This is a genomic window from Sphingobacterium sp. UBA7625, from assembly GCF_002484085.1.
GTDB lineage: Bacteria > Bacteroidota > Bacteroidia > Sphingobacteriales > Sphingobacteriaceae > Sphingobacterium > Sphingobacterium athyrii.
The window spans coordinates 224,034-281,704 of sequence record NZ_DLJD01000028.1 but is presented as its reverse complement, the minus strand read 5'-3'; the positions used below and the strand labels follow the sequence as shown (position 1 = coordinate 281,704).

At 43.3% G+C, this 57,671-nt stretch carries 51 protein-coding genes (2 of these 51 cut by a window edge); 29 read left to right on the top strand and 22 right to left on the bottom strand.

The features are described 5' to 3' along the window. Together B4G94_RS12880 and B4G94_RS12875 are read left to right on the top strand one after the other, a co-directional pair. Window positions 1-1,150 carry the end of an efflux RND transporter permease subunit gene (locus B4G94_RS12880; protein WP_108635605.1) on the top strand. It extends 2,012 nt beyond the left edge of the window, so 1,150 of the gene's 3,162 nt are visible here — the last part of the coding sequence; its start codon lies beyond the left edge, outside the window; the stop codon is at window positions 1,148-1,150. Further along, the gene (locus B4G94_RS12875; protein ID WP_286859333.1) at window positions 1,143-2,582 is read left to right on the top strand and encodes a TolC family protein; all 1,440 of its coding nucleotides are present in this window, start codon (window positions 1,143-1,145) and stop codon (window positions 2,580-2,582) included. The genes B4G94_RS12880 and B4G94_RS12875 overlap by 8 nt, the downstream gene beginning before the upstream one ends. Before the next feature lie 64 nt (window positions 2,583-2,646). Here B4G94_RS12875 and B4G94_RS12870 read toward each other — a convergent pair whose 3' ends face one another. Beyond that, window positions 2,647-3,111, bottom strand: a complete 465-nt coding sequence (locus B4G94_RS12870; RefSeq protein WP_286859330.1) for a PepSY-like domain-containing protein — start codon at window positions 3,109-3,111, stop codon at window positions 2,647-2,649. Between the two features lie 215 nt (window positions 3,112-3,326). Here B4G94_RS12870 and B4G94_RS12865 point away from each other — a divergent pair, with 215 nt between their 5' ends. From B4G94_RS12865 to B4G94_RS12835, 7 genes are all read left to right on the top strand, one after another. After that, a complete protein-coding gene (locus B4G94_RS12865) occupies window positions 3,327-3,725 on the top strand; it encodes a DoxX family protein (RefSeq protein WP_286859328.1) in 399 nt (132 codons plus the stop codon). A 71-nt stretch (window positions 3,726-3,796) separates the two neighbouring features. Further along, the gene (locus tag B4G94_RS12860; RefSeq protein WP_349681868.1) at window positions 3,797-4,231 is read left to right on the top strand and encodes a DinB family protein; all 435 of its coding nucleotides are present in this window, start codon (window positions 3,797-3,799) and stop codon (window positions 4,229-4,231) included. Between the two features lie 204 nt (window positions 4,232-4,435). Further along, complete coding sequence (locus B4G94_RS12855) at window positions 4,436-5,116, top strand: response regulator transcription factor (RefSeq protein WP_108635612.1); 681 nt, start codon at window positions 4,436-4,438, stop codon at window positions 5,114-5,116. A gap of 2 nt (window positions 5,117-5,118) precedes the next feature. Beyond that, window positions 5,119-6,465 carry a sensor histidine kinase gene (locus B4G94_RS12850; RefSeq protein WP_286859323.1) on the top strand — a complete coding sequence of 449 codons (1,347 nt, stop codon included), beginning with the start codon at window positions 5,119-5,121 and terminating at the stop codon, window positions 6,463-6,465. A 90-nt stretch (window positions 6,466-6,555) separates the two neighbouring features. After that, the gene (locus tag B4G94_RS12845; RefSeq protein ID WP_286859320.1) at window positions 6,556-7,830 is read left to right on the top strand and encodes a TolC family protein; all 1,275 of its coding nucleotides are present in this window, start codon (window positions 6,556-6,558) and stop codon (window positions 7,828-7,830) included. Then, window positions 7,827-8,933, top strand: coding sequence for an efflux RND transporter periplasmic adaptor subunit (locus B4G94_RS12840; protein ID WP_286859319.1), 1,107 nt, complete (start codon window positions 7,827-7,829; stop codon window positions 8,931-8,933). Before B4G94_RS12845 ends, B4G94_RS12840 begins: the two co-directional genes overlap by 4 nt. Before the next feature lies 1 nt (window position 8,934). Next, window positions 8,935-12,030, top strand: coding sequence for an efflux RND transporter permease subunit (locus tag B4G94_RS12835; protein ID WP_286859317.1), 3,096 nt, complete (start codon window positions 8,935-8,937; stop codon window positions 12,028-12,030). A gap of 94 nt (window positions 12,031-12,124) precedes the next feature. Here the strand turns inward: B4G94_RS12835 and B4G94_RS12830 are convergent, their stop codons facing one another. The 5 genes from B4G94_RS12830 to B4G94_RS12810 all read right to left on the bottom strand — a co-directional run bounded on the left by B4G94_RS12830 (window position 12,125) and on the right by B4G94_RS12810 (window position 15,982). Then, window positions 12,125-13,117 (bottom strand): ABC transporter permease, encoded by a 993-nt coding sequence (locus tag B4G94_RS12830; protein ID WP_286859315.1) that lies wholly within the window; start codon window positions 13,115-13,117, stop codon window positions 12,125-12,127. Next, window positions 13,080-14,078: an ABC transporter ATP-binding protein gene (locus B4G94_RS12825; protein ID WP_165308529.1), complete on the bottom strand. Its 999-nt coding sequence runs from the start codon at window positions 14,076-14,078 to the stop codon at window positions 13,080-13,082. The genes B4G94_RS12830 and B4G94_RS12825 overlap by 38 nt, the downstream gene beginning before the upstream one ends. A 24-nt stretch (window positions 14,079-14,102) precedes the next feature. Beyond that, window positions 14,103-14,957: an NEW3 domain-containing protein gene (locus B4G94_RS12820; RefSeq protein ID WP_286859314.1), complete on the bottom strand. Its 855-nt coding sequence runs from the start codon at window positions 14,955-14,957 to the stop codon at window positions 14,103-14,105. A gap of 211 nt (window positions 14,958-15,168) precedes the next feature. Beyond that, window positions 15,169-15,459 carry a hypothetical protein gene (locus B4G94_RS12815; RefSeq protein ID WP_165308527.1) on the bottom strand — a complete coding sequence of 97 codons (291 nt, stop codon included), beginning with the start codon at window positions 15,457-15,459 and terminating at the stop codon, window positions 15,169-15,171. A 76-nt stretch (window positions 15,460-15,535) separates the two neighbouring features. Then, a complete protein-coding gene (locus tag B4G94_RS12810; protein WP_165308526.1) occupies window positions 15,536-15,982 on the bottom strand; it encodes an Hsp20/alpha crystallin family protein in 447 nt (148 codons plus the stop codon). Between the two features lie 436 nt (window positions 15,983-16,418). Between B4G94_RS12810 and B4G94_RS12805 the strand changes: the two genes are divergently transcribed. From B4G94_RS12805 to B4G94_RS12790, 4 genes are all read left to right on the top strand, one after another. Beyond that, the gene (locus tag B4G94_RS12805) at window positions 16,419-17,015 is read left to right on the top strand and encodes a hypothetical protein (protein WP_108635622.1); all 597 of its coding nucleotides are present in this window, start codon (window positions 16,419-16,421) and stop codon (window positions 17,013-17,015) included. A 274-nt stretch (window positions 17,016-17,289) separates the two neighbouring features. Then, a complete protein-coding gene (locus B4G94_RS12800; RefSeq protein WP_286859311.1) occupies window positions 17,290-18,297 on the top strand; it encodes a hypothetical protein in 1,008 nt (335 codons plus the stop codon). Between the two features lie 63 nt (window positions 18,298-18,360). After that, window positions 18,361-18,861 carry a DUF6265 family protein gene (locus tag B4G94_RS12795; protein WP_206531799.1) on the top strand — a complete coding sequence of 167 codons (501 nt, stop codon included), beginning with the start codon at window positions 18,361-18,363 and terminating at the stop codon, window positions 18,859-18,861. A 186-nt stretch (window positions 18,862-19,047) separates the two neighbouring features. Beyond that, a complete protein-coding gene (locus tag B4G94_RS12790; RefSeq protein ID WP_108635624.1) occupies window positions 19,048-19,611 on the top strand; it encodes a DUF4468 domain-containing protein in 564 nt (187 codons plus the stop codon). A gap of 110 nt (window positions 19,612-19,721) precedes the next feature. Here the strand turns inward: B4G94_RS12790 and cobA are convergent, their stop codons facing one another. After that, entirely contained in the window at window positions 19,722-20,483 is a 762-nt protein-coding gene (gene cobA / locus B4G94_RS12785; protein ID WP_165308522.1) for a uroporphyrinogen-III C-methyltransferase, read from the bottom strand. 200 nt (window positions 20,484-20,683) lie between these two features. On the opposite strand from cobA, the gene nirB reads away from it, so the two are divergent. Genes nirB through B4G94_RS12765 form a run of 4 tightly spaced genes read left to right on the top strand, consistent with a single transcriptional unit; the run spans window position 20,684 to window position 24,847 of the window. Then, the gene (nirB, locus tag B4G94_RS12780; RefSeq protein WP_286859307.1) at window positions 20,684-23,200 is read left to right on the top strand and encodes a nitrite reductase large subunit NirB; all 2,517 of its coding nucleotides are present in this window, start codon (window positions 20,684-20,686) and stop codon (window positions 23,198-23,200) included. 32 nt (window positions 23,201-23,232) lie between these two features. Then, window positions 23,233-23,580, top strand: a complete 348-nt coding sequence (gene nirD, locus B4G94_RS12775; protein ID WP_108635626.1) for a nitrite reductase small subunit NirD — start codon at window positions 23,233-23,235, stop codon at window positions 23,578-23,580. Between the two features lie 46 nt (window positions 23,581-23,626). After that, entirely contained in the window at window positions 23,627-24,439 is an 813-nt protein-coding gene (locus B4G94_RS12770; protein WP_286859305.1) for a formate/nitrite transporter family protein, read from the top strand. A gap of 6 nt (window positions 24,440-24,445) precedes the next feature. Beyond that, complete coding sequence (locus B4G94_RS12765; protein ID WP_286859302.1) at window positions 24,446-24,847, top strand: hypothetical protein; 402 nt, start codon at window positions 24,446-24,448, stop codon at window positions 24,845-24,847. A 74-nt stretch (window positions 24,848-24,921) separates the two neighbouring features. Here the strand turns inward: B4G94_RS12765 and B4G94_RS12760 are convergent, their stop codons facing one another. Beyond that, window positions 24,922-25,620 (bottom strand): Crp/Fnr family transcriptional regulator, encoded by a 699-nt coding sequence (locus B4G94_RS12760; RefSeq protein ID WP_286859300.1) that lies wholly within the window; start codon window positions 25,618-25,620, stop codon window positions 24,922-24,924. A 223-nt stretch (window positions 25,621-25,843) separates the two neighbouring features. Between B4G94_RS12760 and B4G94_RS12755 the strand changes: the two genes are divergently transcribed. Next, window positions 25,844-26,383 carry a hypothetical protein gene (locus B4G94_RS12755; RefSeq protein WP_286859298.1) on the top strand — a complete coding sequence of 180 codons (540 nt, stop codon included), beginning with the start codon at window positions 25,844-25,846 and terminating at the stop codon, window positions 26,381-26,383. Window positions 26,384-26,444: 61 nt separating this feature from the next. Then, window positions 26,445-26,963, top strand: a complete 519-nt coding sequence (locus B4G94_RS12750; protein ID WP_286859296.1) for a hypothetical protein — start codon at window positions 26,445-26,447, stop codon at window positions 26,961-26,963. Between the two features lie 65 nt (window positions 26,964-27,028). Here the strand turns inward: B4G94_RS12750 and B4G94_RS12745 are convergent, their stop codons facing one another. Further along, window positions 27,029-27,586 carry an SMI1/KNR4 family protein gene (locus B4G94_RS12745; RefSeq protein ID WP_286859293.1) on the bottom strand — a complete coding sequence of 186 codons (558 nt, stop codon included), beginning with the start codon at window positions 27,584-27,586 and terminating at the stop codon, window positions 27,029-27,031. Window positions 27,587-27,743: 157 nt separating this feature from the next. Between B4G94_RS12745 and B4G94_RS12740 the strand changes: the two genes are divergently transcribed. Next, entirely contained in the window at window positions 27,744-28,268 is a 525-nt protein-coding gene (locus B4G94_RS12740) for a hypothetical protein (protein ID WP_286859291.1), read from the top strand. 137 nt (window positions 28,269-28,405) lie between these two features. Here the strand turns inward: B4G94_RS12740 and B4G94_RS12735 are convergent, their stop codons facing one another. Both B4G94_RS12735 and B4G94_RS12730 read right to left on the bottom strand, forming a co-directional pair. Then, entirely contained in the window at window positions 28,406-29,320 is a 915-nt protein-coding gene (locus B4G94_RS12735; protein WP_286859289.1) for a helix-turn-helix domain-containing protein, read from the bottom strand. Window positions 29,321-29,393: 73 nt separating this feature from the next. Next, window positions 29,394-30,242, bottom strand: a complete 849-nt coding sequence (locus B4G94_RS12730; RefSeq protein WP_286859288.1) for an SDR family NAD(P)-dependent oxidoreductase — start codon at window positions 30,240-30,242, stop codon at window positions 29,394-29,396. 227 nt (window positions 30,243-30,469) lie between these two features. Between B4G94_RS12730 and B4G94_RS12725 the strand changes: the two genes are divergently transcribed. From B4G94_RS12725 to B4G94_RS12710, 4 genes are all read left to right on the top strand, one after another. Continuing rightward, on the top strand, window positions 30,470-31,021 hold the full coding sequence (locus B4G94_RS12725; RefSeq protein ID WP_286859286.1) for a hypothetical protein: 552 nt from the start codon (window positions 30,470-30,472) through the stop codon (window positions 31,019-31,021). 191 nt (window positions 31,022-31,212) lie between these two features. Then, a complete protein-coding gene (locus B4G94_RS12720; protein ID WP_108635637.1) occupies window positions 31,213-31,668 on the top strand; it encodes a redoxin domain-containing protein in 456 nt (151 codons plus the stop codon). 6 nt (window positions 31,669-31,674) lie between these two features. Continuing rightward, on the top strand, window positions 31,675-32,184 hold the full coding sequence (locus B4G94_RS12715) for a DsbA family protein (RefSeq protein WP_286859283.1): 510 nt from the start codon (window positions 31,675-31,677) through the stop codon (window positions 32,182-32,184). Window positions 32,185-32,416: 232 nt separating this feature from the next. Then, a complete protein-coding gene (locus tag B4G94_RS12710) occupies window positions 32,417-33,238 on the top strand; it encodes an alpha/beta fold hydrolase (protein WP_286859281.1) in 822 nt (273 codons plus the stop codon). A 72-nt stretch (window positions 33,239-33,310) separates the two neighbouring features. Here the strand turns inward: B4G94_RS12710 and B4G94_RS12705 are convergent, their stop codons facing one another. The 10 genes from B4G94_RS12705 to B4G94_RS12660 form a co-directional block, all read right to left on the bottom strand. Further along, entirely contained in the window at window positions 33,311-34,906 is a 1,596-nt protein-coding gene (locus tag B4G94_RS12705) for a sigma-54 interaction domain-containing protein (RefSeq protein ID WP_286859280.1), read from the bottom strand. 38 nt (window positions 34,907-34,944) lie between these two features. Next, a complete protein-coding gene (locus tag B4G94_RS12700; RefSeq protein ID WP_286859278.1) occupies window positions 34,945-36,321 on the bottom strand; it encodes a sigma-54-dependent transcriptional regulator in 1,377 nt (458 codons plus the stop codon). A gap of 11 nt (window positions 36,322-36,332) precedes the next feature. Continuing rightward, window positions 36,333-38,555, bottom strand: coding sequence for a tetratricopeptide repeat-containing sensor histidine kinase (locus B4G94_RS12695; RefSeq protein WP_286859277.1), 2,223 nt, complete (start codon window positions 38,553-38,555; stop codon window positions 36,333-36,335). A 77-nt stretch (window positions 38,556-38,632) separates the two neighbouring features. After that, window positions 38,633-39,298, bottom strand: a complete 666-nt coding sequence (locus B4G94_RS12690) for a YoaK family protein (protein ID WP_108635643.1) — start codon at window positions 39,296-39,298, stop codon at window positions 38,633-38,635. A gap of 4 nt (window positions 39,299-39,302) precedes the next feature. Further along, the gene (locus tag B4G94_RS12685) at window positions 39,303-39,776 is read right to left on the bottom strand and encodes a Dps family protein (RefSeq protein ID WP_286859276.1); all 474 of its coding nucleotides are present in this window, start codon (window positions 39,774-39,776) and stop codon (window positions 39,303-39,305) included. 4 nt (window positions 39,777-39,780) lie between these two features. Further along, entirely contained in the window at window positions 39,781-40,224 is a 444-nt protein-coding gene (locus B4G94_RS12680; RefSeq protein WP_286859274.1) for a DoxX family protein, read from the bottom strand. A gap of 11 nt (window positions 40,225-40,235) precedes the next feature. After that, a complete protein-coding gene (locus B4G94_RS12675) occupies window positions 40,236-42,119 on the bottom strand; it encodes an amidohydrolase (RefSeq protein ID WP_286859271.1) in 1,884 nt (627 codons plus the stop codon). 11 nt (window positions 42,120-42,130) lie between these two features. Continuing rightward, the gene (locus B4G94_RS12670; protein WP_286859269.1) at window positions 42,131-42,892 is read right to left on the bottom strand and encodes a M17 family peptidase N-terminal domain-containing protein; all 762 of its coding nucleotides are present in this window, start codon (window positions 42,890-42,892) and stop codon (window positions 42,131-42,133) included. 4 nt (window positions 42,893-42,896) lie between these two features. After that, window positions 42,897-44,291, bottom strand: a complete 1,395-nt coding sequence (locus B4G94_RS12665; protein WP_286859266.1) for an alginate export family protein — start codon at window positions 44,289-44,291, stop codon at window positions 42,897-42,899. Window positions 44,292-44,328: 37 nt separating this feature from the next. Beyond that, window positions 44,329-44,964: a hydrolase gene (locus B4G94_RS12660; protein ID WP_286859263.1), complete on the bottom strand. Its 636-nt coding sequence runs from the start codon at window positions 44,962-44,964 to the stop codon at window positions 44,329-44,331. A gap of 545 nt (window positions 44,965-45,509) precedes the next feature. Here B4G94_RS12660 and B4G94_RS12655 point away from each other — a divergent pair. The 4 genes from B4G94_RS12655 (at window position 45,510) to B4G94_RS12640 (ending at window position 55,589) form a co-directional block, all read left to right on the top strand. After that, window positions 45,510-48,746, top strand: coding sequence for a SusC/RagA family TonB-linked outer membrane protein (locus B4G94_RS12655; protein WP_286859260.1), 3,237 nt, complete (start codon window positions 45,510-45,512; stop codon window positions 48,744-48,746). An 11-nt stretch (window positions 48,747-48,757) separates the two neighbouring features. Next, on the top strand, window positions 48,758-50,521 hold the full coding sequence (locus B4G94_RS12650; RefSeq protein ID WP_286859257.1) for a RagB/SusD family nutrient uptake outer membrane protein: 1,764 nt from the start codon (window positions 48,758-48,760) through the stop codon (window positions 50,519-50,521). Between the two features lie 419 nt (window positions 50,522-50,940). Next, the gene (locus B4G94_RS12645) at window positions 50,941-53,931 is read left to right on the top strand and encodes a SusC/RagA family TonB-linked outer membrane protein (protein WP_286859255.1); all 2,991 of its coding nucleotides are present in this window, start codon (window positions 50,941-50,943) and stop codon (window positions 53,929-53,931) included. Window positions 53,932-53,978: 47 nt separating this feature from the next. Next, window positions 53,979-55,589 (top strand): RagB/SusD family nutrient uptake outer membrane protein, encoded by a 1,611-nt coding sequence (locus B4G94_RS12640; protein WP_286859252.1) that lies wholly within the window; start codon window positions 53,979-53,981, stop codon window positions 55,587-55,589. Between the two features lie 90 nt (window positions 55,590-55,679). Here the strand turns inward: B4G94_RS12640 and B4G94_RS12635 are convergent, their stop codons facing one another. Further along, window positions 55,680-57,089 (bottom strand): alpha-L-fucosidase, encoded by a 1,410-nt coding sequence (locus B4G94_RS12635; RefSeq protein ID WP_286859250.1) that lies wholly within the window; start codon window positions 57,087-57,089, stop codon window positions 55,680-55,682. 130 nt (window positions 57,090-57,219) lie between these two features. Here B4G94_RS12635 and B4G94_RS12630 point away from each other — a divergent pair, with 130 nt between their 5' ends. After that, window positions 57,220-57,671, top strand: the 5' end (the start) of a protein-coding gene (locus B4G94_RS12630; RefSeq protein WP_286859248.1) for a sensor histidine kinase. It continues 967 nt past the right edge of the window; the window shows 452 of its 1,419 coding nt (coding positions 1-452); it begins with the start codon at window positions 57,220-57,222; its stop codon lies off the right edge, out of view.

Sequence of the window (57,671 nt, the reverse complement as noted above, 5' to 3'; positions counted from 1 at the left end):
TTTCGGTTCCTCAGGTGGTTTCTCCATGCGCTTACTCGATTTGAATAGAACCACAGACTACCAGGATTTTGATAAGGTCAACAAAGCTTTTATTGCTGAACTTAAAAAACGCAAGGAGCTGACAGGTGTGTTCACCTTTTTTGCTGCCAATTACCCGCAATATGAATTGGTGTTTGACAATAATGCCGCCATGCAAAAAGGGGTCTCCATTGGTAAGGCCATGGACAACCTCAATATCCTGATCGGTAGTACCTACGAACAGGGCTTTATCCGCTTTGGCCAATTTTTCAAAGTGTATGTGCAGTCATCACCTGAATTCAGAAGGCTGCCTTCGGATATCTTGAACCTCTATGTCAAAAATGACCATGATCAGATGGTGCCTTATTCGGCCTTCATGACCTTGAAAAAAACGCAGGGCCCCAATGAGATCACGCGTTATAATATGTACAACTCGGCTGCGATCCGCGGGCTGCCGGCCAATGGGTATACCACGGCCGATGCCATTCAGGCGATCAACGAGACTGCCCTTGCTTCCTTGCCGCATGGCTACAAAGTGGCCTGGGAGGGACTGTCTTATGATGAGGCACAACGGGGAAATGAGGCGATCTATGTCTTTTTGGTCGTATTGGTTTTTGTCTACCTGGTGTTGGCCGCACAATACGAGAGTTTTATTATTCCGTTTGCGGTATTGCTGTCGCTTCCTGTCGGTGTATTTGGCTCTTTCTTCCTATTGAAGGCCATGGGACTGGAAAACGACATTTATGCCCAGGTCGGTTTGATCATGATCATTGGTTTATTGGGTAAAAATGCCGTACTGATCGTTGAATTCGCCGTCAAACGCCGTCAGGCCGGAGACACGATACTGGAAGCAGCCATCGAGGGCTCACGGGCACGGTTCAGACCGATTCTGATGACTTCATTTGCTTTTATAGCCGGACTCGTACCGCTGGTCTTTGCGAGTGGGGCCGGAGCCATCGGGAACCATACCATCGGTGCTTCTGCCCTGGGCGGTATGCTCGTCGGAACAGTCTTTGGCGTTATCGTCATTCCCGGACTCTATTACATTTTTGCAAAATTGGCTGACGGAAGAAAAATGATCCAGGCCGAAGACGATTCACCTTTAAGCGAAGACATGATACACTATGAATAAGAACAGAATATATCAATATACGGGTATCGCACTTTTCTTGCTCGGTTTTGCAGCCTGCAAACCCCTGGAAATACAACAGCGTGCCGAAAACAGAACAGTGCCGGAGAAATATGGGGTAGCTGAAAATGACTCTGTCAATACCGGAAAAATCAGATGGAACAGTTATTTCAATGATCCGCATCTACAGGAGCTGATTGGTCTGGCACTGGCCAACAATCAGGAGCTCCATATTATACTCCAGGAAATCGAGATGGCCAAAAATGAAGTCAGTGCCAAAAAGGGGGAATATTTACCCAGTGTGGGGGTAAAGGTCGGTGCCGGTGTGGACAAAGTGAGCCGCTATACCAATATTGGCGCGATGGAGAAAAATACGGAAATCGAACCGGGACGGGAAATGCCTGAGCCGCTGTTTGATTTTGGCGTCGGTGTACAGGCAAAATGGGAAACGGATATCTGGGGCAAACTGCACAATGCGACCAAAGCACAGCTGCAACGCTATTTTGCCAGCGTAGAAGGGAAAAACTTTATGGTGACGCACCTGATCTCCGAAATTGCGGATGCGTATTATGAGCTCCTGGCCCTGGATAATGAGCTGCTGGTCATCAATGAGAATGTGAAGATCCAAAATGACGCACTTACGGTCGTCAATGACCTGAAAAAGAATGCCCGTTCCAATAAACTTGCCATCAAAAGATTTGAGGCGCAGATCCTAAAGACTCAGGGCATGCAGTATGATATCCAGCAGCAGATAACGGAAACGGAAAATAGGATCAACTACCTGGTGGGACGGTTTCCGCAGCCGGTACAACGGGATCACGAAGCGTTTGATAAGCTTGTTCCGCAGACTGTATACACGGGTATCCCTGCTGATCTGCTGGAAAATAGGCCGGATATCAAACAGGCGGAATATGAACTGGCGGCTTCCAAACTGGATATCAAATCGGCGAAGGCACGTTTTTATCCTTCCCTGGATATTGCTGCTGGTGTGGGCTTGCAGGCTTTTGATCCGACTTACCTCATCAAGCCGGAGTCTTTTCTGACCTCACTCGTCGGCGAACTGACTGCTCCCCTGATCAACAAGAGGGCGATCAAAGCGGCGTATTATAATGCCAACGCAAGACAGGTGCAGGCGGTATATCATTATGAGCAAACCATACTGGGGGCTTACATCGAAGTGGCCAACCAGCTTTCCAAAATTAAAAACCTGGAGAATGGGCTGGCAATCAAGACCAAGGAGGTGGATGCGCTCAAAGAATCCATAGACATCTCCAATGACCTGTTTAAATATGCGCGGGCGGATTATATGGAGGTGTTGCTGACACAGCGCGATGCCTTGGAATCCAAATTTGAACTGGTGGAAAAGAAAGCCAACCAGCTCAAAGCAAGTGTCGCCATATACCGATCCTTAGGTGGCGGATGGGATCGTCAATAATATAATTTTTGTTTTTTACTTGTTAGGGACTTATCGTATGGTAAGTCCCTTTTTGTAGTTTCATTTAATCATCAAGACCGATGAAAGCTCCCTCGGTATTAAATTTTAAATCCAGCTCATTGGACAAGTCGATTTGGTAACCATAGGGTTCTTTGTCAATCCCTTCAATAAATAGGGGGGCAGGGTATTGCTTGGTGACATAGTTCAATATGGGTGAAGGAATTAATGCGTCGGGTAGTTTTTGATTATTTCCGTCGATATCGGTCCAGTTGCCATCTTTGTCGAGGTCGATCTCGATGCCGCTGGTCAATCTGACTTCATAGAGGCTACCGTCTGTATCGGCATTGTTTTTTCGCGTAACGCTGGCTACTGTGTTTACTCCAAAATGAGTTTCAATCATCGTTTTACCTGCCTGCGGCAATTCGGCATAGCTTGTTGTTGTTTCAATCGGATCGTCTTTGTCACATGCCATAAATGTCAATGCGCTGCCTGTCATTAGGACAGCGGCTAACCAGGTTAATTTCTTCATATTTGCTATTTTACTAAGTTCTATTACATCTGTTGTTGACTTGTTTTTTGTCGTCCAGGCTGTCTTAAGTCTGGAAACAGAAAATGCTATAGGGTAAAGTTTCAGATAGATTCTGGAAACATTTGGGAAAGAAGGGGCTAATCGGGGTTATTTTTGAAATCTTATTTGTCCTATCAAACTATTTTCGCCCTGTACTGTCTTCTAATAAAAAAGTTATGGAAAAATCTTGTTTTAAAAAGATCGCGCGCTGTGGCTTAGGTGCATTTTTGGTGGTCGCGGGAATTGGTCACCTCACTTTTGCCCGAAAGGAATTTCAGGCGCAGGTACCGGATTGGGTACCGATTTCTAAAGACGATACGGTGGTCTATTCCGGTTTTGCTGAAATTGCCCTGGGCACGGCGCTGCTATTGGCCAGGGGTAAACAGCGTGCTGCCGTGGGTAAAATTGCGGCGGCTTTTTTTGTTGCGGTGTTTCCGGGCAATATCGCGCAATATACTGAACATCGGGATGGTTTCGGACTGGACAGCGATGGGAAGCGCCTTGCCCGTTTATTTTTCCAGCCAGTATTGGTTGCCTGGGCGTTAAAGAGTACGAGCAAACAAAATAGCTTATAGAATCAGGTATGGAAAACGTAGAAGTTTGGATACGGGGACCGATTGCAGGGATTCCCGATCTTTTGCAGCCGGTGGCTCATGCGCTGCTGCAGGCAGAAGAGGATATTGTGAAATATACTGCGCAGCTGTCATCTGAGCAGCTCTGGGCTCGTCCCTGTGGAAATGCCAGCATTGGATTTCACTTGCTGCATATCCGCGGTGTGATCGACCGCATGTTTACCTATGCTGCGGATAAATCGCTCTCCGCCGAACAATTCGATTACCTCCAGCAGGAGGGTGTCGTGGATATGGAGCTTAACGTAGCTACTTTAGTCGAAAACTTACAGCTGCAGATTGAGCAGGTCTTGCAGCGCTTATCTGAAATTGACCCCGCAACCCTGACAGAACAACGTTTTTTGGGAAGAAAACGCATTCCAACGACCCTGATCGGTCTCTTGTTTCATGCGGCAGAACATGCACAGCGCCATGTTGGACAGCTATTAGTCACTGTCCGCTGCGTAAAATAGGGGCGTGCCGAATGCTGTTTCTGGCAGGTGTTGATAAACAGTGGCTCCATCGGTGTATGGGGAGTCGAGAGCTGGATAAGGGCATCCATAGAGGGAGTGGAGAGCTGTGGACTGCAAGGGATTAATTCTTAATTTCGTATACTTGTAAGATTCCATTGGGAAATATATGATTTTTATAACCCCATATAAAGATAAACTCCGTTTATGCAGATACTTTTGGTAGAGGACGATCGTCGTATCAGTAGCTTTGTGGTGAAAGGGCTGGAAGAATTGGGCCATCGGGTCATTTTGGCGGAATCCGCGGAGGCGGCGCGGGAATGGGTCCATGCCGAATCCCTGGATATCGTGGTATTGGATATTATGCTGCCGGGAATCGATGGGATCCAGTTTACAAAAATGCTGCGCTACCGCAAAAACTATATTCCGATTCTGATCTTAAGCGCGCTGGGTGAAATTGAAGATAAAGTCGATGCCCTGGAAAGTGGTGCCGACGATTATCTGGTCAAACCTTTTTCGTTTAAGGAGCTCGTCAGCCGCATCAAAGCCCTGGTGCGCCGGGACAGTTATAAAAATATAGTTAATGACACCTGCATCGAAATTCGTGACCTCAAAGTAGACCTGGATCGTTATGAAGTCTATAAAGGCGGTGCAAATGTGGATCTGTCCCCCAAAGAATTTAAGCTCCTTAAGTATCTGATCGAAAACCGCAATAAAACACTTTCGCGTACCGCTATCTTGCAGGCGGTCTGGGGAATTGATTTTGACAATAATACAAATGTCGTGGATGTGTACGTCTCTTATCTGCGGGGTAAGGTGGATGATGGAACTGATACATCCATTATCAAGACGGTCAAAGGGGTTGGTTACATGCTCAAAACAGACTGACGATGAACCTCAAGATCAGATTGACACTTTTTTCTTCATTGGTCTTCACGATCATTTTTGGACTTGCCACACTGGTCATCTATTGGATATTCTATAATTCTTCGGAACGCCATCTGATCAGTTCGCTGGAAAAAAATGCAAAGATTGCCGGGATCTACTACCTGGAAGCGGATGAACAGAGTCCTTTGAAACACCTGGAGTCTAAAAATCAATACGAAAGTCTGGTCAAGCGGGCCATGGTAGCGGTCTATAATGCCGAGGGCCGGGTAAGCTACGGTGGCTTGAAATCGGATAGTCAAATCAATAAAAGCTTGCTGACGCAGCTGAAATCACAAAAAAAAGTTTATTTTAAAACGGAGGATAGCTTTTATTTCGGTCTATATTATCCGGATAATCAGGGTGATTTTTTTGTGTTTGTCAAGGAGTCAAATGCGGATTTCAGCCATCAGTTGAACCGCCTGCTTTTTATTCTTGTGCTTGTTTTTCTGGTTGCCCTGATCAGTATCGTCCTGCTGTCGGTCTGGCTGAGCAAATATGCTTATCTGCCCATTCGGAATGTCATCCAGGAAATCCGGCATAAGGATTTAAATACCATCCAGGAGCCGCTCACGGTCATCAGGACGAAGGATGAGCTGCAGGACCTGATCGAAAGCTACAATGCGCTCCTGCGACGGATCAGTGAAAACATGATCATCCGAAAGAATTTTGTGAGTTACGTCTCCCATGAGTTCCGTACACCTCTTGCCGGTATTCTGGGATCGATGGAGGTTTTTGGGACGAAATCCCGCAGTCAGGCGGAGTATCAGGAGCTGGCAGCAACAATTACCGAACACGTCAATTTTCTGAACCAGCTTATCGGTAATTTTCTGTTGCTGACGGAAGACCGGGCCCTGACGCGCTCCATGGAGGTCTTTCGCATAGATGAGGTGGTATGGGACCTGGTGCCTAAGTTTAAGCGCACATTTTCCGTACCCCTGAAAATTGAGCTACAGGTGGATGAACCGCATTATTTTAATTTTCGGGGCAATCGCATGCTCCTGGCATTGTCGATCTCCAATCTGATCGAAAACGCGCTTAAATACGCCAATGGTCAGGAAGTGCTGGTGCGCATGACAACAGTCGATGAGCGTTTGTCCCTGGAGATCATTGATCAGGGTATCGGAATTCCGCAGGCGGAACTGGAGGCGGTGAAGCAGACCTTTTACCGCGCAACAAATGTCGGCAAAGTCAAGGGCAGCGGCATCGGTCTTTCTTTTGCGCAGATCGTTTTTAAAGACCAGGGCGTAGACTTTGCTATCCGTTCCGATGAACGAGGGACAACGGTATCGCTGCTGTTTCCAAAATTCTAATCTTTCTCTAATCTCTTCTAATCAAACTTTAATTTACCTTAAAGTTGCCTGTAATCCCTGTCGCTTAGTTTTGTGGAAATACAAAATAGAGTGAGAAAAATACGCATTGCATTACTTATTCTTCTTGGCCTGAATAGCAGGCTATCTGCACAGGAAATGCCCGAAAACCGTTTGCAAAAATCGGAAATAGAACAAGTCTTCTTAACACACAACCTGGCCCTGATGGCACAGCGTTTTCAGCTAAAGCAGGCTGACGCAGCGATCTTGCAGGCTAAGCTGTGGCCCAACCCCAAGATCTCCATCGGCGAGGTCAATCTCTGGAAAAACTCTTCCAGCGAGGAAATGCCGGCATTGATCGGGAACTACGGACGGTACCAACAGGTGGCCGTGGAATTGGAGCAGACGATTGAACTGGCCGGCAAAAGAAAAAAACGGGTACAGCTGCAACTCCTTGAAAAGGAGAATGCACAACTTCAGTTTGAGGAATTGCTCCGGAATCTGAAATATGACCTTCGCAGTCAATGCCTGGAGCTGCAGGTGCTGCAGGAAAAGGAGCGCCTCTACGCCAATCAGGTTGGAATCTTTCATCAATTGGCGCAGTCTTACCGGAACCAGTGGAAGGAAGGCAACGTCAGCGAAATGGATTATCTCCGCATCCAGAGCGAGTCCATTGCTTTTGAGAATAAACTGAATGAAATCCAGCAGGAGAGAATTGAAAAAATGAACGATGTCGCACGTTATCTGGGGGCGAAAGGAAAGGCGCTTTCCATTGTGGATACCATAGGCAATCCGGCCTTTATTGCGAATAAACAAAACGAATGGAAAGTCATGGCCCTGGATAATCGTGGTGATTATAAAATCATCCACAATGAATTTAAGAAAGGTCAGGCCCAGCTGGAAATAGAGAAAGCCGAACGTGTGCCCAACCTCGATGTTTCGGTGAATTATGATCGGGGCGGCAATATTATGCGTGATTTTATCGGTCTGGGCCTGTCCATGGATCTGCCCCTGTTTAATAGAAACCAGGGGAATATCAAGATCGCCAAGCTGGAACTGGAAAAAAACAAGGTCGAAATCGAGCAGTCCCGAATCGATATCGAACGTGAGATTGATTTTCTTTCGGCACGTCTTAGTAACCTGGAATCTAGCCTGAAGGCTACAGATAATGGATTTGACGGTAGATTGGCTATAGCCCTGGAACGCTACGTCCGAAATTTTCAGGAACGCAGACTGACGATCGTTGAGTTTATAGATTTTATCAATAATTATATGGAAAACAAAGAATCAATATTGGAACGAAAGGCAAAATATCTTCAGTATGGCGAAGAACTGAGCTATTTAGTCGGAAAGGATATCGTCCAATGAAAGGAAATGTTTTAATGCCATGGACGCTTTTGTCTATTTGTCTCCTGTTGGGCTGTCAGTCATCGCAAAAGGAGGAACAGCAGATTGTGGGGACAAAAAACTTTTGCCTCAGTGATGATTTCAAAAACCATATTAAAATTGATTCGATCCAAAAGCGGGATGTGTCCGAACAGATTGCCTTAAATGGCGCAATTCAATACAACCAGGATGAACTTGCGGCATTGAAGAGTCCGATTCAGGGTATGGTGCAGTCCGTCGCTGTAAACGTGGGTGATTATGTGGAGAAAGGGCAGGTGCTGATCGCACTCAAAGGGACTTCGGTCAATGATCTGGGCAAGGAACTCCGCGAACTGGAAAATAGCCGACGTCTGACGGAAAGTAAAGTGAATAGTTTACGCAGCATGCTGAAAGACGGGATGGCTTCCCAACGTGAGCTGGAGGAAATGGAGAGCGAACTGAAATCGGTGGAGATCGGGATCCGGAACGTAAAGGCAAATATGAAGCTGTTGAACGGATCGGCCGAAAATGGCATTTTTTATATCCGTGCGCCCAAAGCGGGGTATATCATTGACAAAAAGGTGAGTCCGGGCATGACGGTGGGCGACGATACGGATCTAATGTCAATCAGCAACCTGAATGAGGTCTGGGTGACTGTCAATATTTACGCAAATAACTTACCCTTTGTCAAAAATGGGGCGCATGTCAGGATCACAACACTGGCCTATAAAGGGGAATATTTTGAAGGTTATATCGATCAGGTGGCCAACTTTTTTGATCCCGAAGAACGGGTGGTCAAAGCGCGTGTCAAGCTGCTCAATAAGGATCTGAGGCTCAAACCGGGCATGAGTGTGGACGTATTGGTGGAGAAAGGATCCGCAGGGCAGAAACAAAACTTGCTGGCGATCCCCAAAGATGCGGTGATCCTGCATAACAACCAGAATTATGTCGTGATCTACAAAAGTGACTGTGATTTATCCTTGAAAGCTGTCGATGTCGTATCGGAAAACGAAACCTATGCTTTCGTCGAAACGGGTCTGGAAGAGGGGGATCGCGTATTGACAGAAAATGAATTGATTGTATTTGATGAATTGATGAACAGATAGGATGAAGAAAGTTGTACAAAATATCGTTTCATTTTCACTGAAACATTCCCTGGTGGTGCTGTTTTTTACGCTGGCTTTATTGTTCGGCGGAATTTACGCTTACCTCCATACACCGATCGAAGCATTCCCGGACGTGACCAATACCCGTGTCCGGATCATCACGCAATGGCCGGGACGTAGTGCCGAAGAAATCGAGAAATTCGTCACGCTGCCCGTCACCAAGGAAATGAACACCATCCCGAAAAAGACGGATGTACGGTCGATCTCACTGTTTGGGCTCTCTGTCGTCACGGTCCAGTTTGAGGATGGTGTGGAAGACTTCTATGCGCAGCAATATGCCGGCAACAAGATGCGTTCCATTGAGCTGCCGGAAGGAGCGGAGAGCTCCATCGAACCACCGTCGGGTGCCACGGGAGAAATCTTCCGCTATGTGGTCAAGAGCAACCTGCCGATCAAGGAGGTATCTGCCATTCAGGACTGGGTGATCGAACGGGAGCTCGTCGGGGTGCCGGGCGTAGCGGATGTCGTGAGCTTCGGCGGTGAAGAAAAGATCTATGAAATAAAGATCAATCCAACGGAACTGGCCAACTACAACCTTTCGCCCTTGGATGTATATGAGGCGGTATCGCGTTCAAATATCAATGTGGGTGGCGATGTGATACAAAAAGGAAATCAGGCCTATGTGGTACGTGGTGTGGGCTTGCTGGATAAAATAGAAGATATTGGCAATATTTTGATCAAAGTGGTGGGTAATACGCCCATCCTGGTCAAGCATGTGGCTGAGATCGAACTGGGTGCCAAACCGCGGCTGGGACAGGTAGGGCTCAATCAGGAGGATGATCTGGTACAGGGCATTGTCATTATGCTCCGGGGTGAAAATCCATCGGCCGTAGTGACACGCCTGAAAGAAAAAATTGAGGAACTGAACGGCCGTATCTTACCTGAAAATGTCAAGATCGAACCGGTGATTGACCGCACAAAATTGGTGAATAATACGGTACATACGGTGTCGAAAAACCTGATTGAGGGCGTTATCCTGGTTTCGATCATTGTCTTTATCTTTTTGAACAACTGGAAGACGACCTTTATTGTGGCCTCGGTGATTCCATTGGCCTTCTTGTTTGCGATTATTCTATTGAAAATACAGGGTTTGCCGGCGAATCTGATTTCCATGGGGGCACTGGACTTTGGCCTATTGCTCGAGGGCACGCTGGTGATCGTGGAGACGGTTTTTGTCTCCCTGGAAAAGGAGGCGCACCGGCTGGGGACGGCCCGTTTCAACAAGGTATCCAAACTGGGCATCATTAAAAAAAGTGCGGGTTCGGTGGCGGGGTATATCTTTTTTGCCTTACTGATACTGATTGTCGCACTGACACCGATTTTCTCTTTTCAAAAGGTGGAAGGAAAGATGTTTTCGCCATTGGCCTTTACCCTCGGCTATGCCCTGCTGGGCTCCCTGGTCCTGAGTCTGACCTATGTGCCTGCAATGTGTAAGTATCTGCTGAAGACGAATATCAAAGAGGATGATAATAAAATAACTAGGGTCAGCCGAAAGGTAATTTTTAGTGGGTTCAAAAAAGCTTTTGATCATCCAAAATGGACCTTGGCGCTTTTTGGACTGGTGCTAGTTGTTTGTATGGTGCGCTTTAGCCATTACGGTTCGGAATTCCTGCCCAAGCTTAATGAGGGGGCCATTTATGTCCGTGCGACATTGCCCAATAGTGTCAACCTGGAGGAATCGGTCAAGTTGACGAAAACAATGAAAACCAAATTGATCAAGCAGTTTGATGAGATTGATTTTATTATGACGCAGACGGGTAGACCTAATGACGGAACGGATCCGACGGGGTTTTTTAATATCGAATTTAACATTGAACTGAAACCGGAGGGGGAGTGGAAGCGGAAAATATCGAAAGAGAAACTGATCGGGCAGATGCGCGATAGCCTGCAGACTTTTCCGGGAATCAATTTTGGTTTTAGCCAGCCGATTCAGGACAATGTGGAGGAATATGTGGCCGGCGTGAAAAGTCCGCTGGTGATCAAGATTTTTGGTGAGAACTTGCAGGATCTGGAGAACAAGGCCAATAAGTTTGCTGAATCGCTCAAGAAGGTTGCAGGTATCACGGATGTGAATGTATTTAAAAATATTGGTCTGCCCGAACTGCGGATTCAGCTGCACGACTCCAAGATGGCGAAGTATGGGGTGTCGACCAGAGATGTGCAGTCGGTCATCGAGATGACCATCGGAGGACAGTCCGTGACGCATTTTTACGACAATGAGCGCATCTTTGATGTACGCCTGCGCTTTCAGAAACAGTACCGGGACAGCCCCGAAAAGATCGGAAACATCATTATTCCGACGATGAACGATCAGAAGGTGCCGCTGCGGGAAATCGCAACTATAGACTATCATACGGGACCGGCCTTTATCTACCGCGATGGGAATTCGCGCTATATAGGTGTTGGATTTAATATTGAAGGCAGGGATCTGGGCAGTACCATCGCGGATGCGAAAAAACAGATCGCGGCTGACATTAAATTGCCCAAGTCTTACAAGGTTGTCTGGGCTGGTGAGTTTGAAAGCAAGGAAAGGGCCACCAAACAGCTGATGAATGTGGTGCCGGTTTCCCTGCTATTGATCTTGCTCTTGCTCTACGCCAATTTTGGCAATCTTAAAGATACGCTGATCTCCTCCCTGACGCTTGCCTTTGCATTTATCGGTGGTTTTGTATCCCTATGGATGACGGGGACGACATTTGGGATCTCGGCCGGTATCGGTTTTATTATTCTCTTTGGCGTGGCAACGATCGACGGAATTGTCTTAATAGGCGTCATGAAGGAAAACCTGCTGCACAAGATGGGCTTGAAACCTGCTATTTATGAAGCCGTAAAAAGCCGGATCCGGCCGATCTTAATGATTGCACTCATGGGAGCGATGGGTTTACTCCCAGCTGCCCTGTCCAATGGCATGGGATCTGAAATCCAGAAACCCTTGGCCATTATGATTGTCGGCGGTTTGATTATCTGTATGATTCTTTCGTTTTCCATTCTCCCGATTGTCTTCTACTACGCTTACAAAAGAGAAAATAGAGATTAAGCACCCATTTTTTATTCATTATATACTTGATAAAGGCTGCCTATCCGATCGGACAGTGCAGCCTTTGTTGTTTTAGTATATTAATGCGATGCGATCAGCTCCTTATTTCCCTTCGCATAAAAATGTAATAGGACCAGGCAAAGCAGACCATCATGGCGGCGGTGAGTCCACTGATCTGGGGCCAGACCATCAGAAAACTTTCGCGAAAGGAGAGTGGTGAAGGGATGGCGCCGACCATCTGTTCCATGGCGATAGGGCCAAGGCTGCGTACCGAAGGCATCAGCAGGGTGGTCGTGGCATCGGTATAGAGCTGGCTTGGTGATAAGCGAAGCAGGTTTAAGATCAATTCATTGTAACCAAGATATTCCTGTTCGGAGATGTAATTGGGATTGGGTAAAAATGGTCGAATGGCCAAATTTACCAGGATAGGAAAGAATACAGTAAAAAATAGCCAGATGCCGATTGCGGTGAGTGCTGAAGTGGCCGGCTGACGAAAGCGGATCGACAACAGGATGGACAGGCTCAGCCAGAAAGCAACATATAGCACACTGATTAGAGTGAAACCCAAAATACGCAGCAATTCCTGGGGTTCTATCCGCACACCGGTACCAATGAGTCCGCCACCGATCATCAACAGGACCAACGCGACAAATAATGTACCCACAACGACCAGTGGTGCCAGAAATTTGGCGAACAATAGATTGTCGCGGTAAATTGGTTGTGCTAGCAAACGGGTGAGTGTCCCATTGTTATATTCTGCATTTACAGCGTCAAAACCAAGAGCTATGCCCAATAATGGTGCTAGAAAGTTTAAAAAAACATGAAACGGCGGAATGGAATTATCCGTTGTGGTCAGGAGCTTTAGATATAGAAATGACTGATCGGGATCACGCATATTGCTGACAGCGTCCTTGAGCCCCATGGAAGAAACATACAGGGATGCTCCGAAGGTCAGTACGATGAGCAGGATCAGAATAATAAAACGCCAGCTGCGGATATGTGCCGCGATTTCTTTGCGGACCAGCACCTGCATCGGAACGGATGGTCGGTTATTGATATCTTTTGAAGAAACCGTTGGATTTTTCATAGACAGTATTTGTTGTTATGCTGTTCTCAAAATATGTATTATAAATATCGTCGAGCTGGTAGTCATTGCGGTTTACGGAAACAATATCAGCACCATTGTTGACCAGAATGCGTACGGCGGCCGCGGTGGCATCGTTGTCGGTTATCAACTCGATCGAATGTCCTGTGATAGCAAGTTTGCGAATTCCAGGCAGCACATGGAGCGCTTGCTCAATTTTTGCGCTATCGCCTGGGGGCTGTTCAAGAGTAATGACTGTGCTGACTCCTTTTTGCTGTTGCAGGTTTTGGGCCAGGCTTTCAATAGATCCTTCGACCAGTAACTTACCGCCAACGAAAATGCCTACCCGATCGCATACTCGCTGTACCTGGTGGAGGTGGTGTGAAGAAAGCAGTACTGTAAGGTTATGCTCCCTGCTGAGCTTCTTGATGAGTTCCAGGAATTCATCAACGCCCTTGGGATCAATGCCCAGCGTAGGCTCGTCAAGAATGGCAACCTCGGGAGCCTTGATCAGCACTTCGGCCAAGCCCAGACGTTGTTTCATCCCGCGGGAAAAAGCACCCGTTTTTTTATGCATCTCCCGTTCGAGTCCCACGACATGCAACATGTCTTTAGCGGCAGCTTGTGCATAGGATTCTGTAAGTCCATTTAATTGGGCAATGAAACATAGGTTTTCCAACGCTGTCATGTCCGGGTAAAAACCTACATTGTCGGGAAGGTAGCCAACTTTGCGTTTCACTGCGATAGGATTGCGCGTGGCATTATGGCCACAGACATGGGCTGTACCGGCCGTAGGTTCGGTCAGGCCCAGCATCATGAGAATACTGGTTGTCTTTCCGGCGCCATTGGGACCAAGTAGGCCAAAGATCTCTCCGCGATAAATATGCAGGTCCAACTTGTCTACGGCGGTTACTTTACCGTAGTTTTTGGTCAGGCCTGTCAATTGAATGATAGGATCCTTCATAATGATAGTCTTTTTGTCGCGCCCTTATCTGCGGCCGTATTTGCGGATTAGATAATACACCAAGCCAATTGCCAATACGATGACAAGCATGCCGATCCAGCCGGAAAGCAAAGAGGTCTTGACGATCATACGGAATGAGATGTCGGCGTTGCTGTTGGATGACTTGATCTCGAATTTGGCCGCATAGTCACCGGCGATAGTCTTGTCGGGAACTTTTAGGTTGACTTTGACGTCGATAGATTTACCTGCTTCGAGCTGTTTGATAGTCGAGGGATCGAAGCTTGCCTCCCATCTGCTGGGTAATTGGGACGTCAGTTCCAGTGTATTGAGCGGAAGAGTACCTGTGTTTTTGACTTTAAGCAGAATTTCCTTGCTGCTGCCGGATACGACTTCGTCGCTGAGTCTTCCACTTGGTGTGGTCAGCTCAAGTGCATAAGAGCCCTTGACGACTGCTTCCAGATCGAGTTGTAGCGTATCTTTTGAAGATATGGCTTTTATGGGGATTTTATATTTATCGGGCTTAGCAGTGATGGGACAACTGATTTCAATGCTGATTTCCTGTACTTTATTGGGCTGCATCTGCAGGGAAGTCACTTGCGACCCTTCTACGCGGTAGCTAATCTGCCATCCGTCGGGTAGCTGTGCATTCAAGTTGTAGTTGACCAATTGAGCAGATCCATTGGTCAGAGTCGTGGTATAACGAAAAGGTTCATTGCTAGGGGCCTCAATATTGATCAACCTCGCTTCAAAACTGGATTTGAGCGGTTTCACGGTTTGCCCCGATAGATAAAGGCTGTTTGCCAGCACAATAAGTGCGATAAAAAATGGCCTGAAAGAAAAATGTCGGTCTGTGTTTGTAATTAGTAATTTTGTTAACATGATCCAATAACTAAAATTTATATTTAAATAGAATATTAGCTTTTAAAAAATGTCGGTTTGGGGTATCAGGTACCTTTTTGAAAAAACCGCTCCCAAATTAAAAATCAATTTGATAAAAATCAAGGGTGAAAGAAAAAAACAATTGTAAAAAAAATGTGCTTAAATGAACTGTAAGCCGATAATTTGTGCTAAATGCCAGAGTGGACTGCCGTCAGTCGAAATTTACTGACCGGAAGGTCTTCTTAATAATAATCTTGGTGTTTTCTGCCAATTCATCCAGTGTGCAGTGTATTGATCGTAATTGTGTCTTCGGAACCTCTGTGTCGTTCAGGAGAAGATTGATGCGCAATCGCCGGATGTCCGAGGCCTCATGGTCACCAAGTAATTCATCAAATAATTCCTGAATAATCTTTTCGCAGCTGTTCTGGTCGAAACTGGCGATAGTGATATAACGTCCGTGGCAGTACATCTGTAATTCAATATAATAATTCGATGTTTTCATAATCTTTGTATTAAAGACTGAAAAATAGGTTAGCCTCCAGTGGAGGCTAACCAAGTTAAAGTTGCTATTTGGATCTTTAGGATATTTCGATCAGTCGTGGTTCTTTCTGCTTGGCCTCTTCTTTTTTAGGTATTGTCAATCGCAGCATGCCATTTTCATAGCATGCCCGGATATTATCCTGGTCGACTACATCCTTCTGAAGCTCAAAGCTACGCTGGAAAGATTGATAACTGAACTCCCGGCGTGTGTAGTTTTCCTTATGTTCCTCATTTTGTTCCTCCTTAGCCGAGGATATGGTCAATAGGTTGCCATCGAGCGTCACCTTAAAATCATCTTTGGCCATGCCCGGGGCAGCGACCTCAACTTCAAAAGTATCTCCGTTTTCCTTGATGTTGACCGCAGGAACCGTGGTACTTGTTGATGAGTAATTTTTGTTGTCCCAATTTAAAAGCTCACGGTTAAAATTATCAAACATGGGCGAAAAAAGTGAAAAATTGTTCCAGTTTCTTTTTGCAAGTTTCATAGTAACCTCCTTTTAATGAAGTATAACAATAATTTAAATTTGCCAGCCGGCCGACTGTATTAAATAATCCACAAAAAAAATACCGAGCTTAAAAAACTGAAATTTTTGCACCAAAACTGCCAAATTTTACATGATAAATTGACAGAAAAAATAGAGCTTTTAGAAAAAATGGCTATTTGAAGCTTTTTTAAACTATTTTCAATTGGATCTTGTCCTTATAATAATCCATTTGATGGATAACTTAGTTATAAAGGTCAGGATTCTTTTATGTTCCTGGCCTTTTCTTTTTTTTGTGGGAAACTTTCGGCTCCAACCGATTGTTTATAAGATAGAATAATCGGCACAATGGACCGTACATGCTGTCGGACTTGACACGGTTGAATGTGTGCTTGTCGATTAGGGACTAGAGATTAGGTATTAAATTAAAAATTGATATATGAAACGGGAACAAATTGAAGCGTGGATTGCCGAGGGATATAACATTCTGGAACATAATAAACCCAAAATCGTCCAGGGGGATGTCTGGGAATATCTAAACAAATGTGATGGACAGGGCACCGATGTGTATGCCCTGTCGGAGTTGGCAAACTGGTCGAATCGGGAATTGTCGGAATTGGAACTGCGTAAATATGCGAAGGAGTACGGGCAATTGGGGGAGAAGCAATTCCTACGCAATGAAGCCATCCGAACGAAACAGTTTGATAAGTATGTTGCATTCCTTAAACTATTTTATCCCAATAGTGTCGAAAAAGAGCTTGAGGAAGCTAAATTTTTGGCCGAAAGGGTACAGCAGCTGACCAAAGCAGAGATGGAACAATGGGTCGTATCCAACAATATCAATGTCCTATTGTCCGATTTAAACTGTTTGGATGAATCGGCTATCATTACGGGAATGGTTGTCCCCTCCGAAGAACTGGTAAGTTATACCGATGGGGGATTACAGGATACCATGGACTGTCATGTGACGCCCATGGAATTTTTTAGCCACACGAACCACACTGCTTATTGGATAGATCCAAAAATAAAAGCCTAGCATCAATGCCGGGCTTTTGCCTGTAAAATGGCTCTCGAATTATCTTTTCCGCTTAATCGACGACATGAGTCTGTACGGCCTTTTACCAAGGCTGACGACTCTGGGTATATTTTTGCTTTTTGCCAATGGCGTCTTTCTGCTGATCTGGCTTGTCCTCCTGTATTTTGCGCTGACTTTTACGAATCGTAACTGATCTAATGCGGATATTAAAATAGATCCGCTTGTTGTGATGTTATCCCTATCTTTAGGGTCAAATAGATTATAAAAGCAAAAAATGAACGTAAAAATAACAAAGTTGTTAAGTCTGCTGGTGTTGATTTTCTGTATGGGCAAAGGCTTGTTTGCACAGAAATTCTATCCAAGAAATTTCATTCATCTATATACAGATGAAGGGGTTCAGGCAGATAAAATTGCTCGGTTAAATAGAAGCTACCTACTACCAACGGGATTCCAGCGGGTAAATGATAGCCTCTATATACATCCGCAAACGAAGGAAAGACTGTCGTTGTCCACCAGACAGCAGGACAATAAGAATGAACTGTTGCTGACTTATATTACGGCTGCCGATCTTAGCGTTTTTAGAGCGCGCTTGCTTGATTATGAGCCTAAGCTTGAGCAGATCGATGCGAATACCTATCAAGCTGCGTTTAACAATCCGGTGGTTAGGTATATGATCGCCGGGGATACCGCCATTGACAATAAGCGGCTTCATACCATAAAATTCCTGCTGATCTATGACAAAGGACAAAAATTTCCTTTTTCTTCGGATAATTACACATTTCCTGTTACGGAGACTTATCCGCTCCAGCATACAACCTGGTATTTTACAGCCAAATACGAAAGATCGCCATCAAATTCGGAGTACAATGAGATGAGAATAATATTCGGCAAAGAGAAGACCGCCTACAAGATTGAGTTTGTGGATGATATCAATTTTAAGTTAACGTATACGGATCCGAAGAAAAAGACACATGTGTATCAGGGGCAATATCAAAACTACAAATCTGATATCTCCTTTTTTAACCGTCAGGGCGGATGGTCGGACAAGGATAAAACGGGTAGAGCACTTGCAACCCCCGGCGAACAGTATATGGGTAAGGAATCATTTTATGAAGATCCAAAAAAGTTTGCGGAGGAGGCAGGGACGGCCAGATACTTTCGATTTATCTTTTTAAATAACTACCAAGCTATTTACCATTCTGATTTAGGTCTGATGGAATTGAGTAAACAGGAAGCCAGGGAACAGGAAGATATTTTAAGTATGCCTAGGCGGGAGAGGTAAAATTGTATAAAAATAGGTATATTGAAGTCAATATTAACATACAATTCATAACCAAAATAGTAAATGATGAAAAGGATAGGTCTTTTAGTTTATACCGCTGTCGCTGTGTCCTGTCACCAGACGATAAAAAGTGGTCCCGCTGCAACCTCAACGACTGCATCTGAATCCACAATGGAAACAGCGGTGAATTTAGATTGGCTCAACGGAAATTGGAAGCGGGTGAACGAAGAAAAAGGAAAAGAAACTTTTGAAAACTGGGAAAAAATAAGCGTGACAGAATATGCAGGCTTTTCCTATACATTGCAAAAAGGGGATACCGTAAGCCAAGAGCAAATGTCGTTAATCGCAACGGATGGAAAATGGAGCTTATTCGTTAAAACTCCGGATGAAAAAAGACCTATTGAATTTAAGCTGGCAGAGCTTAAAAGCAACGAGTTTGTTTTTACAAATGATTCGATAGATTTTCCGAAACAGATCCAGTATTGGACCGAAAGTGGAAAGCTGAAAGCAAAAGTTTCTAATAAGGACATGGAAATTCCCTTTGAATTTGAGAAAATTCAATAGCTTAAATGGATTTTCATTGGGAATACGCTAAATATGTCTGGTAATTCCGGATGATTATATTTTTTAAATGAGGAAAGACAAAACCTGCCGTTTAAAGTTTAACTGTATAAGTTTGGCATAATATCTGTTAACATAGCAACGTGTATTAATATAATTAATCTTAAATTGAAAAAAGGATTACAGGTAATGAGTAAAAAGTTTTTTGCCGTTTTATTGTTTTGTATCGTTACGGCATTTGTGCAAGCACAATCAATGAAAATAACACCGAAGGATTTTGTAGATACTAGCGATGAGTCCAAAAACTATGTTGTGTTGAATTTCGCCGGTAGATCACAAAACGATCTCTATAAAGCGGCGCTAAAGTATGTGAATTCCTATTATAATAATCCTGAGAAAGTAACGACGAAAATCGATGGCGAGCAAATTGTGATCGATGCGATGGAGCAGAAGGCTGTTTATACCACCTATTTGGGTTCAAAAACGTACTATGATTTTTATTATAAGATTACCCTGGATTTCAAAGATTCGAAAATAAGGTTCGCACCGAATTACAAATATTTTGAGTCGCCGGGCGGAGCTGAATACCCGTTGAACGGTACGAATAACTTTATGTCAAAAAATGCATTGTATGGTAGCAATGGCAAAGTGGCCCGAAAAAGCTTGCAGGAAGGGTTAGATGCATTCATCAATAGGTATATCGCTGAATTCTCAAAGGGAATCAACGATAGCAAGTCGAATGACAATTGGTAGAAAAACCACCAAATAATATATAATGAGAGAGCCTCCGTATGGGGGCTTTTTTCGTTTATGGGTTATGGTGTGAAATACGAAGCTATCAAAAGGAATTTTTAGGTGCTATATTATATAATATGCCGTTGTTCCATAACGATTGTGGCGGCCTGCTGCAAGTTGACAACTTCTCCGATGACAATAATCGCCGGATGCCCGAGGCTATTCTCCAGACTAGCTCGCACAAGATCTTTCGCTTTACATAACACCTGCTTTTGTTGTGGTAGGCTCGCGTGCTGTATAATGGCCGCGGGTGTATCTCCTTTGCCATAGAGTACATAAGTACGTGCAATCTCATCAAGTTTACGCATCCCCATATAAATCACCACAGTCGATTTGCTTTGGACAGCTAGTGGAAGGTCGGCTGATAGGCTGCCATCTTTTTTCATACCGGTCAATGCCCATACACCTTCACTTACACCGCGATGCGTGAGCGGGATACTATTGAGACCTGCGCCTTGCATGCTGCTGATTCCCGGAATATAGGTAACATTTATATTTTGGTCTTTCACGGTAAGCCATTCTTCAAAACCACGTCCAAAGAGGTAGGGATCTCCGCCTTTCAAGCGTACCACATGCTCAAAATTTTGACAATAGTAAAGAATAAGGTCATTTATTTCTTCTTGTGGTACGTATTTGCCATAAGGATGCTTGCCAACATAACGTTTTATACAGTTTTTATTCGCTATACTTAGGATTTCCTCGTTGATTAAGTTGTCATATAGGATAACTTGCGCATTTTCGATCGCTTTATAGGCTTTAATTGTGAGCAATTCTGGGTCTCCCGGACCAGCTCCAACAATAAATAATGATTTTTCGGTTGATTTTTTCATGTTTTACCTGTTTTTACTGTCTTTATATATGTAAATGTATTAAAAATTATGATTAAAATCACAAAATGTTTGATTGTTTGTAGTTTTTTAATGAAAAAATATGATAAAAATCATCTTTTTGTTGATTATTTGATTTTTTATTTCATAAATTAGTGGTATGAAATCATGTATATGGTTTTTTAACAAAAATAATAGATGTTATGGAAAGAAAAATGATTGTAATTATCGGAAATGGTATGGTCGGGAATAAGATTTGTGAAAAATTAAAACAAAAATCTCCCGATCTAGAGATAACGGTGTTTGCAGAAGAGCCAATTCGTGCCTATGATCGCGTACATCTGACAGATTACTTTAAAATTTCATCGATTGATGAGCTTTTTCTTTCAAAAAACGATTGGTACGCTGAGAATAATATTAAAATTCATTTAAATGACCCCGTTGTTGATGTAGATTTAAGTAAAAAAGAGGTTTGTTCATTGAAGGGTGAAATTATTCATTATGACTACCTCATCTTTGCAACAGGCTCGGCTGCTTTCGTGCCGCCAATTCCGGGGATAGAAAAGCAAGGCGTATTTCTCTACCGGACTATTGAGGATCTAGAATTGATCAAAGCTTATGCGGCGAAAGCTAAAAAAGGAACGGTTATGGGGGGTGGGCTGCTGGGCTTGGAAGCAGCAAAAGCCCTCGTTGACTTGGGTATTGAAGAAACAGCAGTCATTGAATTTGCACCGCGATTGATGCCCAGGCAGATCGATGCAAGCGCGAGCGCCCTTTTAGAAGCTAAGTTGGCTGAATTGGGGCTGAGCTGTCAACTGCAAAAATCCACAAGCCAGCTACTCGGGGATGAACATCTTACCGGTATTGCTTTTAATGATGGTACGGTGCTCGAAACAGATATGCTGGTGATTTCTGCTGGTATCCGTCCGCGGGATGAGCTGGCAAAAAAAATTGGATTAGCCATCGGGGAACGTGGCGGGATACTGGTCAATGCACAGATGCAGACTTCTGAGCCTGCTGTATATGCCATTGGGGAATGTGCGCTGGTTAATGACATGATTTATGGCTTGGTTGCTCCTGGTTATGAAATGGCGGAAATTGCTGCTTCTCATATCATAGGTGAAGAGAAATCTTTCAAGGGATTTGATATGAGTACCAAATTAAAACTGATGGGCGTAGATGTGGCTAGCTTTGGTGACCCTTTTGTCAGTGAGCCTTATGCACGGACGATCCTACTCGAAGACCGTAACAAGGGTATTTATAAGCGGTTGAATGTTAGTACAGACGGTACGCGTTTGCTCGGTGGAATTCTCGTGGGCGAAGCTGCTAGTTACAATATGCTCCTACAAATGGTCAACAATAGTATGCCTTTGGCTGAGCATCCCGAACTGCTGCTGTTTGGCGAGCAGCGCGAGAGCAAATCGGCTTCTTCGGGATTGGAAGTCCTACCGGATCAGGCATTGATCTGCAGTTGTGAAGGGATTACCAAAGCGCAGATCTGTGATGCTGTGACCACACATAATTGCGAAAATGCAGAGGCTGTTAAAAAATGTACCAAAGCTGGTTCGGGATGCGGTGGTTGTGTACCTATGGTAAAAGATCTGGTCAACTATACCATGAAACAACAGGGGAAATATATTCGTAATACAATATGCGAGCATTTTGACCTGAGCCGTCAGGAGCTGTATGACCTGATCAAAATACACGAGCTAAAAAGCTACGATCATGTGCTGGATGCTTTGGGCAGGGGGCACGGTTGTGAGGTATGCAAACCGCTCGTGTCTTCGCTGCTCGCTAGTCTCTGGAATGAAATGATTCTTGGTAAGGGAAATGATGTAGCACAGGATAGTAACGACCGTTACCTAGCCAATATACAGAAAGGCGGAACCTACTCTGTCGTTCCACGGATTCCGGGCGGTGAAATTACACCTGACAAGCTGATCGTTATCGGTGAAGTGGCTAAAAAATATAATTTATATACAAAAATTACAGGAGGACAACGCATTGATTTGTTTGGTGCACACCTCAATGACCTCCCGTTTATCTGGGAGGAACTTATCGCAGCGGGTTTTGAAAGTGGGCATGCTTATGGAAAGGCGCTGCGTACTGTGAAAAGCTGCGTGGGTAGTACCTGGTGCCGATTTGGTCTGCACGACAGTGTGTCTTTTGCCATCCGCATTGAGGAGCGCTATCGTGGACTGCGGGCTCCGCATAAGCTTAAGTCTGCTGTCAGTGGCTGTATTCGTGAATGCGCTGAAGCACAGAGTAAGGATTTTGGTATCATCGCAACGGAAAAAGGCTGGAACCTCTATGTCTGTGGAAATGGTGGTAGCAAACCTCAGCATGCGCTACTCTTGGCGGCTGATATAGATAGTGAAACCTGCATCCGGTATATTGACCGTTTTCTGATGTTCTATATCCGCACAGCAGACCCACTGACGCGTACTGCTCCTTGGCTCAATAAAATGGAAGGGGGGATTGACTATTTGCGGAATGTGGTGGTGGAGGATAGTCTCGGAATGGGAGAAGCTTGGGAACAGGATATGCAATTGCTTGTTGATAGCTACCGTTGTGAATGGAAGGCTGCAGTAGAGGATCCCAATATCCGTAAACGTTTTGTACATTTTGTAAACGCACCTGAGGAAAAGGACGATACGGTACAGTTTGACATGATGCGCGGACAGAAAAAAGCAGCCGATTGGAATCTAAAAACTATTTAAACATTTTACAAAACCTTTTTAAAGAGAATCATATGGAAACGCAACTAGACACACAATGGCTTCAAGCCTGTAAAATAGAAGATGCTATCGAGAATGGCGGGGTTTGTCTCAAGCTAAACAATCAACAGGTCGCGCTATTTTATTTTGCACGCCGCAATGAATGGTATGCTACCCAGAATGAATGTCCACATAAACGGCAGATGATTTTAAGCAGGGGAATGTTGGGTTCGCTGGGGGATACGCCAAAGGTGGCTTGTCCATTTCATAAGAAAACCTTTGCACTGGATACGGGGGAATGTCTCTCCGGTGATGAATGTGCAATTAAGACCTATCCCGTTAAAGTCGAAAACGGCAACGTTTACATCGGAATGATCGCTTAGGGCTTTCGCAGCTATTTAAATGGAAAACTTTTAACGTAAATAAATTATGGATTACATTAGCCCCAAAGAAGTGGCGGGAACAATGATGAATACCGCTGTCTACAAATCTTCCCTGCCGGTCCGGGATCTCCTGATCCGTGGTGCACTTGCCGGTGCCTTATTGGCGATATCGGTGACGTTGGCCTTATTGGCGACTTCACAGACGGGTTTGAGCCTGGTGGGGGCATTTGTCTTTCCGGTGGGATTTGTCATTATCGTTATCCTTGGATTGGAACTTGTGACGGGAAGCTTCTCCCTTGTGCCTTTGGCCTGGTTTGAAGGAAAAATTAGTTTTAGGGTGATGGCGAACAATTTGTTTTGGGTATTCTTGGGTAATCTCTTGGGAAGTGTCCTTTTTGCCCTGCTATTCTGGGCTGCAAGCACGGAGACCGGACAGGTCAGCCAATTGGGTAATATCGAGCAGAGTCTGATCCTGATCAGTGAAAAGAAAACAATCGGCTATGGTGATCATGGGGCTGCGGGTTTATTTGCTGCTTTTGTCAAAGCGATTCTGTGTAATTGGATGGTTTGTATGGGCGTTGTGATGTCCATGACGTCCAAGTCTACTTTGGGTAAAATACTGGCCGCGGGCATTCCTATCTTTATATTCTTTGCTTTGGGCTATGAGCACGCTGTGGTTAATATGTTTGTAATCCCAGCCGGAATGATGTTTGGTGCAAAAGTAAGCATCTCTGATTGGTGGCTTTACAATCAGCTTATCGTGACCGCTGGTAATATTGTTGGCGGTTTGTTGTTTACAGGAATGGCAATCTATTACACGTATAGCAGAAAAGGACAAGTATCGACCTCGCAAAACTAAATAGTTATGGCTAAAATAAAACAAATCACGGTCATGCTGATGCTGCATGTGCTCTCGTTGGCGGCCTATAGCCAGCAAAACCCCGTAAAAGCCAGTTTATTTGAGGGTGTTTTGGTGGCGGGATACGCAGATCACGGTGCTTACATTAACTGTACGGGGCCTGCCGTGAAATATAATTTTGCTAAAAAGAGGGCTGTAATGCTCGGATTGCTGCCTACGTTGAAATTAAAGGATGACAAGGTGGAAGAAGGGAAGCCAAAGAATTCTTGGATTACCCCGACGCTTGGATTTGGTCTGACGCTGGTATCCGGACATATGGCCATCCAGTTGCCCGCTTTTTATAATGCAAAAACCAGTACTTCTGATGGGAAATGGAAATTGGGGATCGGAATGGGGTACAAATTTTAACGTTGACGTATAGATTGGGAAATATTTACGCTGGGGAGCACAAGATCATTTTTAAGTTGTTGGCTCCCCCTTTTTTATACTTCTTGTTCAGAAGCTAATCTGTTTAACTGCTGGAAATCTTTAATAAAAATTTTCTTTCCCTCAACCGTGATTGCTCCCATCGCCGCAAGTTCGCCAAGCATACGATAAAAGGTCTCGTAGGTAGTACCCACATAGGAGGCTAGGTCCTTCTTGCTTAACGCAAGACCGATATAGCCATCGCTAGCCTCCGCGCCAAAAATACGGTGGAGCAGCAGTAGGCTCCAGGCTAATCTGTTTTTAACGGATAGTTGGACAAGATTGCACATCTTCTGCTCCGAGAGCTGTAACTCGTCAGCATAAAATAGCATGAGTTGATAGCTTAGCTCAGAGTTGATGCGTAGCGTTGACATAAAAAAGGGTAGATCAACAAAACAGAGTTGTGTTGGTTCCAATGCGGTTGCTGAAATTGGATAGACAGCTTGTTCGGATGAAACGCCCCGATGGCCGACAATATCACCTTCTTTCGCGAAACGGACAATGATTTCCTTGTCGCTAAGGTTGCGGTGTACTTTGATAAGTCCAGATTGTACAAAATAAATACCGTGGACAGCTTCTCCTTCAGCGATGAACTGCTCGCCTTTTTTTACCTTGATCTGTTTTCGATGCAGATCGATCTGGCCAAGCCAATCCTTTAAAACATAGCGGCACATAAGGCAGGAGTGGTCACAGGTCGTTGCTTTTTTTGATTTCATCAATATTCGTTTCAGGTACTGAAGTGGTTTTATCTGCCCAAAGGTATTATCTATTCACTTAAATTCCTATTTTGTCTGCTATAAAAAAAGTATATAATGTTTTAACCTTCTGAATATGTGGAATTGAATGAAATATTGCATCTTCATTTTAATAAATACCTTGTTCATGTGGTCATTTGGAATCATAATTTATTACTTTCGTCGGAGCACAATAAAGATCGATATGATCATAAAGCCAAAGTATTATTTAATTTTGATTGCACTTTGTTGTATGTCAATATTGCTTTTATCTTGCAGATCCAAAGAGAAACAACGTGAAAAGGAACTACGGATTTTGTATAGTCGAGAATTTGTTGATGAGCAATACGGTCAAGAAATGTACTTGAGTGATTTTTATAGACATCATGCGGCTGATTTTTTTGCTACCAAGAATGATACAGTTCCATTAGCGAAATGGGATACTCTTCTCGATGAAATGGCTAAGTTAAAGCGGTATAAACCTGAAATGAATGATATCGTGCACAAACATAATTATTGCTCAAATCTAGAGATTGAGTTTTTTGATCATGAACAATCCTTATGTCAATTATGCTTGAATCCAGATAATAAAACTTTAAGACTGAATTATTTGGTGTATGAGGCTTCTCCTGAACTAATTTCTTTTTTTGGTAACTACATTTCGCTAGATTCGGCAGTTCTCGCTGCGAGTGGAAAAAGCAACTATGTGAAAAAAGTTATGTTTAATGATCGGAGGGGGAAGTGAACGGTCAACAAAAGCGGATGAATGGGTGCGGATTACTTAAAAAATAACAGGTTATATATCTATGATGAAAATAAGAGAGATAAAGATTTTACGCCTGTTTACCCTTATTTTTTGTGCATTTTTCTGGAGCTGTAGCCATCATGCCGAAAAAAAGCAAGTGGGAGTAATCGATGATCCCAAAGATCTAGAATTACCTCGGAGCGTAGCTGATTCGCTTTGGCGTCGAGCAATTAATCTAGGTGATTTTGAAGCGTATCATACAATAGCTAATAGTAACATGTTGTTGACTCCTGATGAATATCACTATACCCTCCTAATGGCTAACAAGTATCAATGTCCTGAGGCGTATCTGAATCTATATGATATACTTACATGGAAAGGGACAATAAATGGAGTCGAGCTTGCAGGCAAGGATAGTGTTTCTCGGAATCAAGCCTTATTTTATCTACTTAAGGCTCATGAGCTTGGCGAAAAAAGTGCCATTTACTATGTGTATGAAGAGTTTGGCGATAGTATCACTCCACCTGAATCGATTACCTATTTAAAGAAAATTCAGAGATTTTACGAGGAAAAAAAATGATGATGATGAGTTTGTGGATGCAATAACAGATATTGGACCGTAGTAAGAATACGCCAAACCATCTGTTATTTCACCCTAAAACGTCGGGGATATTCACTGGTGGTATCGATGCTAAAAAAGTCGTCGAATTTTTCCTTTGGTGTATGGGCATAATAGTCGTTAAGAAGTCCTAAAAATCCTTCGAGGTTAGGAGCGATAACATTGCGGTCATTGTCCCGGTTCCAATATTCAATCAGCTGTCCCTCTTGACCGGAAAAGATTCCGCCCTGATCATAGCAAATGTAACTACCGCTACCATTATGAAAAATGGGTATCCAACATTCGTTCCACCAGTTTTCAATTTCAAAGTCGGTACCGATCAAACTGGTTAGTTCCTGAGCGATGTCAAGAGCTTCTTCCAGCGGAATAAACATTGAATTATTGATAAAGGCGTCGTAACAGGTGTTACGCTGTCCATTTTTCCACTGATAGAATGTTTTGAGGTCGTCTGGAAGCTGAATAACATATCTCTGCTCCAGAATCTCAAGTTCTTGCTGGTTCAACGGGTTTTGTAAATCCCTGTAAAAATCTGGTCTGAGATTTTTGATATGTAAATCTAAGCTGTCCAGTGTATCTTTCATCATGCATGTTCTAATATTCTTTTTAAAGTTAGGTATTAAAATCATTTTCGTCAATGGGGTTAGATTATCTTCTTTCGGCTGGTTGCTTTACAATTTTTGCCTAACTTTAATAGAGCAATTGATATGTATTGCGATATAAACAAATACGAAGTTGGTAGTTATGAAAAAGATCGAATTTATTCCACTTGTAGGAATTCATATTGAAGACTTGGGGCGAGTGCCCTTCGGCATGGACCAAGCGCAGGTACAGGAATTTCTGGGTGCGCCATCAGACGCCCTTGACGGTCAGTATTATTATGATGAGCTCGAATTACGGTTGGATTTCAATGACCTGGGGCTGCTTGAATTTATCGAAAGCATTAATGGTCCTTATCTCCAAAGCACCGAAGTCAGTATCTACGGAGTCAACCCCTTTCAGGTGGAAGCCGACGAACTGCTCCATATATTGAGTGAAAAAAACAGTGGACCTGTCGATGATGCTGAGGCGGGGTATTGTTATGCCTTTTTGAATAGCTCAGTCGGTGTTTGGCGGCAGATGACCGTTGAGGATATCCAGGAGGATATCGAAGCGATAAAGGCCGAAGGGGAATACGAAGAGAATGTGGATATGCTGCTCGAAGACTTGGAGAAAGCGAAGTTTTTCTGGACGATCGGAATTGGTGTTGAAGGATATTATGCCGATTAATGGCATCGCTAGAATAGCAAAGACTCAAGGCTCTAACGGTCTATGGATTGGAGGAAATGGCCTAAGATCGATCGGTTTTTCCAGATCATGCGAGCAAACTGGTGGATACGGATGATCTGGATCTTTGCAAGCTGTACTTATTGAAACGCCTGCCTAAATTCTACGGGGCTCTGTTGCGTGTTTTTCTTAAAGACTTTACTGAATGACTGCGGGTGCTCAAAGCCTAGCTCGTATGCTATTTCGCTGATCGATAAGGCGCTAGTACTCAATCTTAGTTTGGCGTATTCGATCATTTTGTGTTGTATATGCTGCTGCGTATTTTGCTGCGTATAGATACGCAGTAGGCTACCGAGATAATTTGGGGAAAGATTGAGCTGCTGGGCAAGCATGCTTACTGTTGGAACTCCTTTTGTGATCAGGCTGTCGTAGCTAAAATGTGCCGATAGTATATTTTCGAAACGGGTCACCAGCTCCTGAGTGGATTTTTTTCGTGTGATAAATTGACGTTCGTAATATCGTTCTGCATAGATGAGCAGCCGTTCGATCTGCTTGAGAATCAGTTCGCGGCTGAATTTGTCGATGTTGGATTGATATTCTTTTTCGATATTCTGGAGAATGTCTACAATTACCGCCTCCTCCTTTTCGGAAAGAAAAAGTGCTTCGTTGACTTCATATTGGAAAAAATCGTATGTATGGATATGCTTCGCCAGTTCGCTGTTCCACAAAAAATCGGGATGTATCAAGAGAATCCAGCCACTGGGTTGGGCACGGACCTCTTGATTAATCTCTACTTTCAAGAATTGTAATGGTGATATAAAAGTCAATACACCCGAATCAAAGTCATATTGTTGCTGCCCATAATTGAACCTGGCATTTACATTTCGCTTTAAACCAATCGAATAAAAATGCTGTATCCAACTTAATTTGCTGTCATTAATAGGATAGTGCACTTGACTATAATCAACCAAACTGATCAAGGGATGCTCTGGTTTGGGCAGCCCGCAAAAGCTGTGGAACTCCGAAAGGGAATGAAAGCGAAATGTATTCTCCATAATTGTAAATTTAGTTATTTTCTTTTTTTAATGTTGCTGATTTTTCCTTGCTGTCAGTTCTAGCTTTAGGCTATTATGCAGTCTGTTCAAAACCTGTGGATACCGTATAGCTCTTCCATTTTTCAATCTCGGCAGTCAACGTGTTAATCTTGTTTTTGGCTAGTTCAAAGGCATCTTCACCCATTAGGAAATGGACTGGCGGATGTGTCAAAGTGCTGAGCTCGATCAATAAAGTAGCTGCTTTTTGCGGATCGTTTGTCTGATTGCCATGGATCTGGTGTAAGTGCGCTGCTTCATTTTCCCGTGCTGTGACATAAGCTTCGATGGGATTGGCTGCGGTTTGGATTGATCCATCGGATAAAAAATCCGTTCTGAAATAACCGGGATAAACCAGGGTCGTGTGAATACCAAAAGGCTGCATTTCAACAGCGAGTGCTTCCGTAAATCCGGACACAGCAAATTTTGTGGAACAATAGATGCCAAAACCCGGGTAATTTCCTGCAAGGCCACCAATGGATGCAATGTTAAAAATATGCCCCGATTGCTGACGCCGCATATGCGGTGCGATATGCCGGATAGCATTGAGTGATCCAAAGACATTCACGTCAAAATTGCGTCGGGCTTCGGAGTCGCTGAGTTCTTCGACACTGCCTGTCTGCCCGTATCCTGCATTGTTGACCAGGACGTCGATCCGTCCGAAATAATCAATTGCCGACAGTGCTGCCCGTGCGACGTCCACATCATTGGTGATGTCGACTTCAAGGGGAAGGAAATTTTCATTTTCACCGATTTCTTGTTCCAGGGCTCGTTTCGTACGCGAGGTCGCTACAACAAGATAATCTTGTGCTAAAAGTTCCTTTACCAGACTTAAACCCAGTCCTTTGGAGGCACCGGTAACAAACCATACTTTTTGTGATTTCATGTGTTTTAGTTTAAAAATAAATTGATGCTACAAAGTTGATGATTTGGTATTTTTGGGATGTAGGCAGATCGACGGATCTCGTAGCCAAATCGTGGGTTTGATGTTTTTTTATAAAATTGTATTTTCGATAGGCAATCCCTACGAACTGTACCGATGAGAGAAAAGATAGATACCGGGCATAAGTATATCCCGGTTGTGTAAATGTAAACTTTTAACAAATAATAACTATGGAAAATCAGGGAGCCTCTGTCGTTATAACACATCATATTTTAGATGACAAGCAATTGGAATACGATCAGTGGCTAGCGGAGGTTGTTCCGCTCACCAAACATGCGAGAGGATTTATAGACTTACAGATCATCCGTCCTATCCCGAAATTGACGTTTGTCTATACGGTAATTATCCGGTTTGATACTGTCGATAACCTAAAAAATTGGATGAAATCGGACACGCGTCGACGTATGATCGAGAAAGCTGCTCCCTTATTTCGGAAGCAAGACCGCTATCAGATCAAATCAGGCCTTGAGTTTCTTTTTGAAACAGCAGAGCAGGCCCATCAGGTGCCGCGGCGATGGAAACAATATCTTGTTACCTGGTCAGCAATTTACCCGCTGTCATTGACTATACCAATAATTCTGCTGCCTGTTCTCCGGTATTTTCATATTCCTCAAAATCATTTTTCTGATGGCTTATTGATCTCCGGATGTATCGTTTTTTTGATGGTTTATCTGGTCATGCCCAATTATACAAGGATGATCCGTAAATGGTTAAACAAGTAACGGAAACGATGAAATACAGCTCAATTGCTGCGTAAATTTGAGTGTACAACCGGCACTGTATTGATTTGATCGCAAAGAAAATAAAACAATTTTTCCATTACAACACTTTGTTTTATAGGTAGGGCCCAATGCGATAAATAGCTAAACCGGATTGCGACCCTGGGTGATGGTTAAATTTTAAATATCTTAATATGCTACAGAAGAATGATGTTGCGCCTGATTTTACCTTGTATGCGACTCCGGATCAGACAATTAAATTGTCGGAATTTAAAGGTCATAATGTAATCCTTGCTTTTTATCCTGCTGACTGGAGCCCGGTATGTAGTGATCAGATGGCGCTGTACAATGAAATGCTTAAATATTTTAAGAAATATGATGCAGAGATATTAGGTATATCTGTGGACAGCAAATGGTGTCATCTTGCTTTTGCACAATCCAGAAAATTGCACTTTCCACTGCTGGCGGATTTTGAGGCAAAAGGTGAAGTCGCGAAAAAATATGGGGTGTATGATGAGGAGGAAGGAGAATGTAAACGTGCTCTTTTTGTGATCGATAAAGAGGGTGTTATTCAATGGAGCTACCTATCGCCAACAGCGGTAAATCCAGGAGCAGATGGGATAATAGAAGCATTGGAAAATCTTAAATAGAAATTTATGTCATTAAAGCCAAGAGTAAACGATAAGGATCATATCCAGGGTAATGGCAATGCAGAGGTAACGATTGTCGAATATGGGGATTATCAATGTCCACATTGTGGCGCTGCTCATCCCATATTGAAAAAGATGATGGCCGAATTGGGGAGTCAAATCAGGTTTGTATTTCGCAATTTTCCATTGTCAGAGATGCACGAATATGCACGGCCAGCGGCACTTGCTGCCGAAGCAGCGGGCCAACAGGGTAAATTTTGGGAGATGCATGATGCAATCTATGAAAACCAGTTAAACCTGAGTACAAGGTTGTTTATAGATCTTGCCGAACAACTGGGGCTCGATATTGACAATTTTAAAAGCGCCATGCAAGACCAACGTTTGGACGAAAAAGTAGAGGGTGATTTTGAAAGTGGTATGATGAGCGGGGTAAATGGTACACCCACATTTTTTGTCAACGGCGAGAAATTCGATGGTGGTGCAGAGGATCTTGTCCGGATACTACACGAAAATTGATAATTTAAATATTGCCTGAATTAGGATTGGGCGGATAAGATAAGGCCTGTTGCGCGTGTTGGAAGGTTCGTGGACAACCGATCAATCCAATATGCAATTAACGATATTTCGTTGTTTTTAAATGGAGGGATATTTTTTAAATATCTTAAAAACAACGTGTTGTATCTTGTGGTTAAGTTGTTGTATTACGTATATTGATAAATTAAACAATTAAAAATATAAATTATTCATCATGGCAACATTCAAAGTTCAAGACGGAACTGAAATTTATTACAAAGATTGGGGTACAGGGCAGCCCATCGTTTTCCATCATGGTTGGCCTTTGTCAAGCGACGACTGGGATGCTCAGCTGATGTATTTCCTCGATAAAGGCTATCGCGTAATTGCGCATGACCGTCGTGGTCATGGACGCTCTACACAGACTGACCAAGGGAATGACATGGATACGTATGCTTCTGATGTAGCACAATTGGTAGCAGCATTGGATTTAAAAGATGCGATCCATATCGGCCATTCTACCGGTGGTGGGGAGGTGATCCGCTATATAACCAATCATGGGACTTCACGAGTCGCAAAAGCGGTATTAATCAGTGCCGTAACACCGACAATGGCTAAGAGCGAAACAAATCCTGACGGTGTACCCATGGACGTGTTCGATGAAATCCGATTGAATACAGCGACACGCAGACAACAATATTTTCAAGACTTTACCCTTGCTTTTTATGGCTATAACAGGGATGGAGCCAAGGTGCAGCAGGGGGTGATGGATAATTGGTGGCGACAAGGAATGATGGGGGGAATAAAAGCGCACTACGACTGTATCAAAGCATTTTCTGAAACAGATTTTACGGCAGAACTTAAGCAAGTAGCGGTTCCTGTCTTGGTTTTACATGGTGAGGATGACCAAATTGTACCGCTGGATATTACCGGTAGAAGAGCAGCACAATTGGTGAAAAATGGTACGCTGATCACTTATCCTGGATTCCCGCATGGAATGCCGACAACTGAAGCAGAAACAATCAATAAAGATATCCTGGCTTTTATCACAAAATAAAATGTGCCGCGGATCAAAAATAGTTTTTAAATAGTAGTGGGGCTGTTCTTTTTTAGGAACGGCCTTTTTTGTTTATTCTTTTAGGGATATAAATTTCTTACTTATACCAAGCTTTTTCATTTTGGACTGTAATGTGGTTGCTGGAATGCCAAGAATGGTCGCAGCACCATTTGTGCCTGAAATAAGCCCATTGCAGCGTCGCAACACCCAAAGGATATATTGTTTTTCAAAGTCTGCAAGGGTCTGTGGACTAAAGTCCGGAATTTTGTTTGCTCCGACAAAAACTGGGTTGTCTGATAACATGATGTTTTTTATGGTCGGACCCTCTGTCAAAAGAATTGCACGTGCTACAACATGTTCCAGTTCACGAATGTTGCCCGGCCAAGGATGTAAACCAAGATGTTGGAGCATTTTTTTCCCCATTTGCTTTGGCGGAACTTTTCCGGCATGTTTTTCAAGGAAATGCTGCACTAAGATGGGGATATCTTCTCTACGCTCACGTAAAGGAGGTAACGTGACTGGAAATGCGCTTATACGGTAATAGAGATCTGCTCTGAAGTTGCCGGCCCGTACTTCGGCTTGTAGATCCTTGTGCGTTGCGCAAATAATGCGCACATCTACGGGAATAATTTTATTGCCGCCAACACGCTCAACCTCTTTTTCTTGTAATACCCGAAGCAACTTAGCTTGTAATACGAGAGGGAGATCACCAATTTCGTCCAGAAATAAGGTGCCCCCATTAGCTTGTTCGAACTTACCGATCTTACGCTTTATAGCACCGCTAAAACTTCCTTTTTCATGACCAAAAAGTTCGCTTTCGATCAATGTCGGTGCAATCGCAGCACAGTTGATTTTGATCAAAGACTGCTGTGAACGGGTAGATAGGCGATGGAGGTACTGAGCGACGACTTCTTTTCCCGTTCCACTTTCTCCTTGAATCAACAGGGTCATCTCTGTACTGGCAACTGTTTCGAGCTGTGATTTTATGATCTTTATTTGCTCGCTATTTCCGATTATTTGTGTTCTTAAAACCTCTGGCGTTGTAAAATCGGTTCGCACCGGGGCGGAGGATACAATTGGCGAGGCGAGTATTTTGGATGTCGTAAGCTGTACTGACTGGGTATTCATCCGTATATTGCCTATGGTAATGTTAAGTTGCGGAATAAGGCTGGTGATGCGGTTAATGAGTTGTAGATCGTTATCTGTCCGTTTTTTGTATTCCAGACTTAATATTGCCCAGCGTTGGTCATGCATTCGAAATGCCATGGATATAATTGCCTTACTGCCGCTACGTACCGCTTCAACAAGAATCGTAGGGAAGGTGCTTTCGGCTTTTAAAATCTCTTTGGGACCATGTTGAACTGGCTCGGCTGAATCAATGCAATGTTGAAAAAAGCCTGCTTTGCAGCTCCACAAGTCGTTATTGATAACCTGCGTATGTCTTTTTACCTGTAAAATTAGGCTATAGCTTTTTTCCTCTTTGTCCGCAACAAATATGTACAAGTTATCTTGACCCAAAAAATTTTGCAAATCTGGTTGAAGCGCCTCAAATGCCTTATGGGTAGATATTGTTGCCATTTTTTGACTGAGTGCTAATTGCTTAAGCTGCTCGCTTTCCCGTTTTCGTAAACGGTCGTATAGCGCTTGTAGAGCTGTTTCTGAGGTCATGTTTAGCGGTTATAAAGAAGGAAAATGAAATTTTGTTATTAAGAGAAGTCCGATGTAATGCCGTATTTTTTCATTTTGGTATAAAGGGTGGAGCTGCTGATCTGTAAAATCTCTGTTGCTCCACCTGGCCCAGAAATCTTTCCATTGCAGGATTCAAGGACCCGCAAGATATGGGCGCGTTCCATTTCTTCGAGTGATCCCAATTTTTGGGGTTGTTTACCCCCAATTTTGGTTTGACCTCCCATATGATCTGTAAAGGCAAATGTGCTGATCATTGGATCTTTTGTCAGTAAAACAGTTCTTTCGATCAAATGTTGCATTTCCCGAATATTGCCCGGCCATGGATAGGCCTGCAGCTGTGCAAAAGCATTGGCTGTAAAACCCACAATGTCTTTGTTGAGTTTAGAAGCATATTTAGCCAAGAAATAATTTGCGAGTAATTCGATATCCTCTGTCCTTTCACGTAGCGGAGGGATAGCGATCGGAAAAATATTGAGCCTATAGTAGAGGTCAAGTCTGAACCGCCCTTGAGCAACTTCCTGTTCGAGGTTGCGGTTGGTGGCAGCGATGATGCGCACATTGATCTTGATCGGTAAGTCGCCGCCAACGCGGTCGATTTCTTGTTCCTGAAGTACGCGGAGCAATTTGGTTTGCGCCTCCAGCGGCAGTTCACCAATCTCATCCAGAAAGATTGTGCCGCGATCAGCTTGCTCAAATTTGCCGATACGGCGATTTTGAGCTCCTGTAAATGCGCCTTTTTCATGGCCAAAAAGTTCGGATTCGATCAAGGATAGGGGGATTGCTGCACAATTGACGACAACTAAAGGTTGTTGTCTGCGTAGTGAAAGCTGATGTAAGGATTGTGCAATCTTCTCTTTGCCTGTGCCACTCTCTCCTGAAAGCAACACCGAGGTATCAGTCGGAGCGACAAGCTCCACCTGTGACAACACCTCCTTAAAAGCGGAGCTTGTACCTACAATTTCCTCTTTGGCAGATTTACCAGTTGCCACTTTTACAGGCGTCTCCCAATCCTTTTTCTCTGTCATGAACCGTTCCTTGGCAATATCTAACATGATGAAAAGATCTTTCTCCCGGAAAGGCTTGGTCAAGAAGCCATAAGGTCTGGTTCCTTTTACCGCTTCCAAAATTCCCTGGTTTGTATTTGCTGATATAAAGAGAAATGGAATTTGTACTTTGTTAAGTCGCATGGCAAGGTCGATACCTGTTTCCGTTCCTTTTAATATGATGTCCAGCAAGACCCAGTCGGGCTTTTGGGTTTCGATGATTCCTGTAGCTTGCGTAACCGAAGATGCGATACCAACAACTTGATAGCCATGTTTTTTGAGAATCATCTTGAGATCGTTAGCGACGATAAATTCGTCTTCTACGATTAATATCTTGTTGCCTTTGTGCATAAAATTTTGTCTTAAATTTCACCTTCTTTTTGAGAAAATTGGACGGTAATAAAAACGCCATGGTCTGATACAAGGTTAAACTCACCTTCGAGCTGAGAGGTCAGACCTCGCATGAGGCTCATGCCAAAAGAATCGTTTTCGTCCTTGTCAATATCTTCCTGCAAGCCCACACCGTTATCAGCAATACTGAGCATAAGATCATAGGGCGCTACCTTGATTCGTTTGAAGCTGATAAAAACCGTACCCTCCCGTTGATCAAAAGCATGTTTGATGGCATTATTGATCGCTTCATTAAGAATAAGTCCAACCGGTACGGCTTGCGATACGTCGAGGCTGATCTGATCCAATTGCATGTCAAAGCTTATCTTTTTTTCAGATTGGAAGCTATCTTTGAGGTAAGCGGTAAGCTCCCGGATATACCACTTCATGTCAATGCGTGAGAGGTTATCGGTCTGATACAGTTTTTGATGGATTAAAGACATCGCATGCATCCGATTTTGGCTATTCTGGATTGCGCTGATCGCATCTTGATTATCTAAGTAAGCGGATTGTGTATTTAGCAAACTGATAATAATCTGCATATTGTTTTTAACACGATGGTGGATTTCTTTGAGGAGCCATTCTTTTTCAGCAATCAACTGTTTTAACTTTTCGTTTTGGGTATTGATTTCTTCCTGCTTAAGCGTGAGTTTTTGGTTGCTTCTTTTTTTAATTGTGTTCTGAACATAGAGAAACCCGACGAAGATAATAAGGATAATTAGACTGCCAATGAAGACATTCCGTATAATCGCTTCACGTTCAAGCAGTGATTTCTGGAGCTGACCTTTTTGTTTGAGCAAAACGATATCGTGATCCTTCTTTTCGGTATCGTAGTCCAGTTGTAGTGCGGTCAGTTCTTTTGCACGGTCCACGCTGTTGATCGAGTCGCTGATGGTTTTGAATGCTGCAAAGTTTTTAAAAGCTGATTTGAAATCCCCGCGTGCAGAGTCGGCCAGGTAATGGAGTTTACGTAACTCTGATACACGCAGCAAACTTGTCTCTTTTGTCAAGGAGCGCTCAATTTCCGCTAAATATGGGTACATTTCCTTGATCTGACCGTTTGCAAACAGGAAGCTCGTAATGCCGATCATCATAATGTGTTTTTCCTGTCCGGTAATGTTTCCTGTCTTGTAATAGGTTAACAGTTTTTGATAATAGGGGCGTGCTTTTTGGGTGTCCTTAGTTTTGCAGTAAAGCATGGTATACAAATAGGCATAACGTATCGTATAGAGATCCGAAATATAGTCTTTTGTCACATTATCAAGCAGGTTCAACGCATCCGCGGTACGATTTAAACGGGATAATATCGTCGCCAGATTGAGGGTTATGGTATGGATAGCATAGCGGTCACCTTTTTGCTTGGCAATTTCAAATGCTTTTTGATAATTTGCAAGCGCCTCTTTATTGGATTTAAGATCATAATAGATTAGCCCGACAATATTATAAACGGCAGCCATATCATCTTGCGTTGTCGGCGTATTTTCGTTTTCGACAATACGGCGAGCTTGAAGAGCATATTTAAGTGCTTCTTTGAGGCGGAGGAGTAATCGGAGGTTGCCGGCTACGGATACCAGTTCCCTGCTGACGTTCTGATCCCCGGCCTGTTTTTTTAATGTGGCAGCGCGGTGCGCGGTATTTACTGCTCCTTTGTAATCACCATATCCGGAAAGATAACTGGAATGTTCCATCAGAATTTTAGATTCGAGCAGCTTGTCATTAGTCTTGGTGGCCTGTAGCAAAGCCTCTTTAAAGATTGCTTCTTTTTGATTAAAGGCTACGTCCTTGATGTCCCCTGCCATGGATAAGTAAATTATTGCCGCAGCTTTATTGAGGCGATGGCTATGGGCAAAACGTAGGCTTGCTGCCTTTTGTTCTTTAGCAAGGGATGGTTTGCCCATCTCTTCCTGAATGCGCGCATCTAAAAGCATATTCATGGCGGCTTCGGTTTTGAGATTAGCTGCCAAATGCAGCTTTTGGGACCTTCTATTGAGCCATTGCGCACTGTCGAGGTCTTTTTTCAATTCACCGGGCTTTTCGAGATAACACTTTGCGGCCTCATATAAAAAATGACCTTTGCGTCCGGTATCATGCTCAAGGGATAAACTGTCCATATACCGGTCAATTAGGCCATTGTCCTGACAAAAAGCACTGTTTATCCAAAGGATAAATACGCTTAGTAAAAATTTGATTTTCATCAAGGTGGATATTAATTGGGTGCAAACGGACGATAAGTCGACGCTTGCACCGCTATTGTTTTTAAGCTTGCTATCCGTTAATGCTCACTATCTCTGGAAAGAAAATAACAGATTAGCATTGCTATTCCTGCAAATATAATAGAACTTAGTCCAAGTTGTTTACCGAAATAAGCACCAGCCAAACATCCAATGAAAAATCCCGATAGTGTAATCAGCTGTTTCCCAAAACTGACATTTGTCTCAGGGTTTTTAAATTTATTGGCAATCAACACACATAGGTCCAGTGAGGCCTGGGTCACATTGCCGGTCATCATGGTCGTCGGTCCATGTGTAGCTTTTGCAAATAATTTTCCGAAAGCATTTTGCATCCCCAGCGCAAACACAACAAGCATCACGAGTCCATACATGACTGTTTTGGACTCTTCGACTGGAAGCATAATTGCCAATAATCCTACAATTACGAGTAGCAGGGCTTCGACGAACAGAACGGTGTTTTTCTTGTGCGAACGTGAGGTGAGCCACCCGCCCGCCATGACAGCGGCGACAAAAACGGGAAAAGTGGCCAATTTGATCCAAGCACTGATATCTCCACCATTGATCAGCTGATAAGCAAAAACAATGAAGTTGCCTGTAACATGAGCCGAAAATATTTTGTCAGCGGCCACAAAAGTGACGGTATCACAATATCCTCCTACAAGCGTAAGAACCAGTGTGGTGATGTGCGCATTGTTTTGATTTTCCATAATTTTATTTTAAATGTGCGCGTAACATCCATGCCATTTTCTCATGGGTTTCCATTAATCCTGTGATGAAATCACTTGTTCCAAAGTCTTTAAGCTGGGTGGCCAGATAATCGATGTTTTCGCGCAATGAAATAATAATGCTCTCGTGATCAACAAGCAAGTCACTGATGTATCCGCTGCTCTGGTTGGTCTGTCTGCTTTCTTCAGTGAGTTGAGACAATTGTAGGAATTGTTTTAAAGTTCCCGGTGCATAATGCCCCAATGTGCGGATACGCTCGGCGAGGCTGTCTATGATTTCATCCAGTTGGTTATACTGGGCTTCAAAAAACAAATGCTTGTTGTAAAAGTCTGGCCCCTCGATGTTCCAGTGTGCATTTCGGGTTTTGGTGTATAACAGATACTCATCCGCTAATAATTTAGCGAGAAAATGGGCAGCATCAGCTAAATGAATTTCCTTTATTCCGATATGTGGTTCCATGTTGTTAACGTATATTTATTAATAGTTGATAGATAAAATGATCGATAGAGTAGGCTCCAGGGCCGGTCAGTAGCAGGAATAGAAGACATAAAGTATACATAAATGGAATGTCTCTGACCTGAGGCGAATCATGACGGTGGACCACGAAATAGCCAACAGCGGTGACCCCCAGGGTTGGAAGTATAGCCAGCCTTCCACATAGTCCGAGTGCGATGAAGAAAGGTACGATGGTATCGGCAAATTGGGCAACAGCAGCATTAAGCTTCTCAGGGAGATGCAGGGGATTGGGAATCTGCTCTACCTGAGCTTCCTGGCTTTGCTTTATCTTCTTGAGGCCATGGACGGTAAGTAATTCCCAAGCGAATAGTATCCGAAAAATAAGTAGAGCGATATTGTTGACCGCAGTACCTAAGTCGGTATAAAATAGTTTTTGAAGTATTTCCATCATTTTCTTGCGTATTAGAATGCAAAACATGAACAGCCTAAGGCCCCCCAGAATGCTGAATAATTGTTGATAGCAATATTGCTCATGCGGGCATGATTGTGGTTGTGTGCATGCACCTGGCAGCTGCCGCTACAAAGATGGACCGTATCCACAATATTGCTTTTTGTGGAAGCAGTATTGGGGTGATCGTGCTGGGGCATTTTTGAGACACGATAGTAGCCACCATAACTTTTTGTGGGGGACCAGTCAGGTAGAACGGGGATAGGCGGTGGTGAAAATGAACTGAAATCGCCATCAGCGTAGACAATCTTACCTGCTACAATCGTCAGTTCGGATTCAATCGATTTGATGGCTTCCTCGTCGATTGTGAAATAGTCGCTGTTGAGCACGGTCAGGTCGGCCAGCATGTCCACCGCAATATCACCCTTTTGCTGTTGTTCTTGTGAAAACCAGGCACTTCCTTTGGTATAAAGCTGCAAGGCCGTCTGACGATCAAGTACACTGTTGTGATACAGTTGACGTCCACCAACTGTTTTGCCAGCGGTGAGCCAATAAAGGGATACCCATGGGTTATAACTGCTCACACGGGTTGCATCGGAGCCACCACCGACAGGAACTCCCATTTCGAGCATTTTCTTGACTGGCGGTGTTTGTTCGGCTGCCTCGTACCCATAACGATCGACAAAATATTCACCCTGATAAGCCATACGGCTTTGAATGGCGATGCCACCACCTAATGCCTTGGTGCGTTCGATATTGCGTTCATCGATGGTTTCGGCATGATCAAAGATCCAGGCTAGTCCATCAAATGGAATATCTCGGTTGACTTTCTCAAATACATCCAAAAAGCGACTGATGCTTTCGTTGTAAGTGGCATGTAATCTAAAAGGCCACCTGTTGCTCACCAATAGACGGACGACTTTCTCAAGTTCGGCTTCCATGTTTTCATTGAGGTCAGGTCTTGGTTGTAGGAAATCCTCAAAATCTGCTGCCGAAAAGACTAGCATTTCGCCGGCGCCATTGTGTCGGTACATGTTGTCACCTTGGTGTAAGGGGACTGTATCAATCCATTGCTGAAAATCCTCATATTCATGTTTTGGTTTTTGTGTGAATAGGTTATAGGCAATGCGGACAGTAAGCTGATCCTCGCGATGTAGGTCACTGATGACTTTGTAGTCATCAGGGTAATTCTGAAAACCGCCTCCAGCATCAATGACACTGGTGATCCCAAAACGGTTTAATTCCTTCATGAAGTGACGAGTCGAATTGAGCTGCTCCGCATAAGGAAGTGTAGGACCTTTTGCTAAGGTCGAATAGAGGATCATGGCATTTGGGGACGCAATAAGTAAGCCTGTTGGATTGCCTTGGCTATCACGTTCAATTGTGCCACCGGGAGGCGCTGGTGTATCTCTGGTATAGCCGACAGCACGGAGGGCAGCAGCATTCAATAATGCCCGGTCGTAGAGATGCAGTATAAACACTGGTGTTTCGGGTGCGATGGCGTTGATCTCTGCTAAGGTAGGCATACGTCGTTCGGCAAATTGAAACTCGGACCATCCGCCGACCACCCGTACCCATTGCGGATGAGGTGTTCGGTCAACCTGCTCCCGAAGCATGCGCAGAGCATCGGCTAAAGAGGGAACCCCATCCCAGCGCAATTCCAGATTATAGTTGAGACCACCGCGGATCAGGTGGATATGGGAGTCGTTGATCCCAGGGACTACGCGTTTTCCGCCGAGATCTATAAGTTTGGTGCTGGAATCGGCAAATTGCAATACGTCCTTGTCAGGTCCGACCGCAATAAATTTACCATCTTGAATCGCCACGGCGGTCACCTCCTGCTGTGCACTGCCAAAATGGGTTATTTTCCCGTTATGGAGAATGAGATCTGCTTTCATAGTCGTTGAGTTTAATTGTGTAAGGATGAAATCGCTTTTTTTATACCTTCACCTGCGGTTTCGAAGAATGTAGGGCCGGCCAATAAAGTGATCTTTTTTAATTTCGGCGATTGATCCATGTTTTTTGCACCCAACCATTTCTGGGTTCTAAAAGCATCAATGCTGCCAAGTACGATATTTTCTGCAATTAAGGCTGTCGGCGAGTCTATGCCGGCATCTTTGAGGTCGCTTGCAAAACTGAAATCCTCGACCCCTAGCCTAAGCGCTTCACGCATGGCGACGTGGGCAATATCTTTCATTTGTTCGGCATCGAAATCTTGACGGTTGCCCAAGCCGATTAACAGCAGCTTTTTGCTTGCGAGTGCACCTTTTTGGGTTGGAGTCAGCAGAATAGTTTCGCGTGCGTGTCCCTTGAATTTACCCGATTTACGCATTTCGGTAAGGGAACCATGCAATGCCTCATCCAAATGGACAAGACCATTTAGCGCTGGGGGCAATGCAGGGGGGGAGATAAAGATATCACCTTCCGTGTATTCAAAAATACAGGCTATTTGCAATTCGCTAACTGCTGCCGAAGGGCCTTGCACCAATCCTTCAATGGCAAGTCCATCGACGTTGCCCCATATTGTGCTTGTTCCTATTGCTGTAGCTTTGGGGGCAACAGCGGTTGCTTGGGCATTGCTCTTTACAGGCGCAATTGCCAGAGCAGCAAATAAAGCAACCAGTGTCCATTGTGGTGTTTTGTTGTGAAAAAGTCTCTTTGCTATTTTCATATGATTAAAATTTAAAGGCTATCCTGCTATTGAAGAAAATTCCGTTTTTAGGTGTCGTAATGATGTCTTCAATGAATGCACCTGGTTTAAAATACTGGATCCCTGACACAAGCGAAAGTTGTTTGTTGGCAGCCCAAGTAAAGTTGGCTAGATAGGCTGTGCCAATGTAGCGTTTTCGGGACATTGAGCCTGCAAGGTTAAATGATCCGCTGGGTCTATAAACGCCGTCCTGAAGTGAATGGCGCCAATTAAATACCAGGTCAACCTGTAACTTCAAGTTTGCAAGCAGATCCAATGTGGCATAGGGATGGATATCGATCAGGTTGACCGGGCCAATCTGCGGACTAAATCCGAAATATCCTCCCTTGGGATAAATGGGATTGAAAGTCTGTAGGTTGCCATCTCCAGCTTTTTTGTCGCCTGAGATATAGTCGTTGCGCAGATTGATCGAAGGTTTTAAATAGCTGTCTTCGAAGAGGTAGCCGATATCGACCGAGGCAGTCCATGCGGATATTTTGCCTTTGCCAAAGGATCCGAACTGATAGGCTCCCTCAAGATTGTAAATAAAACCACCGCCATATTTCCATATACGGGTGCCAATGCTGTGTCTGGTTTCTTTGGCGGCATCTTCTTCAAATATTGACTGATCACGGTATATCCCAATGTAATAAAGGTCGATGTTTGCTTGTCGAGGCATGATGATTTTGCCATAGGCACCCCAAAGGTTGATCTGTTTGGAAGGTTTGTTGTCAAAAACTCCCGCTTTAATGGTATCGGCCATCATCGCAAAAGTTTCGAGCTTGACTTTGCCTGAATTATAGGCAATTTTTGCACCTGTAAAATATCGCCTTGCATTGGGGCCTTCACCAACGGAGATCAGACGGCCAGAACCGTAGTCAAGTTCCTGTCTGCCTATGCGCAGTAGGAGCGATCGACTATTTCGTTCGAGGATTGTCCAATCGATAAACAAATTCTGGACATTCAATTGGTCCTCGTCGATCTGTCGGGAGCCGTTTTTGCGCCCATATTGCAAGGCTGACCGCAATTGTGTGAATAACCGGAAGCGCTCACCAAAATGGAGGTCTGCATGGAGGTTATAGCGCTGCAGTAGAAAGTTGTTGTTTCCAAGCTGTAAGCGCCCCCAGTCTTCATTGTTAAAATCCACGTATTCTGCTCGCGCCTCCCCCCCAAGAGATAGCCAAATTTTGTCGTCAGAGGCAAGTGGCATATATTTGAACCGCTCATAACCCCGGCGTGCTGAGTCGGCGAGGCTACGATAATCTTCCTCAAAGCGCATCAATTTGAAGCTTTGGGCGAAGAGATTTGGTAACAGGCCAAACAACAACAACAGGAGGGTCGCTCGACGGAAATAAGGGGCTATGGGTTGTTGTGGATACACGGCGTTTAGATTATAATTGTAACTTATTTGGATGATGTTAGGAATGTTTGACCATATTGTGGGCGTAATGGATACCTAAGCCATAGCCGCCACCATGTTTTTTCATCAAGTCTGTTACGGCAACATAAGTTTCCTGACGTGCCCAGTCTCTTTGCAATTCTAAGAGGTACTGAACCGAAGTAATCGGTTTGACACCCCTATGAATCATACGTTGCATGGCACGTTCATGCGCTTCATGGCTCACGTCGCCACAGGCGTCAGCAATAACGTAAACTTCAAAATCTTCAGCCAAAGCGGAAAGTGCCGGACCGACAATACAGACACCTGTCCATAGTCCTGCAAGAACAAGTTTTTGTTTTCCGGTGCCTGTGATGGCTTGATACGCCGCTTCATCTTCCCATGTGTTCATGCTGGTCCTATCGATGTATCCGCTGCTAGCTTGCGGGTAATAGGTTTCAATTTCCGGAAAAACCGGCCCTGAAAAGCTCTCTTCGGCGACAGTAGTGACGATTGTTGGGACATTAAATATTTTGGAAGCGCCACAGATTACTGCGACATTGTTTCTCAATTCTTCCATGGTAATGCTTTTGGTGGCAAAGGCCATTTGTCCTTCGAAATCGATTAATACAAGCGCATGGTTGCTTGGTGATAATAGTTCTGCTGATGGTTTCATAAATTATGTGTTTTAAATGTTGTTTTATGTTTCTTGATAAGTTCAATTTTTCTGCCTGTTGTTTTAGTTGTCTATTTTATAGCGTATTAGGTGTTTTGTCTTTGTTTTAAATTTGACGATATTTCGTTAAATGACCTTTTCTTTGGATATATCTACTTAAATGATTTCCTAATGTTTGACTGTTATCCGTTTTTTACAGCGGGTACACTCAAAATTAAGCGACCGAAATTTGCTGTTCATTGAACTAGTTTAAGAAAAGGGGAAGGAGAAATTAATAAAGCGAAGAATTGCGAATATCTAGGTTAGCTCAATATTGGATATCGCTCTTCGCTGACTCATTATTGGGAAACGCTAACGATATATATATTAAAAGCTATTGTGATATTTAAACTGTTTATAAGTTAATTTTTTATTAAGTAAAGTTGTGCTAAACCTGTTTAGTAAGGGGTTGTATGGTTATTAATTAAATATTTCTTAATATTAAGGTAAATTATAAACCAAGTGAAAGCATCAACTTTGGTGCTGAATTCTAAACCAGACTAAAAATGCAGAAAACATTACTAATCAGTATGGCATTGGGTCTCTCATACCCCACATGGGCGAATGTAGAGCGTAATTATGTCAAATTGAACGAGAAAACGCAAGCTATTGCTATTCAGTCTACCGTGAATGGTGTGGTAAAAGACAAAAGCGGCACAGCTATGGCCGGTGTCACCATTACCAATCTATCGAGTCAAAAAACGACATCTACTAATGCATCCGGAGCGTTTAGCATTGAGGCTGCGATCGGCCAAAAATTGAAGCTGACTCTTGTAGGGTATGGCGAACAGGTGGTGACTGTAAACGCAACCCAATTACAACTTGTGATCGAACCTAAAGATACCGAGTTAGAGGAAGTTGTCGTAGTGGGCTACGGAACCCAGAAGAAAGCAAATTTGACAGGTGCTGTGGATCAGGTAGGGTCAGAAGTGTTTGAGGGACGTGTCCTTGGCAATGCGAGCCAAATGCTCCAGGGTGTTGTTCCTAACCTGAATATCATCCCTGCCGATGGTAAACCAAATCGTTCTCCCAGTTTTAATATTCGGGGGACAACCTCGATTGGGCAGGGAGGAAGCGCCCTGATTTTAATAGATGGTGTCGAGGGCGATCCCGGTTCGATCAATCCAAATGATATCGAAAGTGTGTCGGTACTCAAAGATGCATCATCAGCAGCAATTTATGGTTCAAGAGGTACTTTTGGTGTAGTATTGATTACAACAAAACGGGCCAAATCGGGAAAGACTTCGGTGAACTATTCTGGAAGTGGATCTTTCCAAAAACCGGTTACTATACCAAAGTTCGTAACAGATGGTTATGAATATGCTTCTCATTTCTTTGAGGCTTACAACGCCTGGAACAACTATACCTTAACACCTAGTAAACTGAATAAGACTCAGATTTTTACTAAAGAGTGGTTGGACGAATTTAAACGTCGCAAAGAACAGGGCATAACAGAAGACGTCACTGTCGATAAGGATGGTAACTATGTTTATTATGGTAATGAAGATTATTATGGTACCTTGATAAAGGACAATACTTTTGTGCAGGACCATAATCTTTCGATCAGCGGAAACACCGAAAAGTTAGATTATTATATCTCGGGGCGTGCTTATGATTACAAGGGTATGTACCGTTATAATACGGACAAATATCAAAATTACAATACACGGGCTAAGGCCGGACTGCAAGTGACAGATTGGTTGCGGATTGCTAATAATATTGATTTTAGTTATGCCAAATACTGGGATCCTTCTACTGCTGGTGAAGGCGGTAATATATGGCGGAATATCGCGGATGAAGGACACCCTTCGTCGCCAATTTTTAACCCAGATGGCTCACTAAGTTTCTCCGCTGCGTATACCGTAGGCGATTTTATCTATGGCAAAAATGGAACCAGAAGTGGCAATCAGGATTTGCGGAATACAACCTCGTTTGAATCTAAGTTTTTTAATAATACGTTTCGTGTAAAGGGAGATCTCACCTTTAGAAGCCGTGATCTTAATTCGCTTCGCGTTAGGGTGCCAGTACCTTACAGTACAAAGGAAGGGGAAATCGTCAAACTGACGACAAATATGAACGATAACCTCTATCAGGTCAACGAAAACTGGCGCTATTTGTTCGGAAATATCTACGGTGAGTATGAAAGGACGATAGGAGATCATTATTTCAAAGGTTTGTTGGGTTATAACTATGAGCAACGCGCTTATAACGCGAGTTATATCACCAAAAACGGCCTGCTCAATGATAACGTGGAGAATATCAATCTCGCAGTGGGGCAAAGTACCACCGCAACAGCCAAATACAATAAATATCGAAATGTAGGTGTGTTTATGCGGGGCAACTATATTTTTAAAGACCGTTATCTATTTGAATTTAATGGACGTTATGACGGTTCTTCAAAGTTTCCGATCAACCAGCAATGGGGATTTTTCCCTTCAGCTTCGGTAGGCTGGCGTGTATCGGAGGAGCCTTTCTTTCAGGTGGATAAGAAAGTCCTGTCAGACTTAAAGCTACGTGCTTCTTACGGCTCTTTGGGAAATGGTAATGTGGATCCATATTCGTATTTGGATCTTTATAAGATCGATATCATGGATAGGCTACTGAATGGAGAAAAATCGACGTATACCTCCGTACCCAAAGTTATTCCCGATAATCTGACCTGGGAAACAGCGCGTACGGCAAATGTTGGACTTGATTTTTCATCGCTCAACGGAAAACTTACTTTCACCGGTGATATGTATCAGCGTAAAACATTGGATATGTATACATTGGGGATGGCATTGCCTGAAATATTTGGTGCTGAATCTCCTAAAGGGAACTATGCTGATATGACGACCAAAGGTTTTGAGGTCAGCCTGGCCTACCGCGATCAATTTGAACTCAGCGGAAGTCCCTTTAACTGGTCTGTCAAAGCCACTTTGGCGGATTATAAATCGAAAATAGATCGCTACGATAACAAGGAAGGGATCATTAAGGATGGATACTATTATGAAGGTCAGCAAATCGGAGATATTTGGGGCTATGTGACACAGGGATTGTTTCATAATCAGGCGGAGATCGATGGTGCGGCGAAACAAAAGTTGATCAAATCATCCAATAACGGAACGATTTATCCGGGAGACATACGTTTTGCAGATCTCAATGGAGACGGGGTTATAGATTATGGTAACAATACCGTTTATAGCCACGGTGACCGAACAATTATCGGGAATTCCGAACCCCGTTATATGTATAGCTTTAATATTAACCTAGACTGGAAAAATGTATATTTTTCTACTTTCTTTCAGGGAGTGGGCAAGCAAAATTGGTATCCGAATAATGAATCTCTATTTTGGGGACAATATAATAGACCTTATAACAACCTACCGGAATGGCACCTGAACAATTATTGGACAGAAGATAACCCGGATGCTTATTTCCCGCGCTACGCTGGTTACAATGAGTCACTAAAAGTTACACCACAGACCCGTTTCTTGCAAAATATCGGTTATCTACGGATGAAAAATATTCAGATCGGCTATAATTTTCCAAAATCTGTAACCTCTAAACTGAAAATCCAGAATCTACGTGCTGGCCTTTCTGGTGAAAATCTGCTGACATGGTCCCCTTTTTATAAACATACCAGAGACTTGGATGTCGGTAATGTGGGGAAATCAGATCCTAATGTAGAAACAGGTACACGTGATGGATTTAACTATCCGATCATGAAAAGTGTGAGTTTTAACTTATCCATTGGTTTTTAATATTTAGTATAATGAGAAAGATATTTTATTTACCGGTTTTAGCCTTGTTGTTCGCTTCCTGCGAATTGAAGGAATTGCCAAAATCGGAGGCAACTGAAGAGGATATTTTCGGAAGCGAAAAGGGACTGAAAAACTATAGCAATTCATTTTATCGGAATATTACGTCAGGTAGCGATGCCTACAAAGGGGATGCTATGGCCGATTATGCGGCTGTGAATCGGGTGAATGACTTTATAATCGAAGGTGCATATAGCAAAGAAGTGGAGGAATTAAAGGGACTCTGGACCTGGACAACACTGCGTAATATCAATCAGATGATCGCCAAATGTACAAGCCCCAATTTAAGCGATAAGGTTAAGAATAATTACATTGGTTTAGCTCGTTTTTTCAGGGCCTGGTTTTATTACGAGAAAGTGGTTCGTTTTGGTGATGTGCCTTGGGTGGACCACCCTTTAACAGTTGATGAAACGGATATTTTAAAAGCACCCCGCGATTCGAGAGAAGTGGTCATGAAACATATCATGGAAGATCTTGATTTTGCATATGAGCATATAACGGATGCGCCGGGAGATGGAACTACAGTAAATAAATGGACTGCACTGGGACTGAAAACACGGATCGCATTATTTGAAGGTACTTTTCGTAAATACCATCAACTGAATCTGCCAACTAAGCCCGAAGCTTTTTTTCAATACGCTGTGGACGCTGGTAAGATCCTGATGGAAACTGGGCCTTATCGCCTTCATATTGCCGCTGATCCTAAAATTTCACAGCGTGAGCTTTTCATTAGCGAACAGCCGATGAAAGACGAGGTGATGCTGGCTGTTGCATTTAGTAAAAATCAGGCTTTGATGAATGATGCAAACTGGTGGTGGACTTCGGCCACTTATGGTCCGCGGCTGAGCCTGGTACGCCCATTTATCAATACGATTTTGAATGCAGACGGATCGCCTTATACTGATCGTCCAAACTACGAAAAAGAAGAGTTTTATGAGGAATGTCAAAATCGGGACCTCCGTTTAGCGCAGCTGATCCGCACCCCGGGCTATAAGCGCGCCGGTAAGGCTGCTCCGCCCAATTTCGCAAGTTATACCTATACTGGCTATCAACCCATCAAATATGCACTGGATGATCCCTACTATGACAATGGTGGATTCAATACAAATGCACTGCCCTTGATGCGGTATGCAGAGGTGTTGCTGAATTATGCGGAAGCGAAGCAGGAACTCGGAACATTCAACGATGTGGATTGGTCAAAGACCGTTGGTGCACTACGTGCTCGTGCCGGAATTTTCGACGGAACCAATGTGCTGCCGACCAAAGTGGATACCTATTTGAAAAATACATTCTTTCCGGGTATCTCTAATCCTGTTATGCTGGAAATCCGCCGCGAAAGACAGGTGGAGTTAGCATTGGAAGGATTCCGTTTTAATGATCTGAAACGATGGAAAACTGGTGAACTGATGGCTAAATTACAGTGGACAGGTATCTATATTCCTGCTTTGGAAAAACCGATGGACCTTGATCGCGACGGTACTCCTGATGTACTGTTTTATGATGCAAGCAGACCGGAGCCCACCGTGGAAGGGGTGACCAAGGTGAAACTGGGTGGTGCTAAAAACTCCCAGACAATGACTGCAGACAATCATTTGCAATGGGGTATAACAATGAATAGAATGTGGTACGATGATGGTAAACAGTATCTGTACCCGATCCCTTCTTCGGCGCTTGTGCTGAATAATCAATTGGGACAAAATCAAGGCTGGGAAAAATAACGGCTTAGTTCCCACAGTATACAAAAAGCACCATCTCTACATTTGAAAGGGCACTGAAAAAGCTTCTTAAAGGAATTTTTTCAGTGCCCTTATGGTTACCAACTGCCCTTTTTGTATATATTGGATCCATTATCTTCTTTCACCTTAAATATTTTAGTGGATAAAAATTGAATTAACCATTAAGTTTTTATTAGGCTTTCATTAGGTTTCCGTTAAGCATAGTGCCCAGCTGTGTATAGTATCTTTACGAATACTAAAAACCTTATACCTATTCAAGTAACTAATAAACTTTTTATGTTATGAATCATTTTTTTACTCAACCAAAGACTCAATATATGCTTCGTTGGAAAGCAAATTGTCATTGGTCAATTTTGCTATTGACTTCGGTAGCATGTTATTCGCCAGCCAGATCGGCTGAAATGAAAATTACCAAACCAATATTAAATCACCTCAATCTACAGGATTCGTTGATTTTAGTGACTGGGCAAGTAACAGGAGTACAACAAGGATTAAAGGGTATTTCCGGAGCTACAGTAGCTGTGAAAGAAAGTAAAGAACAAAGCCAAACGGATAGCAAAGGGATGTTCAGTATTCGTGTGCCGAAAAATGGCTCACTTGTATTTTCCTATGTGGGTCATCAAACACAGGTTGTTCCGGTACACGGTCGAAAAATGTTAAATGTAACTTTGCAGCCTTCGCAAACCAGTCTAAATGAGGTGGTCGTGGTTGGCTACGGCACACAGAAGAAAGCGAGTTTGACGAGTTCTGTTAGTACGGTTTCGAGTGAGGACCTTGAAAATCGTGCTGTTCCTTCAGTGATCAATATTCTTCAAGGCCAAGCTGGTGGTTTAAATATCCAGCAGACCGATGGCAATCCCGGCTATGGTTCAACTTCAGTGGATATTCGTGGCAATAGCACTTTGTCGAATAATCCGGTTCTTTATATTGTTGATGGTATTGCTGTGAACAATATTAATTACCTCAATCCAAATGATATCGCGTCTGTCAGTATTTTGAAAGATGCTTCGGCGACGGCTATTTATGGGGCCCGGGCTTCGGGCGGGGTACTTTTGGTAACAACTAAGAAGGGCAAAAAAAATAGTAAACCAAATGTACAATATAGCGCGATGTTGGGGGCACAACGTCCGGTGAGACTTCCTAAATTTGTAGATGCGCCGCAATTTGTAGATCTGTACAATCAGGCCCAGTTGAACGATAATCCAAATGCTCAGGTTAAATTCGATCCCGAATTAGCTGAAAAGTACAAATCTGGAGCCTTGCCGAGTACAAACTGGATCCCTTATATACTTGACAATCGGGCAATGCAAAACCAGCATAATTTAAGCGTGTCCGGTGGAAGCGAAAATGTAGATTATTTCGTTTCGGGAGGCTACCTAAACCAGGGCGGATTAATTAAAAATGTGGAGTACAAAAGATATAATACGCGGGGTAATGTAAATGTTCAGGTATCGAAAAGGTTGAAACTTGGTGTTAATACAGTGCTGACCAAGGAAGATAAGCAACAGCCTGCTTATGGCATAAGCAATGCACTACAATGGTCCTATATTGTTCCTGTAACCGAATATCCGTATACAAAAGGAGGAAATGACAGAAGTTACCGTGGGGGTGCTCAGCCGAATGATATCATGACAAAGGGCGGGGTCAGTAATGAAAATCTTAACACCATAAATACGAATTTTCTTGCTGAATTTAAAATTCTGGATAATTTGGTACTGAACGGGACATATAGTTATAACTATACCAATAGTTTTACTTCGGCATTTTTTAGCAGATATCCGCTTTATAATGATAATGAACAGATCGTAGTGTATGTGAATGATCCCAATAGTGCGAGTAAAGTAAATTATGCGCAAAGCCATCCCACTGGAATAATTACATTAAACTATAATAAGACCTTGGGTGACCACGCGTTAAAAGTTTTACTGGGATATTCTCAGGAATCCGATCGCTATGATTACAACGCTATTACACGTTATGATTTCTTAAACAATTCCTTGGATCAGATTGATGCAGGATCATCGGATCCAACCTTGACCAATGTGTCCGGAAATGCAACATCTTACGCTGTTAGATCTTGGTTTGGCCGGGTAAATTATGATTATAGAGGGCGTTACTTATTGGAGGCAAATGCCAGATATGACGGTACCTCGGTTTTTCAGAATAAAAAATATGGCTTTTTCCCATCGGTTTCTGCTGGCTGGATTATTTCAGAGGAGAACTTTTTAAAACCTATCACGAATGTTTTAAATTTCGTTAAACTCAGGGCATCTTATGGCCAGGTCGGCAATCAAAATGCAAGCGGATTATACCCTTGGGCGAATACCATTGGACAGGATCGATATATTCTGAATAAAAATAGCACCACGACCACCTATTATAATAATTCGCCGAATCCAGATTTGACCTGGGAGGTCAAAACTACTGCAAATGTTGGGTTGGATTTCACATTTCTAAATCATATTGATGTGAACGTGGACTTATTCAGAGAACGAACATCAGGAATTCTACGATCGCCCGTTGTGCCAAGTACTTATGGGATTGGAGCACCTCAGCAAAATGTCGGAAAGTTACAGAATCAGGGTTTTGAGGTAAATATCGCCTACAAGAACCATGTCAATGATTTTCATTATCATGCTTCCGTTAATTTCTCTGATAATCGTAACAAAATCCTTGATTTAGGGGGAACCGGCCCCAGTTACGGCGATAACCCGCTTATCGTGGGACAATCGAGATGGATCTGGTATGGCCTGAAAGCAGAGGGGCTTTTTCAATCAGTAGACGAGATAGCGAATCATGCAACCCAGACCCCAAGAAATATCCCCGGGGATATCAAATTCAGGGATGTCAATGGGGATGGCAAGATTACGCCTGATGATCGCGTGATTTTGGGACAGGCAACTCCTCGGTATCGTTATGGAATTAATTTGGGTGGATCCTACCGTGGATTTGATATCGGAATTTTATTGCAGGGGGTTATGAGCAACCTTGCCCGTGTCAGCGGTGGAGCTCAAGTGCCCTTTTTTTATAATGGTGATGGAAATATGCTGGAATCGCAGTTAGATTATTGGTCACCGACTAATCCGGATGCACGTTATCCCATATTGCGTACAGATCAGTCCATTAATAACAGTCAGTTTTCGAGTTGGTGGTTGTTTAATGCTTCTTATCTGCGTGTTAAAAATATTCAATTGGGCTATACGATGAATAGCAAAATTGTAAACAAGCTCGGTCTTTCCTCTTTGCGATTTTTTGCATCGGCGGACAATCTATTCGTTTTTACAAACAAAGATTTTCCAAAAAGTTTGGATCCTGAGATCTCGAATTATGGTGATGGATCCAATTATCCACAGGTTAGAAATCTGAGTCTGGGTCTAAATCTATCGTTTTAAAAGAAGGGAAAGTTGATTTTTAGAAATATAAAATAATGAGCAATCAAATGATAAAGTTAACACAATTATTAGGTGCCATGGCGCTCTGTATCATGACAGGAGCTTGTCACAAAAATATGTTGGATCATGTTCCGCTGAATCAGATCACAGATGAAACGTACTGGCAGTCTTCGGAGGATGCAGTGATGTTTGCAACTCGAATGTATACCTTTATGCCCCAGGATAATTTTGTATATTATGAGGGAATGAGCGATAACGGTATTAGCAATGATCCGACAACAAAACGCTTTGGCAATAGCACCCAAGATCCGACCATCAGTGGAAAAGAATGGAATTATTCTCCCATGCGACAAGCATTCAGTTTTTTTGAGCACGTAGACCAGGTTCCGGGCATGGAGGTCAATCTGAAAAAAAGATTGATTGCAGAAGTCAAATTTGTCTTAGCATACCGCTATTTTATGATGACTACGCTCTATGGGGATATTCCTTTTGTTAATAGTCTGATTAAAGATCCAAATGAAGCAGATCTACCCAAAACTGCTAAATCGGAGATTATAAAAAATGTTATTCAATGGCTGGACGAAGCCACGGCAGATTTACCTCAGTCTTATACAGGTGCAGACTTGGGGAGGGCGACCAAAGGTGCGGCAATGGCCCTTAAAGTTAGGGTATGTCTTTATAATGAACAGTTTAGTCAAGCGGCAGCTACTGCCAGAGAACTAATGGCGATGAAGACTTATAGTCTTTATCCGAATTATTATAATTTTTTTCAAAAGGACGGTGATTATTCGGCAGAGGATATTTGGTCCTTTGGGTATACTTTGTCCGTTAAGCAGAACAGCCTGAGAGATATTCTGGGATCTCAGGCTTTGATGAACGGTCGTAATATTCTTGGGCCTACGGCCGAATTGGTAGACGATTACGAAAGTAAAAATGGATATTATCCTTTCACGAAGGATCCTGGTTATAAGTCAACAGATCCCTTTGGCAATAGGGATCCCAGGCTAAGGGGGACGATATTGTGTCCAGGGGACATTTTCCCTTATCCTTTTTTTTCCAATATAAATCAGTATGACCCATTTAATAATGCTGGTGACAGAATCGGTGGTGACCTTGGCTCACGGACAGGTTTTTCATGGGCCAAAAATGTAGACAGATATGATTATGTAAGATCCGGAACAAACAATTGGAAAGCTTTTCGTTATGCTGAGGTTTTATTGAATTATGCTGAAGCACAAAATGAGTTATCAGGACCTTCAAATGAGGTTCTCGCTTCCTTAAACCAAATTCGGACGAGAGCAAATATGCCATCTGTCGAGCAGACTTTTGCATTGAATGGCTGGGCAATGAATCAATCTGGTTTACGTACTTTTATCAGACATGAACGAAGGATAGAATTAGCAGGGGAGGGACTTCGGTATTTTGATATACTGCGCTGGAAAATCGGAGAACAGGTTCTGCAAGGGCCTATATATACAGTTCATGCTCCGGATGGCATTGCCTCTATAAGTACAGAAAATGGCCATAAAAATAAATATTTGAAAACTGTAGTTGACACACGGTATTTTAATAATCCAAAATTTTACGTCTGGCCGATACCTCAATCTGCAATTGATGCTTCTAAAGGGGTATTGGTTCAGAACCCGCTATGGAAATAAAGGTAATGGTAAAAGGTGAAAACGAAAATTCCCGAGACGCTTTGCGATCGGGAATTTTTGCTGTTTTATATAGCGGGGAATCGTCTATTTCTACCTTCTTTCTTGGTAAACACCGATCTCATTTACCACCGCATTATCCTTCTCGGGATGGATATTGAAGCGTAATTTTTCTCCAAGGACTTCGTCAAAACGAAAGATCTTAATTCGGCCTTGTTGCACCGGTGTGGCTGAAATGGAATGCCATTTGCCACCTTTGAGGTAAGATAAACTATAGTGCGATGGGTTGTCTTTACCTTCCGTGATAACCACGCTATTGAAAGCTTTGCTACGCTCAAAATCCAATTCATACCATACTTCTTTTTTAGCCTGTGGATTGGATACCCAGGCGCTACCAAAATTATCATCATTGGCAAAATCCATAATATTCATATCCTCACCCCAGCTGCTGTAAGAAGCGACTTGTTTGGCAATATTGTGATCGACAATTGGAGCCTGATAGCTTGGTAAGGTGCTGTAATTAGGTTTGTTTTTGTACAATGTACCGATGGTTTTTAAGGCTTCAAGTGCGTTTTGATCCATTAAACCATCACTATTGGGAGCTACATTGAGCATAAAGTTGCAATAGGCATTGTTGTAGGGGATAACGAATTTTTCCACAAGTTCTTTCACATCCTTTACTGGAGCGGTTGGAAATGATGTTTTCCAGAACCAATTTTGCTGTAGGGGCAAACAGGCCATGGCGGGCAGCTTATTATGTTCTTTGGAGATAAATTGTCCCGCACCCTGCTCATAGGATTTGATGTCGGTATAAAATAATGCATCCCCCGGATATTTAGCCGAATTGAGATCCATCAATAGGCATTTGGGCTGTAATGATTTGACTAAATAATAAATATCATCGAAAGGAACATCATCGTACGAAATGCGCGACCAAGGTGCATCCCAACCATCGATAACCAAAGCATCGATCTCGCCATATTGTGTCAATAATTCTGTGAGCTGATCCTTAATCAACTGGATATGGGCTTTGGTGATCGTCTTTGGGCGTATTCCCTGATGCATGTCCAGAATGGAATAATAAAGCATCACGCGCAGGCCATTTTTACGGAAGGCATCGGTAAACTCCTTCACCACATCGCGGTGTAAAGGGGTGTTCATAACGTTATAATCCGTGGTTTTGGTGGCCCAGATCGGGAAACCGCTATGATGTTTGGTGGTGAGACAGCCATAGGTCATATTGGCCGATTTAGCTGCCTTGGCCCATTGATCTGCATTGAGTTTCGGTGATTTGAACAGTTCCAAAGGAGCATTGGGATCAGACCAGTCCTGTTCCATAAAGGTAGGCATGCCATAGTGAATAAACATTCCAAATCCTAAGTTAACAAAATCGAGCTGGCTCTGCTCAAGAACTTTTTTCGAAAAACTGGACTGTGCGAATAGTGTATTACCCAACAAAAGGTAAAATAGGCTGTAAAGTAGTGTTTGTGAAGTTTTGGACATAATTTGCTAATTTGTTATACTATAAAAGTACAGTTAATCGGGGTATCATCGGCCTAACGAAAGCTTAATGAAAGCCTAATAAAAACCTAATAGGTATCTTGAATCGGTAAATAGATGCTATTTTTAAACTATGAATAGCCTCAATAGAAATATATATCCTTGGGCATTTGGGACAAGTTTCTTGATCTTAACGGCCCTAATCGGCTTTTTGATTTTCAATACCTATCAACTTGAAGATAAAAACTATCAGATTGGACAGCTCAATCTGATCCAAAATGAATATGGTACAGCCATTATGGATGATAAGATCTTTCCCGGGGGGGATGCTGTATTTCAGGCGGAACTGGTTCCGTATCTGCAGACCTGGTTTAGGAAAGTCATGGCCCATTCGCCAGATGCACAACAGTACGGCAAGCAACGGATGGAACAATTTCTCGCTAGCATGCGTAAAAAACAGTCGCTGGACAGCCTCTTTTATCGGATCGTTCAGCAGCAGCAGCTCGATACAGCACTGGTTTATTTGTTTCATTTTGATGAGCTAGAACTCTACAATCCAATAGACAGTACCTGGAAGGTGTTTTA

What these genes read in the sequence shown, in the direction of transcription:
- B4G94_RS12725 (WP_286859286.1), top strand. Translation starts at nt 30,470, where the DNA reads ATGGAAAATCAGGGAGCCTCTGTCGTTATAACACATCATATTTTAGAT.
- B4G94_RS12675 (WP_286859271.1), bottom strand. Translation starts at nt 42,119, where the DNA reads ATGAAAGCAGATCTCATTCTCCATAACGGGAAAATAACCCATTTTGGC.
- B4G94_RS12855 (WP_108635612.1), top strand. Translation starts at nt 4,436, where the DNA reads ATGCAGATACTTTTGGTAGAGGACGATCGTCGTATCAGTAGCTTTGTG.
- B4G94_RS12825 (WP_165308529.1), bottom strand. Translation starts at nt 14,078, where the DNA reads ATGAAGGATCCTATCATTCAATTGACAGGCCTGACCAAAAACTACGGT.
- B4G94_RS12760 (WP_286859300.1), bottom strand. Translation starts at nt 25,620, where the DNA reads ATGAAATCAAAAAAAGCAACGACCTGTGACCACTCCTGCCTTATGTGC.
- B4G94_RS12870 (WP_286859330.1), bottom strand. Translation starts at nt 3,111, where the DNA reads ATGAAGAAATTAACCTGGTTAGCCGCTGTCCTAATGACAGGCAGCGCA.
- B4G94_RS12750 (WP_286859296.1), top strand. Translation starts at nt 26,445, where the DNA reads ATGATGAAAATAAGAGAGATAAAGATTTTACGCCTGTTTACCCTTATT.
- B4G94_RS12840 (WP_286859319.1), top strand. Translation starts at nt 7,827, where the DNA reads ATGAAAGGAAATGTTTTAATGCCATGGACGCTTTTGTCTATTTGTCTC.
- nirD (WP_108635626.1), top strand. Translation starts at nt 23,233, where the DNA reads ATGGAAACGCAACTAGACACACAATGGCTTCAAGCCTGTAAAATAGAA.
- B4G94_RS12645 (WP_286859255.1), top strand. Translation starts at nt 50,941, where the DNA reads ATGAAAATTACCAAACCAATATTAAATCACCTCAATCTACAGGATTCG.
- cobA (WP_165308522.1), bottom strand. Translation starts at nt 20,483, where the DNA reads ATGAAAAAATCAACCGAAAAATCATTATTTATTGTTGGAGCTGGTCCG.
- B4G94_RS12705 (WP_286859280.1), bottom strand. Translation starts at nt 34,906, where the DNA reads ATGACCTCAGAAACAGCTCTACAAGCGCTATACGACCGTTTACGAAAA.
- B4G94_RS12700 (WP_286859278.1), bottom strand. Translation starts at nt 36,321, where the DNA reads ATGCACAAAGGCAACAAGATATTAATCGTAGAAGACGAATTTATCGTC.
- B4G94_RS12635 (WP_286859250.1), bottom strand. Translation starts at nt 57,089, where the DNA reads ATGTCCAAAACTTCACAAACACTACTTTACAGCCTATTTTACCTTTTG.
- B4G94_RS12850 (WP_286859323.1), top strand. Translation starts at nt 5,119, where the DNA reads ATGAACCTCAAGATCAGATTGACACTTTTTTCTTCATTGGTCTTCACG.
- B4G94_RS12820 (WP_286859314.1), bottom strand. Translation starts at nt 14,957, where the DNA reads ATGTTAACAAAATTACTAATTACAAACACAGACCGACATTTTTCTTTC.
- B4G94_RS12815 (WP_165308527.1), bottom strand. Translation starts at nt 15,459, where the DNA reads ATGAAAACATCGAATTATTATATTGAATTACAGATGTACTGCCACGGA.
- B4G94_RS12830 (WP_286859315.1), bottom strand. Translation starts at nt 13,117, where the DNA reads ATGAAAAATCCAACGGTTTCTTCAAAAGATATCAATAACCGACCATCC.
- B4G94_RS12655 (WP_286859260.1), top strand. Translation starts at nt 45,510, where the DNA reads ATGCAGAAAACATTACTAATCAGTATGGCATTGGGTCTCTCATACCCC.
- B4G94_RS12730 (WP_286859288.1), bottom strand. Translation starts at nt 30,242, where the DNA reads ATGAAATCACAAAAAGTATGGTTTGTTACCGGTGCCTCCAAAGGACTG.
- B4G94_RS12805 (WP_108635622.1), top strand. Translation starts at nt 16,419, where the DNA reads ATGAAACGGGAACAAATTGAAGCGTGGATTGCCGAGGGATATAACATT.
- B4G94_RS12745 (WP_286859293.1), bottom strand. Translation starts at nt 27,586, where the DNA reads ATGATGAAAGATACACTGGACAGCTTAGATTTACATATCAAAAATCTC.
- B4G94_RS12680 (WP_286859274.1), bottom strand. Translation starts at nt 40,224, where the DNA reads ATGATGGAAATACTTCAAAAACTATTTTATACCGACTTAGGTACTGCG.
- B4G94_RS12765 (WP_286859302.1), top strand. Translation starts at nt 24,446, where the DNA reads ATGGCTAAAATAAAACAAATCACGGTCATGCTGATGCTGCATGTGCTC.
- B4G94_RS12790 (WP_108635624.1), top strand. Translation starts at nt 19,048, where the DNA reads ATGAGTAAAAAGTTTTTTGCCGTTTTATTGTTTTGTATCGTTACGGCA.
- B4G94_RS12795 (WP_206531799.1), top strand. Translation starts at nt 18,361, where the DNA reads ATGATGAAAAGGATAGGTCTTTTAGTTTATACCGCTGTCGCTGTGTCC.
- B4G94_RS12650 (WP_286859257.1), top strand. Translation starts at nt 48,758, where the DNA reads ATGAGAAAGATATTTTATTTACCGGTTTTAGCCTTGTTGTTCGCTTCC.
- B4G94_RS12865 (WP_286859328.1), top strand. Translation starts at nt 3,327, where the DNA reads ATGGAAAAATCTTGTTTTAAAAAGATCGCGCGCTGTGGCTTAGGTGCA.
- B4G94_RS12640 (WP_286859252.1), top strand. Translation starts at nt 53,979, where the DNA reads ATGATAAAGTTAACACAATTATTAGGTGCCATGGCGCTCTGTATCATG.
- B4G94_RS12800 (WP_286859311.1), top strand. Translation starts at nt 17,290, where the DNA reads ATGAACGTAAAAATAACAAAGTTGTTAAGTCTGCTGGTGTTGATTTTC.
- B4G94_RS12770 (WP_286859305.1), top strand. Translation starts at nt 23,627, where the DNA reads ATGGATTACATTAGCCCCAAAGAAGTGGCGGGAACAATGATGAATACC.
- B4G94_RS12715 (WP_286859283.1), top strand. Translation starts at nt 31,675, where the DNA reads ATGTCATTAAAGCCAAGAGTAAACGATAAGGATCATATCCAGGGTAAT.
- B4G94_RS12835 (WP_286859317.1), top strand. Translation starts at nt 8,935, where the DNA reads ATGAAGAAAGTTGTACAAAATATCGTTTCATTTTCACTGAAACATTCC.
- B4G94_RS12690 (WP_108635643.1), bottom strand. Translation starts at nt 39,298, where the DNA reads ATGGAAAATCAAAACAATGCGCACATCACCACACTGGTTCTTACGCTT.
- nirB (WP_286859307.1), top strand. Translation starts at nt 20,684, where the DNA reads ATGGAAAGAAAAATGATTGTAATTATCGGAAATGGTATGGTCGGGAAT.
- B4G94_RS12670 (WP_286859269.1), bottom strand. Translation starts at nt 42,892, where the DNA reads ATGAAAATAGCAAAGAGACTTTTTCACAACAAAACACCACAATGGACA.
- B4G94_RS12685 (WP_286859276.1), bottom strand. Translation starts at nt 39,776, where the DNA reads ATGGAACCACATATCGGAATAAAGGAAATTCATTTAGCTGATGCTGCC.
- B4G94_RS12740 (WP_286859291.1), top strand. Translation starts at nt 27,744, where the DNA reads ATGAAAAAGATCGAATTTATTCCACTTGTAGGAATTCATATTGAAGAC.
- B4G94_RS12710 (WP_286859281.1), top strand. Translation starts at nt 32,417, where the DNA reads ATGGCAACATTCAAAGTTCAAGACGGAACTGAAATTTATTACAAAGAT.
- B4G94_RS12735 (WP_286859289.1), bottom strand. Translation starts at nt 29,320, where the DNA reads ATGGAGAATACATTTCGCTTTCATTCCCTTTCGGAGTTCCACAGCTTT.
- B4G94_RS12755 (WP_286859298.1), top strand. Translation starts at nt 25,844, where the DNA reads ATGATCATAAAGCCAAAGTATTATTTAATTTTGATTGCACTTTGTTGT.
- B4G94_RS12720 (WP_108635637.1), top strand. Translation starts at nt 31,213, where the DNA reads ATGCTACAGAAGAATGATGTTGCGCCTGATTTTACCTTGTATGCGACT.
- B4G94_RS12695 (WP_286859277.1), bottom strand. Translation starts at nt 38,555, where the DNA reads ATGAAAATCAAATTTTTACTAAGCGTATTTATCCTTTGGATAAACAGT.
- B4G94_RS12660 (WP_286859263.1), bottom strand. Translation starts at nt 44,964, where the DNA reads ATGAAACCATCAGCAGAACTATTATCACCAAGCAACCATGCGCTTGTA.
- B4G94_RS12875 (WP_286859333.1), top strand. Translation starts at nt 1,143, where the DNA reads ATGAATAAGAACAGAATATATCAATATACGGGTATCGCACTTTTCTTG.
- B4G94_RS12810 (WP_165308526.1), bottom strand. Translation starts at nt 15,982, where the DNA reads ATGAAACTTGCAAAAAGAAACTGGAACAATTTTTCACTTTTTTCGCCC.